Origin of the sequence: Paenibacillus sp. 2TAF8, from assembly GCF_052114825.1 — a bacterium.
Classification (GTDB): Bacteria; Bacillota; Bacilli; order Paenibacillales; family Paenibacillaceae; genus Paenibacillus.
The window spans coordinates 57672-115342 of sequence record NZ_JBFRFN010000011.1 but is presented as its reverse complement, the minus strand read 5'-3'; the positions used below and the strand labels follow the sequence as shown (position 1 = coordinate 115342).

The window sequence follows — 57671 nt, the reverse complement described above, 5'->3', positions numbered from 1 at the left end:
CCTACCGTGACCCGAATCTGGATAAAACCTATAAAGTATACGAGGAGATTCCGCAGTATCTGAACGATTTCCGTGCCGACGAACGGGAGATGACTCGTTATATCATCGGTGCGATTCAGGATCTGGATGCGCCAAGAACGCCTTATAGTGAAGGGGCATTCTCACTGGAATGTTATCTGTCCAATGTGACGGAAGCTGATCTGCAGCAGGAGCGCGATGAGGTGCTTGGTACGAAAGAGAGCGATATTATCGGGTTTGCCGGATTTGTTTCTGCCATTCTGGAGCAACAGCATCGGTGTGTTATTGGAAATGAGCACAAGATTGAAGAACAGAAACAACAGTTCGATGAAACGTTGGATCTGATCAAACATTAAGGTGCGGTGACCCAGGTGCGGCTGTGAAAAGAAAGCTTCAATAAACATCCCTAGAAAAAAACATTTTTAGATAACAAGAAGAGACACTTGCATGGGCTGGTAAGTAAAACAGCTGGTGCAAGTGTCTTTTTTAGTATATTCGAGTTCCCGCTTAAGTTACCGCAAGCATGTTGTAAATTTTAAGCGTGCGCAGATCTTCCTTGGAGATTTTCAGCTCGTTGTAAAGCTCTGGCGTTTCGGGTAGCGGAGTGCGGGAGAAAAGCATTTTCAGCGCAATGGGCATAAATGGCCTGAATGAAACACCAGCCATCAATCCCCACTTTTTCTCCGATTCCTGGAATGAAGCCAGAATATTAATATATAAATTCTCCAGCGGCGTGGCCTGATTTTTCAAAATGAGCGTGGTCAAAGTATCATAATGCTCGGTATGACCCCAGTACATATTTTCACATTCCTGATAATTGTCAAAATCCTTCACATTCATATACATCACCGTACGGTAGCGATTGGCGTCCGATTGAGCCATCATGTCAATCACGCAGCGAATGAGACTGTTGTTCCTGCCGTCGTAGAAGTACGAATAGAAGCGGGTGGAGTTTCTGAAAAAGCTGGACTGGACCGTGTTCATCAGCGGAGACGCATGCCTCGGTTCTTGGTAAAGTAACTGCTCGACCTGAATGTTCAGCGCATCTGCAATCTGGTGCAGTGTGACGAGATCCAGCGTAATATCACCGCTCTCATATTTGGAAAGAGTACCTTTGCTCTTGAAAATCTGGTCTGCAAGTTGTTGTACGGTGAGCCCGCGCCATTTGCGGAAGTTTCGTATTTTTTTGCCCACTTCCTGGTTGATGTTGTTCATTGGGGTGCTCCTTATCGAGTTGGATGATCAGAAGTGTTTCCTGAGAATAGACAAATAAGCTGAAAGTCTTTCTTAAACGCCAAAGCCTATCAGAAATATATCACTTTTTCAATGAAAAGCCTATTCTAAGGAAACATCAAAAGTGTTTTGTTTCTTCTAAGTAGATTCCCTTGCATTTGATGCAACTCCGGCTGCATGGAACAATAGGGTTAGAATTGATGAACCGAAGAACGGATAGATTCAACATCCATAAATGATGAAACGAAAAGACAGAGGAGTTAACCCCATGACCAAAATGAGCAAAATGAATACATCCTATAATTTTGATGAGATCATTGACCGCACCGGAACCAACGCCATGAATACGGATGGTTTCCGCCAATATATTTTTAACGCAACGAGTGAGATGAAATTTCCGTTTAAGGATGAGGAGTTCATCCGCATGTGGATTGCCGATATGGAGTTCGCTACACCTCCCGAGATTTTGGATGCCGTGAAAGATCGTCTGGATCGCCGCATTATGGGGTACTCTCAAATTTTTGACCCGGCTTATTACGAGGCGGTTGCGAGCTGGATGGAACGATATTATGACTGGTCTTTCCCGAAGGAGCATCTGGAGACATCGAATGGCATTATCCCTGCGCTCTATGAGCTGGTGGAGTATATCTGCAAGCCGGACGAAAAGGTATTGATCCTGACACCGTCCTATGGATTTTTCAAATCGGCAGCAGATCATAACCAGCTTGAACTAGTGTGCTCGGATATGTTGAATGAAGAAGGGCACTATACGATTGACTTTGACGATTTTGAAGCGAAAGCCAGAGACGAGAAAGTTCGGGTATGCATTTTCTGTAATCCGCATAATCCATCTGGACGCATCTGGAGCACCGAGGAACTGAAGCGAGTAGGCGAAATCTGTTTGAATAATGAGATATGGATCATATCAGATGAAATTCATTGCGATCTGCTTCGTACGGGAAAAACACATACCCCACTCGCCAAACTGTTTCCGGATACGGACCGAATTATAACTTGTATGTCTCCCAGCAAAACGTTCAACATGGCCGGTCTGATGTTCTCCAACGTTATCATTCCGAACAAGGCACTAAGGGAGATCTGGCAGGCACGTCATTACGGCTTCAAAAATCCGCTAAGTATTGCGGCGACTCAAGCCGCTTATGAACATGGCGATGAATGGCTGAGACAGTTAAAGCTTTACCTGGATGATAACTTTGCGTATGTTGATGACTATTTAAAAATACATCTGCCACTAGCTGTCTTTCACATCCCAGACGCCACATACCTGGCCTGGATTGATATTACGCCATATGCACCGAAGAATGTCAGCCTGCCTCTGTTCTTTGCAGAGCAAGCAGGCGTATTGCTGGAGGACGGAGGAATGTTTGTGGCAAACGGCGAAGGTTGCATTCGGTTGAATCTGGCCTGTCCTCTTTCTGTCCTGAAGGAAGGCTTGAGTAGAATTAGTCGGGTGCTGGTGGACCAAAAGACGGGACAAAAACAGGTGAAAGAGGTACCTGTACACGTATAGCTTCGGCAGGTTTTACGATGAATTGTCTGTATGAAGTGTAATCTTAAGCATCGGACTATTGAATCTGCGATGTATACAAATCATACTTGAATCCATCAAAAGCACACTGAAGCTGATTTATACGGGAACACGGGTATATACAGTCTGAATATTAAAGGGGCGGAGCAGAACATATTCTGTGTCGTCCCTTTTAGGTGTTTCTTTTATTTATCTGAACGGTTTGCTTTCTCTTCATCGTACACTTCTGGTCTGTCGACTACGGTTATGTTAAAATGATGGATAGTCTATGAGTCGCTGGACATGTGACTCTTGCAGGGAAGAGCCCATCCAAACGGGCTACACGGATATGTATTCATCAGGGGAAAGGAGCCTATATATTATGTTTGGAAATGATTGGGACGAGGTGTTGCAGCAGGAGACGGAAGCGGAGTATTTTGACAAGATTCGTTATGCGCTCGCTGCCGAGTATAAAACACAGACCGTCTACCCGCCCAAAGAAGATTTGTTTTCTGCCTTGAAACTGACCCCGTATCATCGGGTGAAAGCCGTCATTATTGGTCAAGATCCTTATCACGGGGCGGGGCAGGCTCACGGATTAAGCTTCTCGGTCAGACCCGGGGTGCGCGTACCGCCCTCACTAAAAAATATATACAAGGAACTTCAGGCTGATCTGGGTGTACCTGTTCCAAAGCATGGTTCACTAATTCATTGGGCGGAGCAAGGAGTGCTGTTGCTGAATGCGGTTCTGACGGTTCGGGAGAGTCAGCCGAATTCTCATCAGGCCTTGGGTTGGCAGACGTTCACGGATGCCGTCATTCGTGAGCTGAATGAGCGCAATGAGCCTATGGTGTACATGCTGTGGGGAAGCCACGCTCAGAAGAAGGGTGCTTTTATTAATAGAGACAAACATCTGGTTCTGGAATCAACACATCCGAGCCCTTTAGCTGCACATCGCGGCTTTCTTGGAAGTCGGCCGTTCTCCAAAGCGAATGAATTTCTCGTCTCCAAAGGTATTAAACCGATCGATTGGACAATACCTGAAAACTAGATATGTTGAACAAATCATTTACACAAGGAACGGAGAGGACAGAAAAAACCTGAAAAAGCGAAGCTAAGAGCTTTCTGAAAGAAAGCTGCATCGGAAGCATAGGCTTCGTCTTTATCACCGGATTTTCCCCTTTGGAAAATGGAATCAAAAAATCTGGGGGTAACCGCTACTCTCCAGGTTATTCTGTCATCGGAGTGTCTGTGTAAATATCTTTGGTTCAACGGATATAGATAGATTGGAGGCGAGCACATTGCGACATTGGATTGGACGAAAAGTAGCAGTATACCGGGCAACAGGAATTCGCGAGCCTCTGAAGGGAACGCTGGTTGAGTGGGATGAAGAAACGGAATGTGTTCGAATCGGACCGAAACGAATCAAGGTGTCGTTTGACAATATTGCAATGATCAAACCTCTTCCTGACGAAAGCCTGCCTTTGAGGAAAGCGCGTTCCGAAGTGCACAAGATCGGATATGTGATGAAAAAAGCAATCCAGTTTGAAAATGCGATCTATTTCAAGTCACAAATTATGATCTGGCGGCGTGCCAAAATTGTCGCGTTATCCACCACGATTGTAAGACATGACGAAGATCAGGTCGAACTTGAAGATGGCCGGTTACTGCGCAAAGATAAACATATGTTTGTTGTGCGTTCGCGGCGCGGCATACGATAGCCAGGCTGAAATTTAATATGGTTTTCATATTGCGATCATACGGCATTAATGTTTCGACCTTATAGTAGGTAGTAACAACCCCTTCTAAATGAATGTGTATGGATTTGGGAACCCGGCCGGCTGCAAACGGTCGGGTATTTTTTTGTCTTTTTTAGTGGAAGGCGCATGAAACTAACATGGAGAGGCGAAGAAACAAATGATATATAAACTTCATATAACGCTGTGTATGTATTCTGTTAATGTGCTGTAACATAGCAATTACATTTGTACTGTATACTAAGGAGATATATAAGTTGAACTAACCATTTACACAAAAACGGAGAGGAGAGAAAAAACCTGAAAAAGCAAAGCGTTCGCCTTTATCACCGGATTTTCCCTTTGGAAAAGGGAATCACAAAAAATCTGGGGATAACAGCTACTCTCCAGGTTATTCTGTCATCGTAGTGTCCGTGTAAATATTTTAGTCCAACTGAGATAGATCTCAAAAAGGAGTGAAGAGACTTGAAACGGATATGTGTTTTTGCAGGGTCTAACCCGGGAAATCATCCCGATTATATTGAACACGCTGCCCAGCTAGGTAAACAGATTGCAAACAGCGGATATGCTCTGGTCTATGGTGGCTCTTGTATGGGTTTGATGGGGGCAGTTGCGGATGCGGCTCTTGCGGCAGGCGGAGAAGTGATTGGTGTTATGCCTACGGGTTTATTCCGGGGTGAGGTAGTTCACGGGGGGCTTACTCAACTGATTGAAGTGGGTACGATGCATGAACGGAAGTCAACGATGGCACAGTTATCCGATGGTTTTATCGCACTTCCAGGTGGTATGGGCACGTTTGAAGAATTGTTTGAGGTACTGTGCTGGGCACAGATCGGCATTCATCGCAAACCTGTTGGCCTCTTGAATGTGAACGGTTATTATGAACCACTTATGAAAATGGTGGAGCACAGTGTACATGAAGGCTTCTCCAACACATCACATCTCAGTTTGTGGAGTCTTGAGTCTGATCCGGCTGAACTGCTTGCTCAGATGGCCGCCTACATCCCCAAGGAATTAACTCAGAAATGGTCTGAACTCAGCGGAAAGTAAAGGTTAAAGAAATTGAAAGCCGTAACCTGCTGCTTCAAATGAAAAATTCCTCAGCTGCCCAAGCAAATAACGCTTGCGGACATAGTCTATAGTGTACTTTGATGAAGAGGGGAGTGTCACTCATGAGCGATCTCAAAGGAGCAGGTTACGGCTACTGTGGAGGTTTCGGTGGTGGTGTATGGACATCAACAGGCGCAATCCTGGTGTTGTTTATCCTGCTGGTTATCATCTCCCGTACGTTCGTACTGTAATGCAGACCATTCTATAACAGATGCATGCTGACTCACGGCATCATTCGAAGAAAATGGCCTTTCCAAAGAGACGTCGGCGGCTGTCGGCGTTTCAGGGGAACGGTTTTTTTGCTTGTGCCTAAAGAAAGACCTCCATCCCATAGCAATGAGATAGAGCTATCTACTTGGAAACTATACGACGATTTCCGTAGTATCGCTGGGCAGAAGAAGTGTTTTCCAGGCAATGTATAGTCCAATAGCGGAAGCGATCAGTGCAAGGATGGCGGCAACAAAGGCCAGCTTATCCAGTCTATTTTGTTTGGGTTCGATAACGCTGGACTGATTACTTGTTCTATCAGGTAAAGAGAGTCCTCGAACAGAAGCTCGCGGGATCGTTTGTCGTGATCCGGGAGGTCTTGGCGCACTGAATTTTGATCCTGGTTCTGATCTGTTCTTAGATAAACGGTGGGATGAAGACTTTGGGGCAGAACAAGACCTGGAAGAGCTCAAGTGCGTTCTTGTTCGTGGTTTCATTGGTTTCAAAGGGCAACCTCCTTACAGCGGAGTGCAGTTGTCTACGACTGATATTATATTATGTTGGTTTTTAGATTGAGTTCGCAAAAATGAGTGAATCCCCAGCCCTTAAATGTTAGACCCGTGCTGAATGAACAAGCCAGTATACAATTAAACGCTCTCTTAATACGTGTATGACAAATGGTGTATATAGTGAAAGTTCATAGAATCCACTTTGAATGCAGGAGGGTCTGGATTGAACAAAATTGAAATTATTGCCCACCGTGGTGCATCTGCGGTATGCCCGGAAAACACGATGATTGCATTTGAGCGAGCTCTGGAATTGGGGGCAACAGGAATTGAGACGGATGTGCAGATGTCAGCCGATGGTCGGTTGGTGCTCATTCATGATGAAACTTTACAACGGACGGCGGGAAGCGAAGGCTGGGTTAAAGATTGCACCTATGATAAATTGCGGACTCTTGATGCAGGCTCTTGGTTCCATTCGGATTTTGCCGGAGAGTCTATTCCTTCACTGGAAATGTTGTTTAACTTGGTACAAGGCAAGAAAATTCTGCTTAATGTAGAGTTGAAAAATGGCATCGTTCCATATAAAGGGATGGAAGAGAAGGTCATTCAAGTTATTCGGGAGTGGAAAATGGAACAGCAGGTTGTTCTATCCAGCTTCAATCATGCTTCGCTTGTTAAATGTAAGCGTATTGCGCCGGACATTCGCACTGGGCTTTTATATATGGAGAAGTTGTATCGTCCTTACGATTATGCGGCTAAACTGGAGGCATCAGGTCTTCATCCGTACAAGCTGGCTGTGGCCAAAGAGGAAGTAAGTGCTGCTGTTGCGCAAGGTATAGTCACTTATCCCTTTACCGTGAATGATCCCGGCGATATGGAGATGATGATTAATATGGGAGTACAAGGCATCATCACCGATTTTCCAGATGTACTTGCTTCATTGATGACCGCGTGGAGGCGCTAAGCGAATAGAGGGGGCAGATTAGATTTTAACCAAAATGATAAAAGTGAAAGCCATGCAGGAGATGTAGCGCTGTATGGCCTTTTTTATGCATATTCATGCGGAAATATTCATATCTGCACGAAAGTTGTCCTTTTTGTCCATTGCCAGACGGGAAGGATTGTCTTACAATGTTATATGGGAATGAGAATCAATATCAATAGAAGCGGTATTTTGGAGAGGTGATTGTTATGTACATAAGTTTAACAGGCTTTACTCATAACGCAGGTGGACAAGTATGAGCTCAAATAGTTCTTCCACGCAATCTAATGGGGAGTCACCTACAGCGAAAATTCACACACGCCCATGGGCAGCCACTCTCATTCTTACTGGTGGTATTCTGTTACTTGCTCTGGGTATGGCGTTGTCTATTTCGTTTGGTGCTGCGGATATTCAGCTCGGTGTCGTCTGGCAGGCTGTATTCAATTTTAACCCAGACTTGACTCCTCATCAGATCATATGGGAGATTCGGCTACCGCGTATTCTTGGCGGAGCGATGGTGGGTGCTTGCTTCGCTGTTGCCGGTGCGATTATGCAAGGCATGACCCGGAATCCGCTCGCCGATTCGGGACTGCTTGGTCTGAATGCTGGTGCCGGATTTGCGCTCGCGATCTGTTTCGCCTTTTTTCCAGGTTTGCCGTATATGTACATTATTATGTACTCATTCCTGGGAGCAGGGCTTGGTGTGCTGCTTGTGTATGGTTTCGGTGCGGCATCCAGATCGGGTCTAACGCCGCTGCGTCTCGTGCTGGCTGGAGCTGCAGTGTCGGCTATGTTATCTGCACTTAGTGAAGGCATTGCGCTCTACTTCAGAATCGGACAAGACTTGGCTTTCTGGACTGCCGGAGGGGTAGCTGGAACGAAGTGGTCTCAACTTGAAGTGATGTTTCCTTGGGTGCTCGCAGCACTCATCGTTGGAATGATCATCTCACGTTCGATAACACTGCTCAGTCTTGGCGAGGACATTGCGGTTGGATTAGGACAGCGTACCGGTTTGATCAAGCTGGTTGGTCTGATTGTTGTACTTATTCTGGCGGGGACTGCTGTATCTGTGGTGGGTGCGGTCGGATTTGTGGGTCTCATCATTCCCCACCTTACACGGAAGCTGGTTGGGGTCGATTATCGCTGGATCATTCCTTGCTCTGCCGTGATGGGCAGCCTGTTGCTTGTATTCTCGGATCTGGCAGCACGTATGATTAATCCGCCTTACGAAACGCCGATTGGCGCATTGGTTGCCCTCATCGGAGTACCGTTCTTCTTGTATCTGGCGCGGAAAGAAAGGAGGACGCTGTAAGATGGGTTCCTCATCTATGGTTGGCGCAGAGCGCAAAAAGAAAACAAAAGGTATCGTTGTTCTTGTTGTGCTCGGTCTTTTGATTATTACAGCTTTTATTATCAGTATGAATACCGGATTTACCAAGCTTTCGCCGCTGGAGGTTTTACGGACGTTGTTTGGCAGCGGCACGCCGAAGCAGGAACTGATCCTGTTTGAGTTCCGGCTACCTCGCATCGTGATTTCCGTTCTGATCGGAGCGGGTCTGGCGTTGTCGGGTTGTATCCTGCAAGGGGTATCACGCAATGCACTCGCCGATCCCGGGATTCTTGGTATTAATGCAGGAGCGGGGCTAATGGTCATGCTGTTTGTTTCTTTTTTTCCAACGACAACAGCAGCTCCCATCTTTCTGCTTCCGATCCTTGCGCTGATTGGGGCGAGCTTTGCGGCATTTCTGATCTATATCCTTTCCTACAAAAAAGGGGAGGGCATCTTGCCAACCCGGATGTTGCTTACGGGAATCGGGATCGCGGCTGGTATCAGTTCAGCTATGATCGTGTTAACGCTGCGGCTTAGTCCTGAGAAATATCAATTTGTAGCTACTTGGCTCGCAGGTAGCATTTGGGGCTCCAATTGGAAGTTTGTTTGGGCACTGTTGCCATTTATCCTGGTGCTTGTACCGCTGGTACTTGCGAAGGCACGGGTGCTGAATGTATTGAATCTCGGGGATCAGACAGCAAGTGGTCTTGGTGCTCCTGTAGAACGTGAACGTATGATTTTGCTTGCTGCAGCAGCTATTCTTGCAGGAGCTTGCGTTTCTGTGAGCGGCGGTATCGGTTTTGTTGGTCTGATCGGACCTCATCTGGCGCGCCGTCTGGTTGGGCCAAAACATCAGTTTTTGCTACCTGCATCAGCACTGGTTGGGTCATTGCTCGTTCTGGTTGCGGATACACTGGGACGTGTCATTTTGCAACCTTCGGAGATCCCAGCCGGGATTCTGGTTGCGATTCTTGGTGCACCATACTTTCTGTATCTCTTGAGCAGAACGAAATAAAAGGTAATCATCATATTGACGGAGATTGCCGTAAGGGGGAACATGGTTCATGCTTCGTCGTTTTTTTGCCTATTACAGGCCTTACAAAAAACTGTTCATTCTGGACTTCACCTGTGCAATTTTGGCCGCGTTACTGGAACTGGCCTTTCCACTAGCGGTGAACCGGGTTGTAGATGATCTGCTGCCAGGTGGACGCTGGGACTGGATTTTATGGGCATGTCTAGGACTGCTGGGCATCTACTTGATCAATTCCTTCCTGAATTATGTTGTAACCTATTGGGGACACAAGCTGGGGATTAATATCGAGACGGATATGCGTAAAAGTCTGTTCAATCACGTGCAGAAGTTATCCTTCCGTTATTTTGACAATACGAAGACTGGACATCTGGTATCCCGCATGACTAATGATTTGATGGATATCGGAGAGATTGCTCACCATGGTCCGGAAGATGTATTTATTGCCGTGATGACGTTGGTTGGTGCTTTCAGTATCATGATGAGCATTAACGGGAATCTAGCGATTCTCACATTTATCATTGTGCCGCTGATTATCTATCTATCTTTGTATTTCGGTAACAAAATGTCCAAAGCATTCAGCCGAATGTTCGGGGATATTGCGGATTTCAACGCACGTGTAGAAAACAATATTACGGGCATTCGTGTCGTTCAGGCTTTTGCCAATGAAGAGTATGAAAAAGCACAATTCGCTGTAAATAACGGCCGTTTCCGTCAAACCAAGCTGATTGCGTACAAAATTATGGCCTGGAACTCCTCGATCAGTTATGTGCTAATGAAGCTGGTGTCATTGTTTGTACTCGTATGTGGAACGTGGTTTGTCATTAACGGCAGTATGACCTATGGTGAGTTTATTGCTTTTATCATGTTGTCCAATGTTTTCCTAACACCTATTCAGAAGATTAATTCGGTTATTGAGACCTATCCTAAAGGTATCGCAGGTTTCAAACGTTATACGGACTTGCTTGATATGGAGCCGGATGTCAAGGACCGCCCTAATGCTGTTCCGGTATCCCATCTACGTGGAGACATTCGTTACGAGCAAGTGACTTTTGGTTACTCGGATCAAGAGCCAGTCATTAAGGGTATCGATCTCAGTGTTCGCGCCGGTGAAACGGTGGCGCTTGTCGGTCCGTCGGGTGCTGGGAAAACAACCCTCTGTAGTCTGCTGCCACGATTCTATGATGTGCTGGAAGGGCGCATCACGATTGATGGTCAGGATATTCAGCACATGACACTGGATTCCTTACGGGGCCAAATCGGGATCGTGCAGCAGGATGTGTTCCTCTTCGATGGGACGATTCGGGAAAATATTGCGTACGGCAAGCTAGATGCATCAGAAGAGGAAATCTGGATGGCCGCTCGTCGGGCCCAGATGGAATCCTTGATTCTGTCTATGCCTGAAGGGTTGGATACACTCATTGGTGAGCGCGGAGTGAAACTGTCTGGTGGACAAAAGCAGCGGTTATCCATTGCTCGAATGTTCCTGAAAAACCCGCCGATTCTGATTCTGGATGAAGCGACGTCTGCACTCGACACTGAAACGGAAGCTGCGATTCAGCAATCCTTGGCGGAACTTTCTGAAGGCCGAACCACACTGGTCATTGCTCACAGGCTGGCGACGATTAAAAATGCGGACCGCATTGTTGTCGTGGCTGAGCAAGGCATCACGGAGCAGGGACGTCATGAGGAACTGCTTGCTTCTGGAGGCATCTACAGTCGCCTGCACTATGCGCAGTTTGGTGCATAGTTCAGGGTAAGAATTTACAAATGTTTTCGTGAGTGATAAGTAAAATGCATTAACAATTGTAAATCAATCAATCAATCAATCAATCAATAATAGTCTATTCATACTAAAAGCTCGTAACTGAAGTCATAACTTGAGTTTCGAGCTTTTTAGTATGTGTATATATTGACACTTGGAGGGGGAGTAGTATTATCATTTTGTCAGGAGATTCAATAATATTTTATAAATTAGAGTAAAGAGAAATAAGGAGAGAAAACGTGGTTGCGCATTATAACATGTTGTTACTTAAAGAGAGTGAGGGAAACTTATGAAAAAGAAGTTATTTGTGTTTGGTCTTCTCTTTCTAATCATGTCTATATGTTCAACGAGTATTTATGCTGAAGGAGAGGCACCTCGGGCAACGATCTATGTAAATGACGAAAAGCTGGATTTTGATGCGATTATTGCGTACTCAGGAGTATCTATGGTTCCTTTTCGTGAAATATTTGAAAAATATGATATGAAGGTAAGTTGGGACAATATCAACAAAACAGTTACAGCAAGCAGTCAGGATGGTGCTACAGTTATAAAACTAAGTGAGAATAAAAAGACAGCATTTGTGAATGGAAAATCACATGCCTTATCACAAACACCTTTTCTTGGAGGCAACACTTTATATGTGAACCTTAGATTTATCAGTGAATCCATAGGTGCAACGGTGAATTTTGATAAAGCATCACTTTCAATTTACATCGTTCTTCCTGAAAATTCGATAGAATAGGTGAATCTCCCCCGGTGATGTATACCGGGATGTTTCTTTGTTATTAAAGGATCGAGAGTGCAGTAAAATGATATGAACAGTACAAATGGGAACAGTAAACACAAAAAGAAACCTCCTTTGGGTAATGATAGGTATAGCTTTGACTGAAATGTATAATATGCTTACGAGAAGTAGTGAAGTTTATTGACAAAGAGTCTATCTACTGGGAGGCGATTTACATGTCAGATCTGACTAAAATACTACTTACCTGTGTCGGTTTTGTTTTTATTTTATGGTTGTTATTATTGGGGATTCGTAAACTGATGGGACATAACCAAGGCTCAGGTTCTCGAAACTTGACTGGCTGGTTTATGGGACTTTTTATTACTGGTGCCGTACCTCTTACGTTTGCATTGTATACCTACACAACTGACGAACGTCTGGATGCCAACATTGGGTTAGGGCTTGCCATGCTATTTGCCTGGACGTATTGTGCGCTGCTGTTGTGCGCTGTATTAGGTGTGTGGGGAAGGTATTGGTGGCGTGGGAAAAGGAAGTGATGGTGACTCCGATTAATGTTTGATCAGAATGTGGTAGTAGAGTGGGCTAAGTCCCATAATGTAGAAGCTACAGCACGAAGTTATTGCTTATCGTGCGTAAATAACTACTTGGCAGAGTCTCCAGAAGACGAGAAACTGTATTTTGGAGAGTACTATCCTGAAAAATTAATGCTAGAACTAGAAAAAGTTTATTGCATAATAAATTGGAATGAGCCTGAATATTCTCACATTATTGCCTTAGTCCCCATCATTTACGATGGCAAGGAAATTGGCAGATATGAGTTGTTTTATAGGATGTCAGGGGAGATTTACGATGACCTGTTAGTGATTGATGGGCAAGAACAGTTAGTTTATTAAGTCAATCTTCAAATGATGTTACTAAAAAAAGTAACGGAAGAACTGTAGTTAAGTCGAACGGTTATGCATCAAATGATTGAATTTATTTTTAAATTTGGGGATTTTACATAATTTAAGGTCTGAATTGGAAGGGGAACTACCTTCCAGCCTGAATTTCAAAGATTATATTATCGGTTATAGAAATATGGAATATTCCTAGAGAGGTACTTCATGAAAGTAAAATGTACATCAAATAAAAGTGATTCATTATCCACTAAGGCAGGTTACCCAATAAATTATCAATGTGAGTCATTAATTATTGGGGCAACATTTAATGTGTATTCGATCGGCCATTGGGATAATTACATGTTTTACTTATTGAAAGTTGATCATCCGGACCCCGATTTAAATCTTGACCCGGTATGGTTTCCGTATGAATGGTTCGAAGTCATTGATCAAAAAATTCCAAATTCTTGGTACTTCAATTTTATAGGTGAACCAAATAGCGAGCAAATTTCAACGATCCTTGGCTATAAAGAAATCGCGTTTAATTTCGACCATCATGTCGGATTAATGGAGAGAGAAAAGTACCACTTAGATTTATTTTACAAAATGAAAGCTGAAATTGATAACTAACGCTAAAACCTTGGGGCTTAACACCCTCAAGGTGTTTCTCTCCCCGTTTAGTGCCAAGTAAATCGGCATGGTTAAGGGTTGTTAAGCTTATTCATTCGCGATGGCGTGATGACCGACCCGAACGGCCTTTACTACATGATGGCGCGCAAGTACAGCCCGGAAATCCGCCGTTTCGTGAACCGTGATGTAGTAACGGGAACGATCAGCGCGGTGCAATCGCTGAACCGTTATGCATACGTAAACGGAAACCCTGTTTCGTACGTCGATCCTTTCGGCCTCAGCCGCGACGGCGATACGTTGTACCTGGTGCAAGGCGGCAGCTTCCTGCTCGACATTATTACAATATGTTTGGGATTGACTTAATGTTTTCGAAATTAAGGTCATTAATTTCTGAGATGCAATTAGCAAATAAGTTTAGTAAGGTAAGGTAGAGATTTCAACATTTGAATTTCTCTATGAATTGGAATTCTATGATCTTGAAGAAGATGAAAAAATTAAATGTACAGTATGGGCATTTGAGGCTACTAAAGCGGATGGAGTGATACAAAACTGCCAAAGGGGTTTTAGATTTAATGTTGCATTAAACTCTTTAATTGAATTTACTGATAACCTTGAGCAAGAGTTAAAACACATATTAAAGTAGAAAATTGGAAGAAGACCTTGAGGGGCAATACTTAAGGTCTTTCTTTTATTTCCATCCAGTGCCCAGTGAATCTACTGAATTTTTACTATGTGCAAAAAGGAATAAAAGTGAGGGTACAATGTTCGATCAAAATGTGATRATAGAGTGGGCTAAGTCCCATAATGTAGAATCTGCAGCATTAAGTTATTGCCTAAAGTGTACCTCTTAGAATAGACATTGGAATAAACTCTGGTTTATCCGATAAAATTCTAGGGGGCATATGTTTTACTAGAAGTTAAGAGTTAGACGTGAATCTTTACGCAAATTTAAAGGAGCTTATATAATAGATGATCAATCGGTATTCTTTAGTTGATGATGAGAGTGGTTTGACCATTGGAAAATCATCGGATCTGATTGGGGTGACTGGCAATCTTATTGAAACCGTCGGTGATGAGGAGTTTCATAAAATAACGCTAGTTCATTTTCGATATAACGATGAGTTTGTAGCTTACTGTAAGGAGAAAAAAATTAGTATAAACAATATAGAGATTACTATTCTTGATCTCGAAGAGAATTCAATAGGATCATATTATTTTGTACTCAGAGAACCTCTTTCATATAATCGATTTACAGAATTTAATGAAGTTTAAACACAGTTTGAACTGGTTGGGGATTTGTCCCAAGTGGCAACAGAAGGGAGTATGCTCATTTGGAATATGCGAAGAAAACCTCTAGCTAAAACGAACGAATGGGTAGGACTATCTCTAGAACAACGAATCGGATGGCTAGAAGTCGCCCGATTATATCGAGGAACCCAACTTCATTCTCAGGAGCGGCAGAATGGCATATATCACATGGATGCGACTAACATTGAGGACTCCTCTTCTTTTTATTGTGCCATAGGTGAGGCTATTAACGGTCCAGGAGGATACTATGGATTTAACTTGGATAGTTTGTCCGACTGTTTTTGTGGTGGATTTGGAGCCATAGCACCATTCAGGATTGTTCTTCAAAATGTAGATCATGAATGGTGTTCAAATGAGGGTTATTTTCAACAGTTAAAAGAAGTGCTAGCGGATGGAAATGTAACGTTAGTCTTTAGTTGATCTTATAAGAATCATGGGTAATCTGATCAATAATAGATAGTACATAAATAGGAAGGTAGTTCATGAATAATTACTATTTCTCATTTCCCATAGATAAGAGCTCTGCTCAAAAAGCTATTGAGATTATCCGTGTATTTTATGGGTATCCATTCCCAATCGGAATTGTTATATACCAGGACTCTTATGAAATTACACAGAAGTTAGGCCGGGAGTATGACACTGTGCTTCAGACAAGCATGTTGCCTTTCAAAGAACTTACAACACGGACGGGACAAGTGGATTGTTTCATCATTCAAAATGCCCGTGAGATTGAATTTTTTGTTCAACATGAGGGTTGTGCTGTTAACGTTATTGTGTTCGATCCTCTCCCAGATGGAGAGCGGGCAATAAAATATGGATTCCGGATATTTGAGAATGTTGAATACTACGAATTTTCTATTGCTGGATTGGAAGAAGCGAAGTTTCAAAAGCTGGCAATGAAATTGACTCGATTACCTTTAGAATGTCTGCGTATGTTAAAACCTGATTTAGAAAGAATTATAGAATGTCCCACGGATAGCGAGATACTTTAGGAACTGGATGAAGTCATCCTACCTATGCTGAACCAGTTATAGTTTGGAAACGGCATTTGTCCGAAATTGCGATCTGTTAAGGAGTTAACTACATATACTTGATTTATTTATTTAATTCAAAAGGCCCTCAGACCTTCTCTGCATTGAAGCAGATGGGGACGAGGGCTTTTTGCACATAGGCCAACTACATTTACATTTATAGCGGAAAACCATCTAACAAATTGGTCAGCACTTTCTAAGCAACCCGTTCCTTAATCCGCAATATTCCCCGCCATTTTCAGACGACGTGCAATCTCCTTGAAGTCTTCATGAGAGATGCCTGGCGCAAACTCCTCTTCCACCGCTGGAGCCTCCGGAATAGGGAAGCCTTGAGGAATGCCCTGAATGACCTCCAGAGGTTGTCCATCTTCGGGATGCGTGCCTTTCCAGATTTGGTCGATGGCATTGAAGTCTTTATCACTATAGGTGTACAGCTTGGTGTGTACGCCTTTTTCTTCGTATTTATGAGCCTCGTTGAAGGCTTTGTTATCCAGAGAAGGGATTGGGATCAATTTGGTCACATTGACACCCGTTGCAATTTCAATCGCTTTGGCATATGCCACCACGTGCACACCGCCGCGTACGAGCAGGAAACCGACAACTTCGCGAGCAGCAGGATGATCGGTCATTTCGTATACTTTCATCTTGTGCGTACGGGCTCCACATTCGAGGAAGAAATTATGCAACAAATCCTCTACCAGATTGCCACTGTTGAAGACATTGGCGCCTGTCCACGGATTGCCCATCGAATCAAAAGGCATCGCGCCTTGTGCACCTGCCAGAAAATGATACGATAGCCTTGCATCCTTGACGGAACCCAGCGGTGTCTGATCAGGTTCTTTATATTCGGTTGATCCTCGGAGACAATGGTTAATCCCATGGGATACCAACTCAACATGTCCCAATTCTTCGGCCGTAATGCTCATGACGAGGTCGTAGAATGGTTTTAGTTTTTCTTTGGAGCGAAAATTAAAGGATTGGTAGAGGTAGTTGTTCAGTGTGGACATTTCTCCAAATTTACCACCAAGCAATTCCTGTATAGCTGCTGCTGCATTGGGATCAGGCTTTTCGACGTTGGGAATTTCAATCAAAATTTCATCCAGACGTTTGAACATCAGATATAACCTCCTCGAATATGGGTGAAAATGGACTCGGGCGGACGTTGGATTCAGCTTGGTCAGTCAAGGCCCATTACACGGTATATGGATTTTTTAAACAGATAAACTATGAATTGGGTCTAAAGGGGCATGTACTATTTGCTACGCATGCTCGAAGAACGTGTTGAATGGTTCACCGTTTGGTATTTCCAATATCACAATTATTATGTACAATCAGACAAGTTGTTCAAAGCGTAGCGCAGATCTTTGGTTATTGATTTGAAGCAGAAAGGAAGACATACATATGAGATTTAGATGGATACATATCGTAAGTTCAATGATGAGTTTAATGATGATATTAACTTACATAAACACTGCACATGTCGCAGCAAGCGGTGTGGGGAACGATGTTAAGGTGGATGAACAGACAAGGCAAATGCTTATGGAGAAGTATGGTTTAGAGCCTACAGAAGAGTCCCAGGCAGAGCAGCATTTTCTTTCCGGGGATTGGGGGATGAGCTTCAGTAATACTTCCGAGGTTGATCCATTGGTTAAACTGATGCCGGTTATTCCATTTTGGCTGTTGCCAGTGGTCTGGATTTTGCGAATCTGGGTGTAAAATGTAATCCGAACGGGCACGATATCAGCAAACACATTCTCCCAAGGAGTGAAATGCATGAGAGTGCTTATGATAACGATATTGACGCTTGTTCTAGGTTTCGCTGGCATCTCAACGACCATTTCGGCAGCAAGCAGCAACATTCCGGATTATGCGAAATGGGGCATCATCGCCGTGAAGGAAACCCAAACGAAGTACAATGTCGACATTCTGGATTACAAACATATCGGCCGTTCGTCGGTTAGCGCGAATCAGTCGAGAGAGCAGTTCAAGCTGTGGGTTCGAGCCAAAGACGGCAAGCAATTTGCGGTTTATGTTAATGTGGATTTTAATCCGAATACGCAACAGTTAAAAACAGTGCAATTTTCTGAATCCGATCGTCACTAATATTCGATCTTCCCCTGAAGAACCAGACTTCCGTCTTGCCCGGAGTATGTCTGGTTTTTTTATTTTTTGAAATTCCTTTTTTTGTTATTGAATAAAGAACTTATGTTCGCATATAATAATGAATACAAACAAATGTTCTTATTGGAGGGATGATCATGCTAGGGAAATATGTTGGCCAGATGGTGGAGCTTGTGTACATGGATCGTGCGGGACAGATTACACAGCGGCAGATTCGAATCAACAGCATGCGAGGCGGAGTAATTCGGGCATCTGATGGCATGGAAGGGGTACCCCGGACTTTTCTGGAGCAAAATATTCTGGCATGGCGCCCTGTAACGGATCGGAATCGGAAGGGAGAACTGAAGTATGCTGAACGACTTTGAACGTAAAATACTTCGTATTATTGTCAACTATGCAGGTCAGCAGCGGCGAATTCCACGTATGGATGAACTGGAAACCAAGACAGGGCGCAACCCGGCGCACATTCGAGAGTCACTGCTAGCGCTTGAACAGAAAGGATATATCTCCTGGCCTCAACCATCTACACTGGAAAGTATACAGATTTTGCAGGCCTGGGAGCAGGAACCCAAGCCCGTGCGAAAAGCGCAGGCTGCTGGCAGTGCAGTAAAATATTTTACGGATTACTGATTCGTTGAGGGGCGAATAGTACGCCTAGGTGTAACAGACTTCTGCAGAAGTTACAGCAAAAACGCCAATCCGTAAGGATTGGCGCTGTATCGTGAATGCATTTATCAGAAATTCGGAAGCTGGTCAAGGTTGTTGGTCGGGTCGCCGTCGGCATCGCCGCGAATATACATTTCTCCATCCTTGCCTTTGAATACATTCACACCAGCGATTGTTCCAGCCTTCACTTCGTTCAGAGCTTGCTGATAATCCAGAATACGGCCTGTGGATGTCTGGAAGGCGGTCAAGTCACCGTCACCATTCTTTTGTACTGCTGTGAACGTTTCGCGTGTTGTTTGATCCATCATGTCACACTCTCCTTCTATGACCAAATGGGAATAGGTTTACCCTGTTAGCCTGTCCGAATTGGAGGGAAGTATGCATTCTTTAGAACATTCCACATTCCGAGAATAGCTGTGTAATGTATGTAGTGCCTGTGTTGTCGAGTTGTTCTGCTGGCCTACAAGCTTTTTCTCATACGGACATGCAGGATATCGGCATCGTAAAAAGGTTCTTCCGAAATTACTTCATAACCGAGTTTATCGTAAAATTTCTGCGCCTGACACTGGGCATCCAGCAGCGAATAGGTTAATCCAAGCTCACGAGCAAGCTCTTCCATCGCTAACAGGAGCACACGTCCATACCCGAACGAACGGTAGGATTCCAGTACAGCAATTCGCTGCATTTTGGCCGTATCTTTGCTGTAATAGATCAGACGACCTGTGGCGACAGCCTTCCCATCGGTATGAAGCAATACGTGATGCACATCAGGACTGATAACATCGTATTGATCTATTTCAAGTTCTTCGGGCACTTGTTGCTCAATAACAAAAACCTGACGGCGGATCCCAAGAGCGTGCTTTAATTCTTCTTCTGTTGTGACATAACTAATCTCTGCTGCCAAATTCGATTCCTTCTTTCTGCTCCATGCGCACAAGTTCAGACTGCATTATACAAAAAAATGCTTTTCTTGTATAGTTAAGTTTGGTATATACTGGGGCTTTGGAGGAGGGGAGAGTCATGGGAATGGCGGCTATTATGACCATTACATTGCTTATGTCGGCGGGCATGATCGCTTTGTTATACTATGTGACCAAGAAGGCATACTCACGCAAATGGGATGAAGAAGAGTGAGTATATACTTCTGATAAAGGCTCTAGAGCTGACTCTGCCATTTAAGGCAATAACTCACTGTTTCCCCGAGGGGAGTATACCTCTTGTATTACGGATTTTGAGTAAACGTCCATCCAGACAGGCAGCGATTCATTTTGTTGATTCGGTTGGTGCAATTGCTGAAATTGTACCGTATGCTCGTCCCGTTCCAGCCTGCAACCAGTCAAGGTAAAGGTCATAACGAGCAAAACAGCAACATGAGTAGCAGTAAGTTTCCAGTCTTTATTATGGTGTTTATTGTTATGGCGTGTATTAAGCGGTTGGTTCGTGTTTTGTTTGATCATCACTTTACATTCTCCTCATGCACAATATCGTAATCTTTCCATTATTGTGCTCCAATATGAATGATTTAAAACCAATTAATGATTGACAATGAACACGTTTACTTGGTATGATACTGTTACTTCATTGAACGAAACCTAATATACATGATCTGTTAGCTCAGCTGGGAGAGCACTATCTTGACAGGGTAGGGGTCAGTGGTTCGAGCCCACTACAGATCATACTTAAGAAGCCTTGCTACGCAAGGCTTTTTTTCTTTTTTCTGAACCAATATGGATGGTTAAATCGGCTTTTGGGGGAGAATTCGGTGCGGGAATGGGGACATGCTATGCTTTTTTAAACAAAATTTAAACCAAACCTAAATTCAATGCAAGGTTGATCTCTTATTGTTGTAGTAAGCAAACAACATACAACAGAGGAGAGAGAACATGCACGCTTCCAAAACCCAATCTACTAACAAAAACGTGATTAAAAAGGCCATATTAAGCACACTAGTACTGGCGCTCACAACATCTGGGCTCATCCACACCACTTATGCCAACTCTTCGAAGGGAGAGAACTTGGCTGCGAATGCTGAGACAACAGAGAAAACATTCCAGATGCAACAGGCTTTTCGCATGCGCTCACAACAAGCTATGTCACAAAATCAATCCCCAATTCAGTACCAGATCAAAGCACGTCTGGACGAAAAAGACATGACAATACAAGGTAGCCAGACAGTGACCTACCTGAATACGAGCAAAGATACCCTTCAAGAGTTGGTCATGCATACCTATGCAGATGCTAATCGATCCAAATCAACACAAACGATTATGTATACAGGCCAGAATGAGCAAATAGCCAAAGAACACCCGGAGAAGAAAGCGTCAGATTTCTTGGGCGGAATGGATATTGTAAAAGTGTCGCAACTAGGGGAGAGGCTTCTTTTCGATAACCAAAATCAGGCATTACGTGTGCAATTGAAGGCTCCTTTGCAACCGGGGCAATCTGTTACCTTTCAAGTGGATTATCGGATCGACATTCCTTATGGCATGCAACGAATATCGTATTACAAGGATCAGGTCAACGGAGCACATTGGTTTCCGGTGATGTCTGTGTATGACGAGACTACACATCAATGGAACAAGACACCGTATAGCACTTCATTCGAGAGTGATTACTATACTTCGTCCGATTTCGATGTAGAGTTCAATGTGCCCGATTCATATCAGGTGGTCATGCCGGGAGATATCACTTCCAAAGTCAGTACTGAACAAGGACGAAAAGTGGTTACAGCGCGCGCCGCGAACACGAGAGAATTTGTTTTTTTCGCTGGTCCTAACTTAAAAGTCGAACGTGAGACACGTAATGGTCTTACCGTGGAATATTTTTATTCGGGAGATGACCCTGCCAAAAAAGATGCGGTGGACAAGTACATCGATTACGCATTTAAAGTCATTGCCTTTTACAGTGAAAAATATGGGGAATATCCGTATCCCGAATTTCGTATCATCGAAACATATGTGGATGGCTTTGGCGTAGAATATTCAAGATTAATACAGATGCCGGAGCGTGCTGCGGAGTTATCTCCCGAAGACGATACCACGTTTATACATGAGATTGCACATCAGTGGTTCCATGCTTTGATCGGGAACAACTCAGAAACGGAGTCATTTCTGGATGAAGGTTTTGCCGATTTCTCCACGGTGTATTTTTTAGAAAATCAGGGAAATAAGGTAGGAGGGTTCAGATCGATTCAGCTCGATCCGTCACCTATTGATCTACCCATTGCTTCAACAAATGAACAGGTAGGAGAAATGGCTGATTATGTATTTTACCAAAAGGGACGTCAGGCGATTTACCAATTATACCGCTCTGTTGGTGAACAGAAATTTGATGCGTTTATGAAGGAATATTTTCATCGCTTTGTCTACCAAAATGCTACAATTGATGGATTGCTTGGTACCATTGAGGATGTGCTTGGTAAAGAACAGCGTCAGGACATGGAAAAGGCTTTAAGGAAGCCAGGGTTTGAGCTTAAGCAGGAGTATCAAATGTCCGAGAAGGAACTTGCAGCATATATGCATGATGCCTATCAGCCGCAGTATGAAGCAGTGGTGAACAACATTCCCAATCTGCCTTACGAAGTGATGATTCGTTTAATGGAAAAGTCCTTTCGAGGGGAGCCATTAACCATTGTACTTGGAGATCAGGTAAGCAAAGAAGCAGCGAAACAACAGGAACAAGCGACTAGCCAGTTAACTCAGATTTTGGATGTGTTTGGCATGAAGTACGATGTAGTTCGGGATCGAAAAGAGTTGAAGCAGAAGCTGAAAGGTGAGATTGGCACCAGTAACCTCATTCTTGTTGGTAATGCGAAGTCAAACGGTATCGTGCAGGCTTTGAAACAAAGTATGGATGACCGGGCAGGTAACATCGCTTTGGACTGGAAAGAGGCCATGAAAACAACAGGACATTCCGGAGCTTATGTCATTAAACATCCATATAATCAGAATCGTCTCTTGATTCATTACTATTGGAATGGCGATCATCTCAGCGTCAAGGCATCCGAGTCCTTTATGGAGAAGATTCTGGAATCTCTAACGCTCTCTAATAATATTTATCAATTCTATGAGCTGGATGGAAATGGTAAGTTGAAAACTAGCAAAAAAGTTGAATGATACATTTTACCACCATAAAATAGAAATGTTTATGAAGAGTCGCCTATAAGGCGGCTCTTTTTGCTTGTTCAGTTCCATTTAAGGTTTCTCTTTTAAACTTCTCTGTAGCAGGAATTAAAAAAGAACTAAGGTGGGAAATGGAATGATGAACAACAAATGGCGTAATGTTATGGCAACTACAGTTATTGCTTCGATGTTATTAGCGGCTTGCAGCAATGAAAGCGGAACTCTGCAAACAGCATCGACTACTACAACTACGGAGAACCAATCCACAGAAGATCAGACGCAAACGGTGGATTATGCACAAAACTTTAATAAAACGGAAGTGATGTCTTTCTCCATTGATGTAGATGAGGATGCCTGGCAGGAAATGCTAGACACAGCGACAGAGGAGAACTATATCAAGGCAAATGTAACGATAAACGGAACAACGATCGAAAATGTAGGCATTCGAGCCAAAGGAAACTCCAGTTTGAGGCAAGTGGCACAGGACGATTCGACCGATCGGTATAGTTTCAAAATCAAGTTTGACAAATACGTCAAAGGTCAGACCTGGAATGGACTTGACAAAATGGTCGTGAATAATATGATTTCCGACGGTAGTTATATGAAAGAGTATCTCAGCTATGACATCATGAGTTACATCGGAGTTGATGCACCGCTGTTTTCTTTTGCCAACATTAACGTCAACGGAAAGGCGTGGGGCTTATATTTGGCTGTTGAAGACATAGACAGCGGATATCTGGCACGTGCGAAGAATGGTGAAGGAGAAATCTACAAGCCCAATAACGATGGCAATATGGGAGCGGGCGGAATGGGAAATCCAATGGGAATGGGGAACCCGCCAGCAGAAGGGGAAGCCTTCGGGATGGGAGACCGTCAGCCTCCTGAAGGCATGGAACCACCAAGTGATACAGGTACAGGAACAGGCGATGCCAACTCTCAGACTGCCAACACTCGCGGAGAGGGTGGTCGCGGATTCGGCAGAGGCGGTGGAATGAATGGCGGCGGGAACGGCGTATCCTTAGTGTATACGGATGATAAAGTGTCCAGTTATTCTGGCATTTTTGATAATGCAAAGACCAAAACGACGAAAGAAGATGAACAACGTGTGGTAGAGGCACTTAAAAACTTGAATGCTGGCACCGATCTTGAGAAATATGTGGATGTGGATGCTGTGCTCAAATATTTTGCAGCTCATAATGTGGTTGTGAACATGGATAGTTACACTTCCAATATGGGACATAACTATTATTTATATGAGAATAATGGCAAGATCAGTATGTTGCCATGGGACTACAATATGGCTTTTGGTGGATTCCAGGCAGGTTCTGCATCTGATGTGGTCAATCTTGCTATTGATACCCCGTTATCAGGCGTAACGATGGAAGATCGGCCGATTCTAAGCAAGTTGCTGGAGGTTCCTGAGTACAAAGCGAAGTATCATGAATACTTGCAACAGATCGTGGATGGTTATTTTGCAAACGGAAAATTTGAGCAGACGGTACAGACGTTAAACAATCTGATTACGGATTACGTAAAAAATGATGCTACGGCGTTCGTGACATATGACAAGTATCAAGAAGCTGTTGCTGAATTGACTAAATTAGGAACATTGCGTGCCGAGAGCATTCAAGGACAGCTTGATGGAACAATTCCCTCCACTTCTGAGGGGCAAAAGGCGAGCACGAATACACTCATAGATGCATCTTCGGTTGATCTAACCAAATTGGGAGATAGCCTCAAAGGAAACGGCATGAGGGGTGGATTCGGGGGCACGGGTTTTAATCGCAATGCCGAAAATCAACAGAGTGAAAAAACAGAGCAATCTGAGACAACTAAATAGGATTCAGTTGCCAGACTGTCCTCCGTTTCTAAATATTTGAGCATGAACGCATGCATACTTTCACCTAATGTCAATATATAGAGAGCTGCCTTAAGAGGCGGCTTTTTTTATTTCATTTGTATATTTCAAAAAACTATTTACAAACGTAATTAAATTGTGTACAATCAATTTGTAAACAAATCAAAAGAAAACATGTTCAAACCATATAACAAAAACTTTAAATAGGAAGAGGAGAATTTTAAATGAAAACTCTATATGAAACGACAGTTATTAATACAGGTGGGCGCCAAGGGATCGTACAATCCCCGGATAACGTATTCATGATGGATGTAGCTACACCCCCTGAACTTGGAGGACAAGTAACAACAGCGACTAATCCGGAGCAACTGTTTGCAGCAGGATACAGTGCATGTTTTAACTCTGCGTTGGAATTTCAATTAAAAAAGCACAATGTAACGATTGAACGTAGCACAGTATCTGCAACTGTTGCGTTGGTAGCGGACCCGGCAGATGGTGGTGTGAAGCTGGATGTGGAGCTTGAAGTGAAAATTCTTGGTCTGGATGAAGAAACGGCACAAAAATTTGTGAAACTTGCACATGAATACTGCCCTTATTCCAAAGCCATTAAAGGTAATGTTAACGTTAAAGTGGAGCAGGCATAAGCGAAGGATTCGTAGCATTCCTTTTAGAATAAAATAAATGCAATAGACAAAGACCTCCGAGGAATCGGAGGTCTTTTGACATATACTTGCTTCGCGCCTGAAGCTTCAGCTTCGATGGAATGGAGTTGAGAACAATAGAATAAATCTATAACTCAATAAATGTAATAATGTTGAAACTTTGGATGGACATCAGCCGTAAAAATTTATAAATGTGAAAACTTATCGAACTGAAACAATTCCATAGATGAATTGAGAAGATTGAAAGAGAGGTGCATAATATGGATTTTAAAGATTTCAATAAGCCGCCGGATGGATCGGAATCATACACACACCTGCAGCGTCATGAAGAGAAATCACAGGAACTCATATCTGGTGGAGGGAAAAGTATTTGGTGGGAAATCAGCAATTGGTTGATTCTTGGCGGTATTCTGCTGGTAATTTTCTTATTATTTAGGTACGTTTTTTAGATCAGTTAAACAATATAAATAGTTAGTTCAGCATCTCCAAAGTAGGCACACAATTGGGCGGATCCCCATATGATGCAGTATTTAGTCAGCATTATGGGAAATGGGGAATTCGGGATGGCAAAGGCAAAAGGAAAGAAAGCTCCCGCGTTAAAAAGTGACAAGATGCGTGTGTCCATGAAGTTGGTTACATCCGATGTATGTGATCGGTGCAAGACACCTTGCTCTCGTGGGACAGAATATGCCTCACGAATGAGAGAAGGTGGGGCAGTTGGCAAAGGGGTTCCCTGTATCCTCACCCGCCACGTATCTTCGTGACACTTCATCTAATGACGTATATGTACGCAGTGACACATTAGGGTATCCTGAAAGTGGGATAGCCTTTTTTTGCGTTTCCCAACGCGTGGTAAATATTTTGGATAAAAAATGAAAAATGATGAAAAACAGCGCAACTTTGTGGAGGCATTCGCAGTATAAATCTACAAACAGGCTAACAGCAAGGGAGGGTATATTGACGGGATGAAATGGAAAAGAGTGCTGCTATGTGTCATGGTATTCTCCTTGCTGGGCGGATCTTTATTATTTGCGGACTCTGTAAATGAGAAGATTCGTGTGCTCATTAACGGCAAGGAAGCGTCTGACGGTGGTTATTTGATTGATGGAACGACTTATGTACCTGTTAGGGAGGTAGGGGGCCTTGCTCGGTGGGACAACAGTAATAAGCGAGTAACGGTGATCAAGCCGAATGTACATATTTTTCTCTTCAAGGGAGACACTGTGTTTGGGAATGTCAATGTGGGGAAATTGAAATTCAATGTGTTCTCACAGGTAGATAGTCTCACAACAGATGTGGCTGCCGTGAAAGTCACCATAACGGACCCGAGTGGTCAGGTAAAGGATATTCAGGCACAGGATCTGACAACTCAGAAGGATAACTTCTGGTTCCGCACATATGATTTCACCTATGATTTTAGTCGTGCTGGCAAGTACCAGATCGGTTTTCATATTAAAGAAAATGCAAATAGCAACTATGTTCTGGTCGCCGAAAAAATCATTACAGCACTGAACAATTAAAGGCGAAATAAACGCTGACCGGTAAATTGACCTGGCACTGTGAACATGTTACGATATGCAATGTTACACATTTTCTATTGATGAAGCGAGGTATTACAATGAGCGATCACAAACACGAGCATGGAGATAACTGCGGTTGCGGTCACGATCACGATCATGAACACGATCATGAACACGAAGAGATCCTTCTCACATTGACTGATGAGAACGGTCAAGACGTGGAAATGGTTTTGGTAGAAACGTTTGACGTGCAAGATCACGTTTATGCACTTCTGCTGGAACGCAACAATCCTGAAGCTGACGGCATCATCCTGCGTATGGAAGAAGAAAACGAGGAAATGATGCTCTACAATATTGAAGACGAAGCAGAGTGGAACCGTGTTGAAGCGGCATACAACGAACTGGTTGCTTCTCAAGAATAGTCAATCTTTTGGAATATAACATGAGGACTCCCTGAATTTCAGGGGGTCTTTTGTTGTTTATTTGGGATCGTCAGGTTTGTGCGAGAGACAGAGGGGCAGAAAAAATGCAAATCAAAAAGGACCAGGTATCAGACCCAGTCCTTTACTGTTCAAGCTTTGTTTTTTGAGTTCTTGAGTTTTGTGTGCCTTTCACGCCCTCATCTCAACCTGAATGCCATTCTAGAAAATGGCGTCAGCTTCTACGATGACTTTGACGTTTGTTACGCTACGGTCTTCGGGTCCTTTAACCGGCAGTCCGACCTCAACATGATCAATGATATAGTCGATGTTTTCTTGCGTAATAACCTCGCCCGGAAGCAGAATCGGTATACCTGGCGGGTACACATAGATGAATTCCGAGATAATGCGTCCAGCGGATTCCTTGAAAGGAATGACCTCGGTATCCCCGTAAAAGGCATCACGCGGTGTCAGCATCAACTGTGGGATATCTGGAACTTTGACAACCAGTTCATGCGCCGGATTGACTTGATAATAAGTGCGAGCAAGATCCTGAAGTGCGTTGAGCAAAATATTCACGCTTTCGTCTGTATCACCTGGCGTGATGAGGCACAAGATATTGTACATGTCGCTAAGTTCAACTTCGATATTATAATGCTCACGCAGCCAGTTTTCGGTCTCATAACCTGTGATTCCGAGATGGCGCACATGAATCGTGACTTTCGTCGGGTCATAATTGAAGGTTGCTTCTGTACCTAACAGTTCTTCACCGAAACAGTATAATCCATCCATATCATTGATCGTACGTCGTGCAAACTCAGCAAGGTCAATCGCCTTCTGCGCAATCTCATGACCATGCAGGGCCAGATTTCGTCTGGAAGTATCCAGCGATGCAAGCAATACGTATGAGGTGGATGTTGACGTTAACAAGCTCAGAATGGTCTGTACACGTTGTGGATTGACGAAACCATTCTTCGTGTTCAGATTCAGTACGGAGCTCTGTGTCATCGAACCACCGAGCTTGTGAACACTTGTGGCAGCCATATCGGCTCCAGCGGCCATTGCAGAAAGCGGCAGATCCTCATGGAAATGAATCAGCACACCATGTGCCTCGTCCACCAGAACGGGCACCTGATAGCTGTGAGCCAGCTCTACGATGGACTTCAGGTCTGTACATACGCCGTAATAGGTTGGATTGATGACTAATAAAGCTTTGGCATCCGGGTGGCGCTCGAGCGCACGACGTATGGATTGAATGGTCACACCGTGATCGATACCAAGGTTAGCATCCTGTGCAGGAGAGACAAATACAGGTTTCGCTCCTGAGAAAATAATGGCAGACAGGACGGATTTGTGTACGTTACGGGGCACGATAATTTTGTCCCCAGGTCCGCATACCGATAGAATCATCGTCATAATCGCACTGCTTGTACCCTGTACACTAAAATAGGTATAATCGGCTCCAAAGGCATCTGCGGCCAGCATCTGTGCCTCGCGAATGACAGCTGTGGGTTGATGCAGGTCATCGAGTGGTGCGATGTTGATTAAATCTATGGAGAAGGCGTTATCGCCAATAAATTCACGGAATTCGCTATCCGCTCCCAATCCTTTTTTATGTCCCGGAATATGAAACTGTACGGGATTGAGTGCCGCGTGATTTTTCAAAGCGGTAAACAGCGGCGTACGGTGGTGATTCATCAGTGCTGTCACAACCCTTCCTAAGTAAAATGGTAAACAAAGATGAGTATAGCAAAATAAGCACTGAATGCAAGCGGTATGAACGACAAATTTTTGAATTGGTGAGATTTGCTTGTTATGTGCCCGGTTACACTATGTGTAGAGGACCGGCAAATGAACCTTGAAAGGGGAAAAAGAATGCAAACCGACATCAAACCAGCCAAGATACTGAGATCGTCTTTTTTTATCGCGATGTGGCTGACACTTTTTCTGGTGGAGATCATTAAAGGGGCGCTGCTAGTCGCCGTTCTCCCCGTATATATGGATAATATTCTGGGGCTGTCTGCTGGCGTCATTGGCGTCGCATTTGCTCTTCAGTATCTGGGAGATAATCTGTTTAGAGCCCCTTCAGGCTGGGCAGCAGAACGAATCGGCTTCCGCGCCACGATGGTAACGGCTCTGATCTGTACTTTGATTGCCGTTATCATGATTCTTTTTCTCAAAAGTGCCGTTGGGCTGTCTATGGCTTGTCTCATTCTCGGAATCGGTACGTCACCCTTGTGGCCCTGCGCAATGACGGGAGTAACCGCGATGTCAGGCCCGCAGAACAAAAATGGAACAGCGATGGGTGCACTGGAGATGGCCGCTTTGGGAGGGACGGGGCTTGGGCCTGTAGGGATGAACTGGCTGCTGGAGCGGACCGATCATGATTACCGTACAATCTTCCTTGTTCTCATGGGATGTGCAATTCTGGTCATCCTGGTCGCTATGGTTCTTCCGGGCCGTGTTGTGATTGAGGGAGGGCAGAACGCAGAAACGGGAGTCGCTGGAGAATCCGTAAAAGAGAAGTATCCAGCCAAGCCGAACCTGCTTACACCGTTTATTCGCCTGCAACAGAGCGTTAAGCGTACATTGCACCGGGTGCGAAGCACGCTGAATGTCAATCCGCTCGTCTATCCTGCGCTGTTCATGCAATCATTCGTGATCGGTTTGCTCAGCCCTGTTATTACACTGTATACACGAACTGATCTGAATATTTCACCTAACCTGTACAGTCTGCTACTTATTGCAGGGGGAGGTATTACGGTCATTGCCCTGTTGCCTGTTGGTAAAATGGTAGACCGATTTGGAACGAAACCGTTCCTGAACATCGGATTTTTAATGGCAGCAGTTACCCTCTTTATTTTCTCGACAGTGACAACCATTCCTGTTGTTTTTGGGATCGTAATGCTTGTCGGCGTAAGTTATGCTATGATTCTTCCGGCGTGGAATGCTTTTGTTGCAACTTTGATTCCTGAAGGTGAGCGCGGGGCAATCTGGGGCTTTTTTCTAACGCTGCAAGGGTCGGGGATGGTTGTAGGTCCGATTGTATCGGGATTGTTGTGGGACCACATCAGTCATCCGGCTCCGTTTATCGCCAGTGCTATTGTGATGGCCGGGCTTTTCGTGGTGCACTTTGTTTTGGCACGTAAACCGTTCCGTACCGCACCTGTACGGTAGACGAAGAACATCATAACTCGAACATGATCCCCAAAAGGAGGTCCATTAAACCTGATCTGCTCAGGTTGATGGGTCTCTTTTTAGCTTTGTTTTGTTGCAGGGAACCATCATTTAGTGCAAATAAAGTGTCAACAATTCCATGCACCACAATAATCATGATTTCGACACAATCACCATTCAAGCAAATGACGTCTTATAAAGTGGCAGCAGCATACCATGAATATCCAGGGGCATGCCCCTGTGCACCTGCGGAAAGCTGCAATTCGGATTCGCATTCGGTGAAAAATAGTCAAATAACCAAGTACCCTTACATAAAATGAAGTATAAAATAGGGTAAGCCGATGTAACACAAGCGCTTGAAACATGAGGCCGGAGCAGATCCGGTACAGATGGAGGGAGTGCCGTGAACAAAAGTTATGAAGTTGAATATTGCAATCTGGAGCTGCGGTTCAACCGTCGGCATATCCAAAATCTAATCAAAGACCTAATTCGTGAGGGGTATTCACTATATTGGAGCGAGGACGAATCCTTTTTTATTCTGTCAGTCCGCACCGGACGTAAGCTGGTAAAGCTCCGTTTTCAACAGACGCGCAGTGGGAATTACAAGATGACAGGGGATTATCTCATCAAGGATGCCAAACTTGCAGAGTGGCTAGAGAAACTGATTGGCGATACACGCGGGCATGCTGTGGTAAAACGCTTCAAGGATCAGCAGATGACGGTGGAGAATATTTTGTTTGGTGAAGTCATTCGTCTGGTGGAAGTGTCGGGATTTAAGCAACGGGTTATTTTTCAAAAAGAACCTGCGCCAACGGCGGAAGAGATGGAAGAGATGTTCCTCTCGCGCGAAGGCGAGGAGAGGCTTATGCTGTTGCGCATGGAAGTGGATGATGAGTTGGAGCGCCTGTTTAATGCTATACAGATCGACAATTCAGAGAAGGCCAACGCCTGCCGTGAAGCGCTGCGGCGATTATCCGGGCATCTGCTGATGCTGGAAGGATGAGGAAAAGAGTATTCAAGCATCGGTTTTATTGAGGAGGGCTGTTCCCAAAGGTCATTAACGGACTAGGGGCAGCCCTTTAATATGTAGAGCGAGACGTTTGTTTTGAATTCCAAATCGACGGGGCTGATACTCTTCTGCTTGTCTAAGGGCGCCTAGGATCGATGATGGAGTCGTCTGAGTTCTCCACATGATTATCAAATTCATCAATCCCTTGTTCCAGAATTAAATCCGCTTCTTTTGCAGTGATCGGGATGATCCACAATAGAGGAACAATCTCTTGGCCAATGTGAATATGTTCGAGAGATTCGTTTTCTCCTCGCAATTCGTCAATCAACAGAGCAGTCGCATTCCATTCTGCTGGTGCCAAGGGACTTGATCCCATCACACGCGGGATATCCGAATTTGGTGCATGTTCGATATGATGTGTAATAATATCTGCTAAATAGCTGTTGATACGATCCACAGTTTCGCCGCCTAAATCCGATTGCAGCGCCAGCATCCACTCTGCAGCGACCTGTTCCCCGGTAGGCCGAATTGCCCGAGATAAGCCTACAGTGACAAATCGGGCAATACCCGACTGCTTCACTTCAGGAAAATAGTAGATTTCCACATGAATGTTGCGCTCTGTCTTGGAAAGTACAATTCTGCTCTCAGGCATGCCCCATTCCTTCATATAGGTGCCCAAAAGATAGGTTCTTTGGATATCTAGTGAAAACCGTTGTTCATTTGAAAGCTGCTCTAAGGTCATTTGCAAGCTCCTCMACTTATGATGATTGGTTGCTTTTACTATCATAACGTATTTTATGAATATACGATGAACTCCTTTGCCGATTACGGCGTTTTCTCGCTGTTTGAACGGGATGCGGGGTTCACTTTCATACATAAAACCGTTAAAATGGGTGTATTGTTGAGATTTTTTTCAATAAAATTAATTGGAGCAAAGGATGGAGGACCAGATGACAAAACAACAAATCGGCGTAATCGGCCTGGCAGTCATGGGTAAAAATTTGGCCTTTAATATTGAAAGCAGAGGATTTTCAGTATCGGTATTTAACCGTTCCCCGGAGAAGACACATGACCTGCTGAAAGAAGCCGAAGGCAGAAACCTGACAGGCACATTCTCCATTGAAGAATTCGTAGCCTCCCTGGAATCTCCGCGCAAAATTCTGATCATGGTACAGGCAGGTAAAGCTACAGATGCAACCATTGAGCAGTTGCTGCCTCACTTGGATCAGGGCGACATCATTATCGACGGTGGAAACGCATATTTCCCTGACACGGTTCGTCGCAGCAACGAGCTGGAGGACAAAGGCATTCGCTTTATCGGTACAGGCGTATCCGGCGGTGAAGAAGGCGCACTGAAAGGCCCTTCCATTATGCCAGGTGGCCAGGAAAGTGCTTATAAACTGGTAGAACCGATCCTGACGGCGATTTCGGCCAAAGTCGGTGACGACCCATGTTGTACATATATTGGACCAGACGGAGCCGGACACTACGTGAAAATGGTACATAACGGTATTGAGTACGGTGACATGCAATTGATCGGTGAAGCCTATCATCTGCTTAAATCGGTACTGAATGTATCGGTAGAGGATTTGCATCAAATTTTCACAGAGTGGAATCAAGGCGAACTTGACAGCTATCTGATCGAGATCACGGCAGACATCTTCTCCAAATACGATCCGGAAACAGGCAAACCGATGGTTGATGTCATTCTGGATGCCGCTGGACAAAAAGGAACAGGAAAATGGACAAGCCAAAGCGCGCTGGATCTCGGCGTGCCATTGTCCATGATCACGGAATCCGTATTCTCCCGTTTCTTGTCGGCTATGAAAGACGAGCGTATCGCTGCAAGCAAGATTCTGAACGGACCTAAGGCAGAAGCGTTCTCTGGTGACAAAAAAGCGTTCATCGAGAGCGTGCGCAAAGCGTTGTTCGCAAGTAAAATCGTATCCTATGCCCAAGGTTTCGCACAGATGCGTGCTGCATCCGACGAATACGGCTGGGATCTGAAATACGGAAACATCGCGATGATCTTCCGCGGCGGTTGCATTATCCGTTCGCAGTTCCTGCAAAACATCAAGGAAGCATACGATAAAGACGCAGCCCTGAAAAACCTGCTGCTGGATCCATATTTCCAAAACATCGTGGAATCCTACCAGAATGCATGGCGTGAAGTGGTGGCAGTTGCGGTGAAACAAGGTATTCCGGTACCAGGCTTCTCCAGTGCATTGTCCTACTACGACAGCTATCGCACAGAGCGTTTGCCAGCCAACCTGTTACAGGCGCAACGTGATTACTTCGGCGCGCATACGTTCAAACGTGTAGACAAAGAAGGCAGCTTCCACCACAACTGGATGGAGTAATCTTCGGAAAAGGAATGTCATGAGGGACTTGGAGGATCGGATCATACCGGTGACCACCAGGTCCCTCTTTATTGGTCTTTCCCCGTTCGATGGGCTGTGTTATGATAGGACAAAAGTGCTCACGAAATGCTTGAATTAAAGGAGTGTACACCTTGAGCAAGTCTAAAAATATTATTCTCATCGGCATGATGGGAACGGGCAAGTCGACCGTTGCCGAGATGCTTTCTCGCCAGTTAGGCTATCAATTAATCGATGTGGATGCCGCGCTTGAACAGGAGGAAGGCTGTACCATTCCGGAATTGTTTTCGGGCAAAGGAGAAGCGTACTTTCGTGATGTAGAGAACCGGGTGCTGTGCACGGTACTTGAGAACGAAGGACAGGTCATTGCAACTGGAGGCGGAGTTGTACTTCGTTCGGATAACTGTGAATCCATGTTAGCGAATGGCTGGGTTGTTGCCCTAACAGCAGACCCTGAGGTTATTGTCGAACGTGTGAGCGGGTGTGATAACCGTCCACTGCTTGCAGGCAATGCGGAGGAACGGATTCGGACGATTATGGAAGAACGTAAAGATGCATATCGATTTGCGGATTACACGGTGGATACAACGGCGTTGTCTGCGGCCGAAGTGACTCGACTAATTTTAGCGCATTACCGCGTCTAAGCTTGTGATCGTCGAAGCTGAGGCGTATATAGGTTAACTATTATTGTTTACAAGGGATACTCTAATGACTTAATAACCTTCCATTGCTGAGTAAATAAATCGTTCGATATTTATAGATTGAGGGTTGGACGTAAAAGCGTATTAAAAAACGGGCCAGATGGCCCGTTTTTGGAAAGAGCAACAGTATAGGGCAACCCACCTGAAATTAGATAGAAAGCTGCGTATACGTTCTTGCCTATTCGTTTTCCTGTTGCCACTGAAGCATGCCGCCGACCATATTGGTACAGCCGTCGTACCCGAGTTGCTGGAGATATTCACATGCCCGTTCACTACGGTAACCGCTACGACAGATGATTATGATCTCACCTGACTTGTCGATCTCGGACAAGCGATCTGGAATCTGCCCCAATGGAATGTGTTTGGCACCATCGATCATGCCTTGTGCGACCTCTTCGTCCTCGCGGACGTCTATCATCTGCAGCTTTTCTCCCGCTTGGATACGGTGACGCAGCTCAGATGGTTGAATTTCAGCAATTTGTGTCATATTCAGGTCCTCTTTTCTATATGGACTTAACGCCTCTAATGATACCCAAGGGATACAGGGGATGTCAATTTGGCTATACGCAGCCTCACGAATACCATTTATGCAGCTTCACCATTACAATCAATAAAAGGAGAATATCATCCATGGACGTTATTGTTAACCCTACCCCTAATCTGAACGGGGAAATCGGAGCTTTGTCCTCCAAAAACTATACAACGCGTTACTTACTGGCCGCTGCGCTGGCGGAAGGAACAAGTACGATTCATTTTCCGGCACATAGTGAGGATAGTGATGCGATGCGCAGATGTATTCGTGATCTGGGTGCTGTGCTCGAAGAGGACGACAGCAAAATCGTCATTCAAGGCTTTGGAAGTAACCCGCATAATGTACGTGAATTAAACGTTGGGAATGCTGGTGCTGTGCTTCGTTTTCTGATGGGCGTAACGGCACTATGCCCTGAGGTCACATTTGTAAACACGTACCCGGATTCTCTTGGTAAACGGCCGCATGATGATTTGATTGATGCGCTAGGTCAAATGGGTGTACAGGTGGAGCATCAGCAAGGGCGTCTGCCGATTACGATCAGAGGCGGTCATGCGAAGGGTGGACATATTCGTGTATCCGGCTCTGTAAGCTCCCAATATTTGAGCGCATTGCTGTTTGTGACCCCATTGCTTGCAGAAGACAGCACAATTGAGGTTCTGAATGATTTGAAATCAAAAGTAGTCATCGGTCAGACGCTGGAGGTTCTTGCACAAGCAGGTATCATCATCCACGCAAGCGACGATTACATGTCATTCCGTGTACCTGGTGGACAGGCTTACAAGCCTACAACGTATACTGTTCAAGGGGATTACCCTGGCTCGGCTGCCGTACTTGCTGCCGCAGCGGTTACACAGTCTGATGTGAAAATTCTAAGGCTGATGGAGCAGAGCAAGCAAGGGGAGCGCGCAATTGTTGATGTGCTACGCATGATGGAAGTGCCGCTCACACATGAGAATGATGTGGTTCACGTTCAGGGAAACGGTAGATTAAAAGCGATTGAATTCGACGGAGATGCGGCTACGGACGCCGTATTGGCCATGGTAGCGGCAGCAGTGTTTGCGGAAGGCACGTCACGGTTTTATAATGTAGAGAACCTGCGTTACAAGGAATGTGACCGAATTACGGATTATTTGAATGAACTGAGGAAGGCCGGAGCGAATGTGGAAGAGCGTCAGGCTGAGATTATTGTACACGGACGTCCAGAAGGTGTTGAGGGCGGCGTAGAGATCAATGCTCACTATGACCACCGTGTCATTATGGCGCTTACTGTCGTGGGTCTGCGTGCCAAACAACCTATCCGTATTCGGGATGCACACCATGTAGCCAAGTCATATCCGCAATATTTTGATCATTTGCAGGCGCTTGGCGCCTCGGTTCAGTGGGTAAAAGAGTAAATTAACACGTTAAGCAGAAAAGGATGGTGCTTGAACATGGAATTTAACAACCCTACTCGAGAAGAAATTGGACACATCTTGCGCAATGCAGGCAACATCGCTGTTGTCGGCTTATCGGACAAATCGGATCGTACCTCGTATATGGTCGCGGAAGCTATGCAGAGCAGGGGATATCGTATCATCCCTGTTAATCCGCAAGCACAGGGAGAGATTCTTGGCGAGAAGGTATATGCTACACTCGCAGATATCCCCGAACCTGTGGATATTGTTAATGTTTTCAGACGCGAGGAGTTTTGCGCGGATGTGGCTCGTGAAGCCGCTGCGATTAAGGCCAATGTATTATGGCTTCAACTTGGCATCCATAACGATGAGGCTGTCCAGATTGCGGCAGAGAATGGCATGACTGCAGTTACCAATCGTTGTATCAAGGTAGAAGATTCCATCGTTCTGCGCGGCGCTGGCCGCGGCTAAGAGGCATGCTGAGGTTCATGAATTCGTTCATGGCACCGCATATTTAACTTAGGATTTTAGGGCGTGTCTGAAAATGCTGAAGGAAGACAATTTTGCTGAATTTTCGTTCCAAGCCAGGAAGTTTTCCGCAGGCGTGCGGAGGCACGTCAAGGGAAAGGACCGTAGCAGGGGGCGAAAAGGCGGTAAAAGATGCACTTCAGTAAGTTTCAAGACACGCCCTAATGAAAATCCCGTGATTTTCCGAAATCACGGGATTTTTCAAGTTCAGCGCATTTCACAATTCTCTTTCTTTTGACAATGAAGTATTTGCGAAGATGGATGGTAAAACGGACAGCAATCTTTCACGAGTAATAGGATCGTCATAGTTCCAACTGGCTCCTACTCTATGCGCGTTGTCCAACAAAATCGTAGGGATAAATTGCAGATCGGCCTGATCCGACAGCACAAAATTTCGGTCGCCTATGAAATGGCCAATCTGATTAAGCTCAATTTGTAACCACGGCTTACCCGCCTGAATAAGGTGATTAACAGAAGCGGAGGGATGAAAACCGAGTGATTCATATAATGTAGCTGCAAATCCATTTCGACCCATGATATAAACATTCTTGTCAAGTACGAGATAGACAGAGGCGTGCTCCCCAGGGGTATACTGATCGGATAATTGACGACGTAAGCGCCTTATATTTGCTTCATATCGGTTGATCCACTGCTCGGCTGCTTTATTGCGATTAAAAAGGTCGGCGATGTAAAGCAGTCGCTCGTAGGTACTGTTTGCACCGGAGTATACGATGGTGGGTGCTATGGCGTCCAGCTGGGCAAGTTGACGTTCACAATAATTGCCTAATAACATCAGGTCAGGAACTAACCATGAAACTTGCTCTGGTGAAGCTTGTAGCCCGATATCTAAAATACCCTGTAGTTTGCTTTTATAAATGACTTGCGACTTCATTGTAGCAATCCCGGCTCCGATTGGAATAATCCCAATAGCAAGCAACTCCCCAATGGTATTGGTTCCAGTTGCAACGATGCGATTCACTGTTTCGGGAAGATGTACTTTCCTGCCGAGAGAATCGGTAACAGTTCGTCGCCGTGTACGTGAATGAATATTGGCATACTCGCGAGGTGGATAGCCAGTGACCTGGTGAAAGCGCCGACTGAAATAATACTCGTCCTTAAATCCAACTTGCCTTGAAATTTCGCGTAACGTATCCGACGAACCTACCAATAGTTGTTTGGCATGTTTTACTCGTAAATCTGTCAGATATTCGATCGGATTTTTTCCAGTGATTGACTTGAATTTTTTACTGTACTGCCATCGAATCATTCCTGTCATCTCGGCCAAAAATTCTACTGTCAAATCCTCATTATAATGCTGCTCCATATAGTTTAATGATTGTTTTATAGCTTTTTCTTGATTTGTTAGAGGATGAGTTTGTTCTAATTGAGCCATCATACCAAGTATAAGTTGTAATTTAGCCTGAAGAATTACGAATTCTGGAACAAATGTGGGAAGGATTCGCTCTTTTGCACGACCTTGTCTATGTTTTTCCTCATGCCCATGTGGAGGCCAGGAATATGCCCAGTCCTCGCTCACTATTGCTGTTTTTAGCATGGATAATGGCAATTTATATGGATAGTCAGAAATAAGTGGCGGATATGTAACTTGACGTAGGGTAACGCCATCTACGTCAAAAGTCTTAAAGGTAAAACAGATCACTTTGGCTTGTGATCGAACGGTTTCCAGTCTGTAGGATTGCTGGAACGAAAGCAAGATACAAGTACCTTGGCGTAAATCCTGGGTAATGCTATTGAGATGCAGGCGAACACCATGATCAATGGCGATGAGCAAGGTATAGCAATCCTCATTGTTATTTTCAATGAATATATTTTGAAGTGGGTTTTCTGACAACGTTGGTGTAAGGCGAATTAGAGCATAACGCTGCAGTTGAATGTAAGGAGAAGCGATTTGCATCCAGAAGCCTCCTGTTCAGTGATAATTATTCTCAACTAAATTATCTTATCATAACTATTCCTTCAATGGTTATATATAGCTTGAAAAAAAATCCCCATTACCAAAAGGCAGGGGATAAAATAAATGTTCTAAACCTTATTTATCGATTCATCCATTGGGGTAACTCTTCAAGTAATTGTTCCAGTGCTAAAAGGTTATCTGTGTTCCAGTCAGCAGAGGCGGTGTAGATATGTCCTGCTTTAACGGCAGGTAATGTTTTCCACATAGGACTCTGTTGAAGTCGCTCTGACTCTGCTTGACTTTCGCTATTATCCAGAACGAGGACAAAAAGATGGTCGCCTGCGTATTCAGGTAACAGTTCCTCCGAGATTTCATTAAAGGTATAATTTTTGGATATTATATTTTCCTCTATAGCAGGTGGAATAGCGAATCCCTGCTCCTGATATAGGACCACACCCAGAGAGCGATTACCCATTACATAAAGCTGTTTGCCTAATTGTAAGAATACAGTTGCTGTTTCTCCATCTGTTAATTTAATCTTATCCCACATAGCTTTTGTTTTGGAGTCAAATTTGCTGATCCATTGATGAGCTTCATCCTGTATACCGAATATGGTGCCGAGCTCTTGCACACGTTTCTTATAAGGTAACGCCGAATTAAAGGGAATAGTGGGCGCAATCTTGGAGAGTGCCGTGTTTCGTTCAGTATCCTGCGTGTAACCATTCAGAATTAAGTCAGGCTGTAGCGCTGCAATTTTTTCAAGATCACCAGGGTTCCCGACATCCTGTACTCCTGTCAACAGTCCTTCAGCAAAACTACCACTGATATTCACAAGATTCGCCCCGACCACCGGTAATTTCAGCGCTAGCAGATCTTCAAGTGTAGAGCCTAGGTAGATGATGCGTTGTGGCTGAGCAGGGATTTCTACCTGTTCACCTGATTGTGTTGTATAGCTCTTTGTTGCGGTGTCGGCTTCTACAGTTTGTTGCGTAAGAGCATTCTCAGAGTAACTACACGCAGCCAATGTCAATAATAGAAAGAGGCTCATTCCCCATATCATTAAATTCTTCATAATTGTACTGTTCATACTAGCTTTCCCTGCTTTCTTTTTGATTTGTTGATAATGATTATCAATTACAATGGCTATTATAGACATCATTTAAATTCGTTACAATGTATAAACAGCTAAAATTTTATTTGGACAAATGTCAAAATGTTTTCTCATAGAACGTTTTGTTTGGTTCTTTACCGTTACGAGTGTCATGGAATTTCCCCTCTTTTTGCTTTGACAAAATGCTGCGCAAAGCTTACCATCTAGGATAGAAAGGAGAGGTCGCCATGAATTGGCTCGGATCCTTGCAGCAGCTCGGAAGAGCGGTTATGCTGCCTACAATGGTCCTGCCCGCTGCTGCTATTTTGCTCAGTGTGGGCAGTCTGCCCTGGAACGCCTGGGGAATGGGAATGATTGGCGAAGTGTCTACCGTGGCCGGACACGGTATTTTTTATTTTTTGCCGTATTTGTTCGCTGTTGGCGTGGCGCTGGGACTCTCCAACCAGGCCGGTCAAGCTGGACTCGCAGCGCTGGCTGGAATCGTTATCTATGATCAGGTCACCCGAAATTTCGGAGATGGCACGGTGCAGCCTGCTTCATTAATCGGAATTATACTCGGTGCATTAGCCGGTGGAATGCATAATCGGTTCAAAAGCATCAAACTGCCCGAAATCTTACAGTTTTTTGGCGGTTCGAGATTTGTTTTACTTATTGTTGGGCTTTGCTCGGCCCTGTTTTCCTGCTTCATGTTATGGATTGCTCCGGTTCTTCAGCATGGCCTGAATTTCATTGCAACATGGGAGTATAGCCTTGGCGGTTTCGGATTGTTCATCTACGGTGTGTTGTACAGGGTGCTGGTTGCCTTTGGGCTTCACCATTTGCTGAATAATGTATTCTGGTTCCAGTTAGGGACCTACGAAACGCCGAGCGGCAATGTCGTGCAAGGGGACTTACCGCGATTTTTTGCAGGTGATCCGACTGCTGGTTTTTTCATGGCCGGACTCTTTCCCATTATGATGTTTGCTATTCCTGCGATTGCGCTTGCGATTATTCAGGAGGCCAGAGAAGATCTCAAGCCCAAAATAAGAAAAACGTTTCTGACTTCTGCCCTGGTCTGTTTTTTAACAGGGGTTTCAGAGCAAATCGAGTTTGCTTTTCTTTTTGCAGCGCCGTATCTGTTTATCGTACATGCAGTGATGTCCGGGGTGGCCATGTGGCTTAGTTACTGGCTGGATATAAGGCACGGATTCTCATACTCGGCTGGCATAATTGATTACATACTCAATTTTCATCTGTCTGAGAATGCTTGGAAACTCATTCCGATTGGCATACTATATGGGCTGGTCTATTATTTCCTGTTCCGTTGGGCGATTCGTACATTCAAGATACCAACACCTGGACGGGAAGAAGGATCAATGCTGGAAGATTGGGTTGGAAATATTCCTTATCAAGCCCCGTTGGTTTTGGAAGCATTGGGCGGGAAGAGTAACATTGTTCAGGTGGAGGCATGCATTACACGCCTGCGTCTGACGGTTCACGACGATCGGTTGATTGATACAGGCGCAATGAAGAATTTAGGATCGGCTGGACTGATCAAGCTAGGTGGCGGCAACGTACAGGTGGTATTTGGCACCTATTCCGAATTGATTCGGGAAGAGATTGCTAAGCTGCTTGAACGAGATTTACAACAGGTGTTATTCGCTGCACCGGTGCAAGGCAAAATGCTTCCGATTGAGGAAGTGCCGGATCAGATTTTTGCAGCCAAGCTGGTCGGAGACGGTGTAGCTTTTGTGCCCGAGCGAGGAGAATTGGTGTCGCCTGTCTTTGGAACGATAATGCATTTGTATCCAACGATGCACGCCCTTGGTATTTCCACACGGGAGGGTCTGGAGGTTCTGCTTCATATCGGGATCGACACCTCGCAACTGAAAGGGCACTTTGAAGCCTTCGTACAAGAAGGTGATACTGTAGAGCCTGGACAATTGCTGATCAAATTTGATCTGGCTGTATTACGTGAACAGGCGGCATCACTTACGACTCCGATGGTTATTACAAACCCGGATCGTGTGAAATCATGGAGCTTTGCTCCATTCAAGCAAGTGAAGAAAGGTCAGGCATCCGTTATGTCCGTGGTGCTCTATGACAGGAACGTTGGAGGGGTAGAATGAAGATACAAGGCATCAATGGAGCTGCAGGCATCGCCATCGGCAAAGCATTTGTCCTGCCCAGCTGGGAATGGGATCTACCCGACCAGAAAATGGATTCGGTGGATCTTGCCCAGGAATTCGAACGGCTGTACGAGGGGATACGGACATCGAAGGATGAGATCGAATTTATCAAAAATGAGTTCAAAGAAGTTGTGGGCCCGGAGGAATCCAGCATCTTTGATGCACATCTTGCTATTCTGGAAGATCCGGTGTTCATGAACGAAATCCGTGGCATTATTGAACGCCAGTACAAGGCGGCAGAGGTGGCGGTAAAAGAAGCGATAGACCATTTCGTCACCATGTTTGACCTATTGGAAGACGAATATATGAAGGAACGGGCAATCGACATCAAGGATGTCGGCAACCGCCTCCTTAAACATTTGCTGGGTGCACCTGAGATTACGCTACCTTCAGATACCCAGCCGTATATTCTCGTTGCCAAAGAGTTGTCACCATCACAACTGGCGCATATGAATCCAAGCTACGTTCTAGGGATTGTTACGCTGATCGGTGGTAAGACGTCACACTCCGCTATTATGGCGCGTGCACTCGGGATTCCTCTCGTTTCCGGACTGGAAGCGAGTCTTGGTATGCCGGTAGAAACGGGAGACATGCTGGTCGTGGATGGCGATAATGGGTTGGTATATATCGATCCGGATCGCAAAATCATTGAACGATACACAATGCTCCGCAACAAAGAGTTGAAGAAAAAAGAACAGCTGCAAGTACTTGCCACTGTAGACGCGGTGACCAAGGACGGAGCTGTGCTGAAGCTTGCTTCCAACATCAGTTCCGTGAAGGAGCTTGATCTGGCTTTGAAACACGGAGCCAAGGGTGTAGGTTTGTTCCGAACCGAATTCCTGTATATGGATCGTGCGACCTTCCCCGGAGAGCAGGAACAGTACGAGGTGTACCGGCTTGTTGCCGAGAAAGCAGCTGGACAGGCGGTTGTCATTCGCACACTCGACATTGGGGGCGACAAAGAGCTCGATTACTTTGAGTTGCCAGAAGAAGATAATCCGTTTCTGGGCTATCGAGCCATTCGAATCAGTTTGGATCGTAAGGATTTGTTCAAAACTCAGCTTACCGCTATCCTTCGTGCAAGCGCAGCAGGTAATGTAAAGATTATGTATCCGATGATTTCCTCGGTTGAGGAGTTGCAACAAGCCAACGAGATCCTTCGGGAATCGATGGCTGATCTCGATGAGCGAGGCTTGGCCTATGATGCAAACATTCAGGTGGGCATCATGATTGAGGTTCCCGCCGCCGTCATGATTGCTGATTTACTTGCAGAAGAAGCGGATTTCTTCAGTATCGGAACGAACGATCTGGTACAGTATGTACTGGCGGTAGACCGAATGAATGAACAGATTGCTCATATGTATCATCCGTATCATCCGGCTGTGCTGCGTATGCTTCGGGCTACTGTAGACGCGGCGCATACAGCAGGCATTGATGTGAGCGTCTGTGGTGAGATGGCGGGGGACGAGCGTTCCATTCCATTATGGCTGGAACTGGGGATTCGCCATCTTAGTATGTCTCCGCAATCCTTATTGCGCGTGAAGCATAGAGTTTTGAATACAACGGCTGCGGACGCGAAAGAGGAAGCACGTAAGTGCTTTGCCTTGCGAACGAGCGGTGATATTGAGGAGCGTTTGCAGATCTTTAACGATGCAAGCGGCAGCCCGGACGATCAAAGCGGATCAAACGCATCTTAAAGGGAAATGCACATTAGCAGACGATTAATACCTTTAAATTAATATATTCACTTTTGTACCACTTTTTCCAAAAGATATAAAAAACCGCTGTGTATTTACTTGCACAGCGGTTTTTTTATTGATTTTTTCGTATGGTCGCTTTTATTTGGTTGCTTTTTCAGCAAGTGCATCACAGAATGCTTTCCCGTACGGAGGAAGATCCGGTGGACGACGAGCGGAGATAATGTGACCATCCACGACAACGGCTTCATCTTTCCATATCGCACCTGCATTCTCCATGTCATCCCGAATACCTGGCGTTGAGGTTACGGTGACTCCGTTCAAAATTTTGGCGGAGATGAGCACCCAACCTGCATGGCAGATTTGCCCAATCGGCTTGCGGTCTGCATGCATCTCTTTTACAAGCTCCAGAACTTTGGGGTAGCGTCGTAATTTATCCGGAGCCCAGCCACCTGGCACCAAAATTCCATCATAATCGGAGCTGCTCAGCTCATCGAAACTGTATTCAGCAGTAGCAGGAACACCATATTTACCGACATATGTTTTTCCCTTTTTCTCGCCAGCCAGATGTACTTCGGCACCTTCTTCGCGCACGCGGTATACCGGATACCACAGCTCCAGATCCTCAAATTCTTCATCAACCAGTGCAATGACTTTTTGACCTGATAATCTCATATGTGAACTCTCCTTCGATAATGAATTTGGCAGATCGTGTCTTATATTGTACCAGATTCGGTATTTAGCTTCCTAATATAAGAATGGCTTGCATGCCTTAAGTACAAATTCTCAATCTGGGTAGCACGATCTCAGATCAATACCAGCCTGTGTTCGACAGCCTTCATCTGGTGACAGTGGTAATTTGTGCAACCTTTAGTTTACAGCAGGATTTAGGCGGAAATAGGTCGAATGGTACATACATAGAGAGTAAAGAACGAATGAGGTGATGGTTGTGCGCAAGTCGTGCAGATGTGGACATGTTATGGAATTGGAATTAAGAACGGTTGTATACGCCAAAAAGGTAGAAATTCGAAATGTACCTGTCTTTACGTGTACAGACTGTGTATCATACGAAGTGCTGAAGCCGGTCAAACCTGATTTGACAGATTGTATCAATAAATTGGGTGAACAGCCTGTGAAGCAGGATGTCTCCTTCGGTGAGCAGAACGAATTGGCTGACCTGTTACATGAACAACTCTTGGCCTGGCCGGATGCAACGGATCAAGAGATGGAGTATCGAATGAAAGAAGCGGTCGAGGGACGAATCAATCTATTACTGGATATTATGGGCTACGCACAAAAAGCGGGGGACCAAGCGTGGATTGAAGATACCGAACGTAGACTGGCACAGTTGTCTGGATTTGTATGGCAGGCACATTTCTCAAATGCCGTCTAGTTTTGACGTGCAAAATGCTTGTTTTCATGAAAATTGGATTTTTTGCTCACTTTTTGTTAAGATATCGAAGAGTGAAAACGCTCAACATGGCGGTATCGCTTATTAAGGGGGATGTATAACGAATGGCTGACATGACTAAAATGACAAGTATTGAACAGCTAAACTCCGCAGTGCAGGCGACGGAGGATCAACCCTTGCTTCTGTTCAAGCATAGTACCCGCTGTCCGATCAGTGCACATGCTTATCAGGAGATGAACGACTATTTGCATAACTCTCCGAATGAAAGCGTGAAATACGGCATCATCTACGTGGTAGAAGACCGCCCGGTATCTAACGAAGCAGCTGAGAGGTTGGGTGTTAAGCACGAATCTCCCCAGGTTATTCTGATTAAAAAAGGAATGCCGGTATGGCATACTTCTCATTCAGAGATTACCAGCGGGACGCTTGCTAACACTTTAAGTGAGTCTTAGAGCCTATTTTAATTGATTAATGCAATAATTTGTCGTAATATAAATCTTAATGAAAATGGAATGAAAATTTACTGGTAATGGAGCGAAGTACTGTGACGGTAACCATTTATGATGTGGCACGTGAAGCTGGAGTGTCTATGGCAACGGTATCACGTGTAGTTAACAATAACCCTAATGTCAAACCGCAGACGCGGAAAAAAGTATACGAAGCAATTGAACGGCTCGGATATCGTCCGAATGCGGTAGCCCGTGGTCTGGCGAGCAAAAAGACAACTACGGTTGGAGTCGTTATTCCGGACATTTCGAACTCTACCTTTGCAGAGATTGCTCGGGGAATCGAAGATATCGCCAACATGTATCATTACAACATCATTTTGTGTAATGCGGACAAAAAGAAGGAAAAAGAAATCCGTGTTATTAATACGCTGCTTGAAAAACAAGTGGACGGACTGCTCTTTATGGGTGGAACCGTAACGGATGAACACATTCAGGCCTTCCAATCTGCTGCAGTTCCGATTGTATTGTGTGCAACAAGTGATGAGAAGGGTACATTCCCTTCTGTGGATATTGATCATGAAGCAGCAGCATTTGACGCAGTCAACACGCTGATTCGTCACGGTCATAAAGAGATCGCCATGATCAGTGGTACGCTGCAGGACCCGGCTAACGGTTTTGCACGTTTCCAAGGGTATAAGAAAGCACTGGAAGCCGCAGGCATCGAATATCAAGAGGATCTGGTTCGGATCGGTAACTATCGTTATGAATCCGGTGTTGAAGCGATGAAATATTTCCTTGGACTTAAGAAAAAGCCGACAGCGATCTTTGCTGCAACGGATGAAATGGCTATTGGCGCGATCCACAGCATTCAGGATGATGGTTTGAAAGTACCGGATGACTTCTCTATCATTAGCGTAGACAACATTCGTATGGCTTCCATGGTACGTCCGCAGTTAACAACAGTTGCTCAGCCGATGTACGATCTGGGTGCGGTAGCGATGCGTTTGCTGACCAAACTGATGAAAAAAGAAAATGTGGAGAATCCAAGAGTGATTTTGCCGCATGAAACGATTCTTCGTCTGTCTGTAAGTCACGCAGGTTAATATGTTATTTCGTGAAGTAAGAGAAAGGGAGAAGGCGTTCTCTCTACATAATAATGTTTAATTGTGCAGAAGCTCCGGAAACGGGGCTTTTGTGCTGAAAATGACTTTTCGTAATGACTTAAACTTGATCTCATATGCAAGATGATAACAGGAGGATACAACAATGCGTGAAACGATAGGCATTATGGGCGCTATGGACGAGGAAGTAGAGCTTCTGCTTCAAGGTATGAAACAGCATGAAACGGTGAAACAAACAGGCATAACGTATGTCGCCGGTGAGTGGCTGGGCAAGCAGATTGTGGTGTGCAAGTCAGGCGTGGGGAAAGTGAATGCGGCGGTAACTACGCAGATTCTGATCGACCGTTTTCAGGTGAACCGGGTGATCTTTACAGGTGTAGCCGGAGCGGTTCATCCAGAGCTGAACATTGGTGACATGGTGATCTCCTCGGTATGTGTGCAGCATGACATGGACGTAACCCCGCTTGGATTCGAACGTGGAGTGATACCGTACCAGGAGACATCGGCATTTCCGGCGGAGCCTGCATTAATTTCGCTCGCTGAAGAAGCGTGCAAGGCGCAGGGCGCTCATTACCGGATTGGCAAGGTGTTGTCAGGGGATCAGTTCATTGCTAGCAAAGAGGCCGTCAACATGCTCTACACGGAGATGGACGGAGCTTGTGCAGAGATGGAAGGTGCCGCGGTTGCTCAAGTGTGTTATATGAATCGTGTGCCTTTCGTTGTGTTACGCAGTATGTCTGACAAGGCAGACGGTTCTGCACATGTGAATTTTGCCGAGTTTACTGTACAGTCTTCCCAGCGTTCCCACCGTATTGTTGAGCATATGCTCGAACATATGTGATCTGAAACACGTATCGATCCCATAAAATCAAATAAACCGCCTCACAGGTCAATTTCCACTCATGATGGAGAACGTTCTGTGAGGCGTTTTTATGTATTTGTTGCGTACCGTTACCTTTTTAATACATAAACCGATGACGGAAGCGAACACGATCAAACTGCTCTTCCGAAGTCATGGGTACTTGACTGCCGATTCGAACCATAAGGCAATTTGCGGGATGGGAGCAGATTTCGGGATCATCTGTGGCGTACCAGGTCATATCAATGTTCTGCATGAGCCGTTCCATCATTTTGCGGTAATCCCATACGGTCAGTCCGCTGCCTTTCAAGTCCCAATGCCAATAATACTCTGTCGTGAAAATAATGTAGTTTTCCATGTACTTATCTTCCATTGCGGTAAGCAGCATTTCACGCCCAATACCAAGGGACCGATAGTCGTCCGCAACTTCGATGGCTCCGAGCTCGATCAGGTCTGTCATATTGCCTTCCGACCATCGTTCGCATTCATCGGCGTAGTGAAAAGTGACATATCCGATGATCATCTCATTTTCGTGGGCGATAATAATGCGTCCTTCTGGCAAGGCAGCAATCTCAGCAAGAGCTTCCTGTTGCTCTGCTGGGCGCCGAAAGGCATCCAGATGGGCATGTAAGGTCATTTGCATAATCTGCTCCGCGGGCACGGGACCCTCAATCGTAATTCGGTGGCCGGACTTGAAAATGGAACGCATATGATGCTCCTTGATATGCTCCATGGTTCATTCCCCTCTCTCCCCCTACTTATAGCAAAAAAACGAAAAATTGAAAAGCCGTAGACGATGTTTGTTTCAATTTGCTATAATTGCGTTGACAAAAAATGTTCACAATTCAACACCGTTTGAGTGCATCGTTTGGGTCAAGCAAGTACATGATGAGAAGTTCTCTCTACTAATGTAAGCGCTAACTGGAAGTTCAGTCAACACAAAGGCAATACGAATGAACCCTGAAGGGAATCGAAATGTCGAGTTGAAGGAGGCTGGCAAGCATGAGTCAAGCACATAATGAGATGCTGCAAACGGTGGTGTCTGAATCGAATCTGGGCGATTATACGGAAGCAAGAAGCCGGTTCGATTGGGAAACGGTAGAAAGGCACTTTACGTGGCACGCCAGCGGAAAAGTGAATATGGCACATGAGGCGATTGATCGCCATGTCCTGGAAGGAAGAGGCGGGAAGACAGCGTTACTGTACAGCGATGCTTCTCGGGAAGAAGCATATACCTTCGCGGATCTAAGCGAGCAGTCGAGTCGTTTTGGTAATGTTCTGCGTAAATATGGCGTAGCCAAAGGAGATCGTGTCTTTATTTTTATGCCGCGAAGTCCTGAGCTGTATTTCAGTTTGCTGGGAATTTTGAAGGTGGGCGCTGTAGCTGGCCCTTTATTTGAGGCTTTTATGGAAACGGCAGTGAAGGATCGGCTGGAGGACAGTGGTGCGGTAGCACTTGTGACAACACCGGAGCTTCTGGGACGCATCAAACGCTCCGAACTACCTGAGTTGAAGCATATTTTTATTGTCGGCGGCGGTCCACAGTTGGAAGCCGGACTGATTGATTTTGATGCAGAGATGTCTGCGGCTTCGGATGATATGGAAGTAGAGTGGCTGACACGTGAGGACGGACTGTTAATTCATTATACATCTGGCTCTACCGGGAAACCCAAAGGGGTATATCACGTTCAGAATGCCATGATTCAACATTATTATACAGGCAAGGTTGTGCTCGACCTGCGCGAAAGCGACGTATACTGGTGCACTGCTGATCCCGGCTGGGTAACAGGAACTTCGTACGGCATCTTCGCTCCGTGGCTTAACGGAGTAACCAACGTGATCCGAGGTGGTCGCTTCAGTCCGCAGGACTGGTATAGCACGATTGAGAAAAATAAGGTAAGTGTATGGTATAGTGCCCCTACGGCATTCCGTATGCTGATGGGCGCAGGGGATGAGACGATTGCCCAGCATGATCTAAGCAGTTTGCGTCATGTGATGTCGGTAGGCGAACCATTAAACCCGGAGGTCGTACGTTGGGGCTGGAAGGCTTACGGTCAACGGATTCATGATACGTGGTGGATGACGGAAACGGGGGCACAGTTAATCTGTAACTATCCAGGGATGCCGATTAAACCGGGTTCAATGGGGCGTCCTCTGCCCGGTGTAGAAGCAGCTATCATTGATGATCGTGGGCAAGAAATGCCGCCTTACAGCATGGGCAACCTGGCCATTCGTACCCCTTGGCCGTCGATGATGGCGAAGATCTGGAACAATCCAGCCAAGTATGAGGAGTATTTCAGACTGACAGGCTGGTATGTATCCGGAGATTCAGCGTATATGGATGAAGACGGATATTTCTGGTTCCAGGGACGCATCGATGATGTCATCAACTCTTCAGGTGAACGGATCGGACCGTTTGAAGTGGAGAGCAAGCTGGTAGAGCACCCCGCGGTTGCTGAAGCAGGTGTTATCGGGAAACCTGATGTGACACGAGGGGAAATCATCAAGGCTTTTGTCGCGCTTCGTGAGGGGTATGAGGCAACACCTGAACTGAAGGAAGAGATCTATCGGTTTGTCAAAGAAGGCTTGTCGGCTCACGCAGCACCGCGTGAGATTGAATTCAAGGAGAAGCTGCCGAAGACACGATCAGGCAAAATTATGCGACGTGTGTTGAAGGCGTGGGAGCTTGATCTGCCTACAGGGGACTTATCCACCATCGAGGACTGAGTATTACGAGCATTGGAAATGGCCGGTTACGAATTTGAGGTGTACAATAAGAAGCCTGACTCATGCGTGCTGCAGTGTACCGCATGAGTCAGGCTTCTCCTGCACGTTGTCTTTTTATGATTAGGGCCTTATTCGTTTTTGCCACGAACAGGGACACATAGATAAGCAAAGCCGCATGCCAGTGTATTCACACTGAACATGCGGCTTTTTCATTTAATATTCATTTTATGTTACCGAATTAAGGCTCATAATGTATCGCTGCCGAGGGTGCGGATTCTCCCATACTGTTGATCGCTGATACTTTGAACCAGCCACTTGTTGATGCCGGAACACCATAAACCATACTGGTACCTGATGTGGTACCAAGCTTGGTGAAAGGTTCCGAACCTGTCTCGCTATAGAAGACAGCATAGCTCTGCACGCCGTCAGCTTCCGGGTTAGGCGCCCACTGAATTCGAAGTCCCTTCGAGAGTGTAGAGACGCTCACTTGGCCTGGTGTGCTTGGAGCCGTCGTCGGTGCACTGTTGTCACTGACGGTCTCTCCAGGGGTTACTATCGTACCAGGCACCTCAATAGGCTGTTTCACTTCCGTATCTGGCCCAGCGGCACCTGCGCTGCTTACAATTGCACTTGGCGCAGATTCCTTGCCTGCAACGTCAACAGCAGTGACATAAAATGCGATGTTACTACTTGCTGTTGCGTACGCTGAGAAGGATCTGGACTCACCTGAGAGCACGACTTGACCTTGATTCTGGAACCCGGCGCCACCGACTGAACGGTAGAGACGATACCCGACTACATCACTTTCAGGTGTCGCATTAAATGTAATGGAAGCACGTTCTCCTGAGATGGAGATGCGAACATTGCCAGGTGCATCCGGTGCTTTACCGTTATCCGTACGTGGATCAACCTCAGTTGGCAGATCAGCACCGGCATCTTCAGGCAAGTAGTATGCAAGAGACTCGTGACGACTCATACGTTTAAATGCATTTTGCAATTCTTTGATGAGATCCGAGATCGGTTTCTTACGCTTGACAACGGTTTTTTCCTTTAACATATCCGCAGGTGTTTCATCACGTGGAATGTAATTTACACCGTTGTACGTAATATACTTCGCTTTAGCGACAGCATCATCACGTTCCTTCGGAATATATTTGCTATTGAAAATGTCAGTAACAAATTTATCAGTCAGGGAAGTGGGTAGCTTGCCACTATATGCTGAGACCGTTCTGGTTTCAATACCAGAAGGTTTTTTGAATGAGTTGGTTACAAACAAGTCCTTCTTGGTTTCTATTACTTCATTCATAATTTTAGCCCAAAGTTGTTGAGCGCGTTTACGCTGTGATTTGTTTTCCAGTGTATTTATAGGCTGTTTATAACCCACCCATACACCTAACGTAACATCTGGCGTGTATCCTTCAAACCAGACATCGGCGTAGTTTTGGGTCGAACCTGTTTTACCAACAATCGGTACACTTGATCTGTACTTGTAGTTTTCTCGTACCTTATCGGCTGTACCCTCTGTTATAACGGTACGCAGCATATCGGTCATCAGATAGGCTGTCTGTTCCGAGAAAGCCTGTACGGGTTCACTATCGTGTTTGTATACAATATTGCCTTTGGAATCAACAATTTTACTGATCATGTAGGAATCATTATATACACCTTTATTGGCAATCGCACCGTAAGCACTTGTCAGTTCTTCCACGGTTACACCATATTGAAGTCCACCGAGAACACCTGTCTGTGCTTGATAATCCTGCTTTTGAATCGTCGTAATACCAAGTTTTTTCGCAAAAGTCCAGGCTTTGTCGATGCCAACTTCTTCATTGAAAAGTTTCAAGGCCGGTATGTTTAGTGAATAATTCAATGCCCGGCGAGCCGTTACCAGACCTTGATAGCGGTTATTCGCATTCTTCGCGATATGGTATCCACTAGAGCCGTCTTTCAGGATGATTGGCGAATCGTCAATAATGGAAGCGGGTTGAATAAGACCTTCCTCCAGAGCTGGCAGATAAGCGGCAATAGGTTTCATTGTTGAACCCGGCTGACGGATCATCTGCGTTGCATAGTTCATCTGCTCATCCTGGAAACTTCGTCCTTCAATCATGCCGAGGATTGCTCCTGTTTTGTGATTGATCAGCATCGCTGCCGTCTGCTCTTTTCCTTTGACGGGGTCATCTGCAGAGAAGTTACTGTTATCTTCAGCAATGGTACGCATCGTTTTGTAGATGTTTTTGTTAATCGTTGTATAGATTCGATATCCGCCAGTGCGAAGCTGTGACTGAGCTTCTTCCAGCAATGCACTGTTTTCCTTCGGTAGAGCTGCTGTATCTGTGCTTTTGCCTTTTTCTTTTGTTTTGTCCTCGCTCAGTTGCTGCATGATAATCTGTGCTGCTTGACGTTCCGTTTCCATCATAAGGTATGGATAAGTGTTATAGGCTTTAACGGTTTTCGGAGCAAGCGAGCTTTTGATATCAAAGGCAAGTGCATTGTTGTATTCCGATTGCGTGATTTTGCCAAGTTCCAGCATGCGACGCAGCACCAGTTTCTGACGATTGATGGCGCGATCAAATTTATCCTCTACAAAATCGCCCTTACCATTAAAGGCAGAGTAGGAAGAGGGCGACTGGGGTAATCCAACCAGATAAGCGGCCTGAGCTGTGTTTATTTTTTCGAGATCATTGATATTGAACAATCCCTTAGCCGCTGCTTTGATTCCATAAACGTTGTATCCGCTGGAACCATTGCCGAAAGGCACCTTGTTCAGATAAGCGGTCATAATCTCGTCTTTGGTCAGAAAACGTTCCAGTCGAAGGGAAAGCAAAATCTCTTTTACTTTACGATCTTCCGTACGATCCAAATTCAAAAATACACGTCTAGCTAATTGCTGCGTAAGCGTACTGCCACCTGTTTGTACCGATTCTTTCAGCACTTTTTGTTTCACGGCACGCAGTGTTCCGCTCATGTCAACACCTTTATGTTCGTAAAAATGATTGTCTTCAATCGAGATCACGGCATCAATAACCTTTTTGGGGATCTGGTCAAAGGTGACCGGACGTCTGTCTTCTTCCGTGCGCAGTTGACCAATCGGACTGCCGTCAGAAAAGTAAGCAAAGCCTGTGATGGAGTTTTCGCTGACTTTTTGTTCAATCAGGGCCCTTGACCGGACAGGTTCGTCTTTGACGATCGAACTGACGTAACCCATTAAAGCACCGCCAACGAATAGTACGCCCATAAATCCAAGGACAACCATCCACATAACGAAGCTACCTAGTCTGCGTGCAAAGCTACGCTTGCGTACAGGCGGATCTTCAGGCTTTTTCTTAGTAACATCAACCATTCAGTGTCTTCCTCCTTTTAACAGCACTAATTATAGCATAAAAAGACCCGTTTGCATGCCTGAGAAATACAAGTAATGGTCGAAATTTGCCAATATGGAATGGATTATGATATATAGCATGTGATATCGGACGACATTTCATGAGTTGCAAAAGTAAGGAAAAAGGCTGGAACTGCATTTAAGCAGGCCAGCCTTGGGGTCTATATAGATTAGGTTGAATTGAAAAAAATGTACCCGTATACTGATTAGGTTTTGAAACGCTGGATGAGTTCCAACAGTTCTTGTGTGAGATGTGCCAAAGAAGCGGAAGCAGCAGTGATTTCTTCCATGGATGCAAGTTGTTTCTCAGAAGCTGAGGCAACCTCGCTGGCGTGCGCCGCTGTTTCCAGACCAATCGTTTTAAGCTGCTCGAGTGATGAATCGACCTGTTGCGACTCGCCTGACATCTGTTTTGCAATGGTGGAGACTTGTGCAATTTGTTCATTCACGTTGGTGATCTGTGAAGAGATGGATAAAAACAGCTCACCACTCTCGTTCATCACATCGGCAATGTGAGTCACCTCAGCGCTTCCTTTCTCCATATTTTCAACGATAGCGTGAACCTCTTTTTGAACCGATTGGATCAACGTGGCAATGTCGGCAGCCGATTGTCTGGATTGCTCAGCCAGATTGCGAATCTCGGTAGCTACAACACCAAATCCACGTCCATGTTCCCCCGCTCGTGAAGCTTCAATAGAAGCATTAAGGGCGAGAAGATTCGTTTGACGGCTTACTTCGGTAATCATGCCCGTTATATGACCAATCTCTTCCGAGCGCTGTTTAAATTGCTCCAGTGCAGTCATGGAAGATTGGACAGATGTGTTCGCACTCTCCACCATATAGATAGCTGCTTGCATCTTGTCTGTTCCGTATGAAGTTCGTTCCGTTACTGATTTTGATGCACTGCTTACTTCGGCAGCAGCTTCAGCTATTCTTCCGATGCCCGTGGATATTTCGTTCATCGAACGGGAGGAATGAAGTAACTCCTGAACTTGCTTCTCCGCCTTGTTTGCCACTTCCATTCCGGTAAGTGCCATCTGCTCGGCGGCTTTGCTTGTATCCTCTGCCCCGGCAGTTAATTGCTGAGAAGTTGAACCAACAGATAAGGCATGTTCAGATATAACAGAAATCGTATGACGTAATGTATTCATCATGTCATTCATGTGAGTGGCCATGACTCCGAATTCATCCTTCGATTTTACAGGTAACGTCTGAGTTAGATCGCCTTCGGCAAGTTGGCCGGCTACAACATTTACTCTGTTCAGCTGTTTTACAATGGAAATAATCGTGAATGTGACTACTCCTGCGAGCAGAAGCACCGCTAATATAGCAATGAGTACAGACCATTTTAAGCTATCGTAAAAAGGCTGGAGTATCACGCTTTTCGGTAATGCAGATACTAGATGCCAGCTAGAATCGGAGCCTTGAAGCTTTGCGGGTTCGGCAATAAATAATTCTGGTGTGCCATCGTCAACCGTAGTGTAGAACCCTGTATCATTCGACTGAATGCGCTGAATAAGTGTTTGGGTACTGGAAGAGAGCTCGGCATTCTCTTTGGTCAGTTCCGGTCTTGAACCGTGCGCAGCAATGAGCCCTTCACTGGTAATCAGCATAGCATAGCCCTGATCGGGATTAAGAGATGCAATATTTTGCTGGAAACCCTCAATCGTAAAATCAGCCCCAACGATGCCAAGAAAGGTATTATTCTCGTCAAGTAAAGGCAGGACGATGGATACGAGCAAGGTCTCTTTACCGGCAACCTTGTACGTAGTTGGCTCAGACCAATAGATGGTTTTGGTTGCCTTCGGCTGTTGATAGTATTTACTGGTTTCACTATTTCCCTCATAAGTAGTGAGCGGTTCAATATGCAACGAGCTTCCATCTTGGATAACGTAAGGGATAAACCGGCCGGTTTCATCATCATACTTATTCATATTCACATGTTCGGCATCCTTGCCGTCAAAAGCATTGGGCTCCCATCCGGTATAATAGCCAAAAACCTTTTTGTCCTTCTTCAAGTATTCTTCCAAAAGTCGGACGATATCTTGACGGTTTAGCGTCCCATTTTTCGAAGCGTCCAGGAGGGTGGTACTCAAACTGTCGAGCGTATTTTTTACTTGGTTGATGTCAGTCATAAATTCGCTTGTAGCTGCGCTTGCTGACTGTTCCGCTACAGCTTCACCATATTGTAGGCTTTTGTCATATATGGCTTTGGTGTTAAAGGCAATTAATGCGCCGATTGAGCATAGGAGCACTAATCCAAGCAGTAATCCTAGTTTTACGGCAAGCTTGGTATTTCGAAAAAATGACATGTGAAGCCCCCTTGTGTTGTCTTTCTATTTGTGCGTGTTTCTTTATGCTGGTGGTTCCTCATCAAAAAAGAAGATAACTATATTATCGTTATGTAGAGGCTTGTAATGAAGATGATTTGGGGGAGGAATGAAAAAAACAACAAAAAAAACAACTGCCGAGAAAATCTCGAACAGTTGTTTTTTTGTTGCGATCCAACGATTAACGGTTGTAGAACTCGACGATTTGTTTTTCATCGATGTCTTGGGACAATTCAGCACGCTCAGGCAAGCGGATGAATTTACCTTCTACAGCTGCTTCGTTGTACTCAACGTATGCTGGAAGATGATTGCGGTTTTCCAAAGCTTCCTTAACGGAAGTCAGACCGCGACTTCTTTCACGCAAGCCGATTACATCGCCAGTGCTTACTTGGTAAGAAGCGATATCGACTTTTTTACCGTTTACTGTTACGTGACCGTGTGCTACCAATTGACGCGCTCCAGCGCGGGAGTTAGCAAAGCCAGTACGGTAAACGAGGTTGTCAAGGCGGCACTCAAGCAAGAACATGAAGTTCTCACCGGCAATACCTTGCATTTTTTGCGCTTTGGAGAACAATGTGCGGAATTGTTTTTCACCCAAACCATACATGTGGCGCAATTTTTGTTTTTCTTGCAACTGCATACCGTAGTTGCTCATTTTTCTGCGTTGGTTAGCTCCGTGCTGACCTGGAGGGAAAGGGCGTTTCAATTCTTTGCCTGTTCCGCTCAGGGAAATGCCGAGGCGACGGCTTAATTTAAATTTAGGACCAGTGTAACGTGCCATGTTTAAAGTAGCTCCTTTTTAGTTAAAGTTCATAATAGGGCTCTGTTTGCGCTCCAATTTGTTGATGCGGGCTTGGCCTCGCATAGAACGATCAGGAAAGTTCAGCCGCTGTCCTGAAAGCAACAAAAAGAATGAGGGTGACACAACCGGTAATGCCCAAATTTAAAGACCGTTTTAGTAGTCTTCATCAACAATTTATTTTACATTCTGAAAGGAGTAAAGTCAAGTAATACATAAAGTCAGAAAAACGTCTAAATTTGTCGATAGGTCATTAGGCCTAAAATAATGGGACAATTTTCTGAAATATGAGTGCAAAAAAGCTTCAAACAGAGTAAAATAGATGGTATCTTAACTTTAAACAATGTTACGTATCAAGGTTTCGCTAATATTTTGCAGATTTGCGATAATCGATGCAGATTAATGCATCCGCCCAGGATGCAAAAACGGTGCAAAGGAGCGCCTGACATGTTGGAACATCTAAGAAGTTTACCTGCCAGTCTGAATTCGCGAAGTGCGGGCGATTCCACATCGTTTACTGTGCGTTCATCTCATGATGATCATGCGTTGTGGATGCAG

Annotated in this window: 57 protein-coding genes and 1 tRNA gene (2 of these 58 cut by a window edge); 43 read left to right on the top strand and 15 right to left on the bottom strand. The window is 45.1% G+C overall.

What is annotated here, in order from left to right; all coding sequences use genetic code 11:
* Positions 1 to 374, top strand: partial view of an insulinase family protein gene (locus tag AB4Z30_RS17700; protein WP_441928686.1) — the 3' end only. 2548 nt of this gene lie to the left of the window's left edge; the window shows 374 of its 2922 coding nt (coding positions 2549-2922); the start codon falls outside the window, past its left edge; the stop codon is at positions 372 to 374.
* A 151-nt stretch (positions 375 to 525) separates the two neighbouring features.
* Here the strand turns inward: AB4Z30_RS17700 and AB4Z30_RS17695 are convergent, their stop codons facing one another.
* Positions 526 to 1233, bottom strand: a complete 708-nt coding sequence (locus tag AB4Z30_RS17695) for a helix-turn-helix domain-containing protein (protein ID WP_441928684.1) — start codon at positions 1231 to 1233, stop codon at positions 526 to 528.
* Positions 1234 to 1519: 286 nt separating this feature from the next.
* Here AB4Z30_RS17695 and AB4Z30_RS17690 point away from each other — a divergent pair, with 286 nt between their 5' ends.
* The 17 genes from AB4Z30_RS17690 (at position 1520) to AB4Z30_RS17610 (ending at position 16019) form a co-directional block, all read left to right on the top strand.
* Positions 1520 to 2782 (top strand): MalY/PatB family protein, encoded by a 1263-nt coding sequence (locus tag AB4Z30_RS17690; protein ID WP_441928682.1) that lies wholly within the window; start codon positions 1520 to 1522, stop codon positions 2780 to 2782.
* A gap of 379 nt (positions 2783 to 3161) precedes the next feature.
* Positions 3162 to 3830: a uracil-DNA glycosylase gene (ung, locus tag AB4Z30_RS17685; protein WP_090923710.1), complete on the top strand. Its 669-nt coding sequence runs from the start codon at positions 3162 to 3164 to the stop codon at positions 3828 to 3830.
* A gap of 250 nt (positions 3831 to 4080) precedes the next feature.
* A complete protein-coding gene (locus AB4Z30_RS17680; RefSeq protein WP_441928680.1) occupies positions 4081 to 4500 on the top strand; it encodes a hypothetical protein in 420 nt (139 codons plus the stop codon).
* A gap of 501 nt (positions 4501 to 5001) precedes the next feature.
* Positions 5002 to 5586 carry a TIGR00730 family Rossman fold protein gene (locus AB4Z30_RS17675; protein ID WP_441928678.1) on the top strand — a complete coding sequence of 195 codons (585 nt, stop codon included), beginning with the start codon at positions 5002 to 5004 and terminating at the stop codon, positions 5584 to 5586.
* Between the two features lie 122 nt (positions 5587 to 5708).
* Entirely contained in the window at positions 5709 to 5837 is a 129-nt protein-coding gene (locus AB4Z30_RS17670) for a hypothetical protein (RefSeq protein WP_260510917.1), read from the top strand.
* Positions 5838 to 6585: 748 nt separating this feature from the next.
* Positions 6586 to 7323: a glycerophosphodiester phosphodiesterase gene (locus AB4Z30_RS17665; RefSeq protein WP_441928675.1), complete on the top strand. Its 738-nt coding sequence runs from the start codon at positions 6586 to 6588 to the stop codon at positions 7321 to 7323.
* 274 nt (positions 7324 to 7597) lie between these two features.
* Positions 7598 to 8653 carry a FecCD family ABC transporter permease gene (locus tag AB4Z30_RS17660; RefSeq protein ID WP_441928673.1) on the top strand — a complete coding sequence of 352 codons (1056 nt, stop codon included), beginning with the start codon at positions 7598 to 7600 and terminating at the stop codon, positions 8651 to 8653.
* A 1-nt stretch (position 8654) separates the two neighbouring features.
* The gene (locus AB4Z30_RS17655; RefSeq protein ID WP_441928671.1) at positions 8655 to 9686 is read left to right on the top strand and encodes a FecCD family ABC transporter permease; all 1032 of its coding nucleotides are present in this window, start codon (positions 8655 to 8657) and stop codon (positions 9684 to 9686) included.
* Positions 9687 to 9735: 49 nt separating this feature from the next.
* Positions 9736 to 11451: an ABC transporter ATP-binding protein gene (locus tag AB4Z30_RS17650; RefSeq protein ID WP_441928669.1), complete on the top strand. Its 1716-nt coding sequence runs from the start codon at positions 9736 to 9738 to the stop codon at positions 11449 to 11451.
* Positions 11452 to 11755: 304 nt separating this feature from the next.
* Positions 11756 to 12208: a copper amine oxidase N-terminal domain-containing protein gene (locus AB4Z30_RS17645; protein ID WP_441928667.1), complete on the top strand. Its 453-nt coding sequence runs from the start codon at positions 11756 to 11758 to the stop codon at positions 12206 to 12208.
* A 218-nt stretch (positions 12209 to 12426) separates the two neighbouring features.
* Positions 12427 to 12747 carry a hypothetical protein gene (locus AB4Z30_RS17640; protein WP_441928665.1) on the top strand — a complete coding sequence of 107 codons (321 nt, stop codon included), beginning with the start codon at positions 12427 to 12429 and terminating at the stop codon, positions 12745 to 12747.
* 15 nt (positions 12748 to 12762) lie between these two features.
* Complete coding sequence (locus AB4Z30_RS17635) at positions 12763 to 13104, top strand: hypothetical protein (protein ID WP_441928663.1); 342 nt, start codon at positions 12763 to 12765, stop codon at positions 13102 to 13104.
* Positions 13105 to 13314: 210 nt separating this feature from the next.
* Positions 13315 to 13719 carry a hypothetical protein gene (locus AB4Z30_RS17630; protein WP_441928661.1) on the top strand — a complete coding sequence of 135 codons (405 nt, stop codon included), beginning with the start codon at positions 13315 to 13317 and terminating at the stop codon, positions 13717 to 13719.
* A gap of 108 nt (positions 13720 to 13827) precedes the next feature.
* Positions 13828 to 14082, top strand: a complete 255-nt coding sequence (locus tag AB4Z30_RS17625; RefSeq protein WP_441928659.1) for an RHS repeat-associated core domain-containing protein — start codon at positions 13828 to 13830, stop codon at positions 14080 to 14082.
* A gap of 606 nt (positions 14083 to 14688) precedes the next feature.
* Entirely contained in the window at positions 14689 to 14991 is a 303-nt protein-coding gene (locus tag AB4Z30_RS17620; protein WP_441928657.1) for a hypothetical protein, read from the top strand.
* 51 nt (positions 14992 to 15042) lie between these two features.
* Complete coding sequence (locus AB4Z30_RS17615) at positions 15043 to 15447, top strand: barstar family protein (RefSeq protein WP_441928843.1); 405 nt, start codon at positions 15043 to 15045, stop codon at positions 15445 to 15447.
* Between the two features lie 62 nt (positions 15448 to 15509).
* On the top strand, positions 15510 to 16019 hold the full coding sequence (locus AB4Z30_RS17610; protein WP_441928655.1) for a hypothetical protein: 510 nt from the start codon (positions 15510 to 15512) through the stop codon (positions 16017 to 16019).
* A 251-nt stretch (positions 16020 to 16270) separates the two neighbouring features.
* Here the strand turns inward: AB4Z30_RS17610 and AB4Z30_RS17605 are convergent, their stop codons facing one another.
* Positions 16271 to 17173, bottom strand: coding sequence for a manganese catalase family protein (locus tag AB4Z30_RS17605; protein WP_441928653.1), 903 nt, complete (start codon positions 17171 to 17173; stop codon positions 16271 to 16273).
* Positions 17174 to 17459: 286 nt separating this feature from the next.
* On the opposite strand from AB4Z30_RS17605, the gene AB4Z30_RS17600 reads away from it, so the two are divergent.
* From AB4Z30_RS17600 to AB4Z30_RS17585, 4 genes are all read left to right on the top strand, one after another.
* Positions 17460 to 17774, top strand: coding sequence for a hypothetical protein (locus AB4Z30_RS17600; RefSeq protein WP_441928651.1), 315 nt, complete (start codon positions 17460 to 17462; stop codon positions 17772 to 17774).
* A gap of 57 nt (positions 17775 to 17831) precedes the next feature.
* Positions 17832 to 18161: a DUF3889 domain-containing protein gene (locus AB4Z30_RS17595; RefSeq protein ID WP_441928649.1), complete on the top strand. Its 330-nt coding sequence runs from the start codon at positions 17832 to 17834 to the stop codon at positions 18159 to 18161.
* Positions 18162 to 18316: 155 nt separating this feature from the next.
* Positions 18317 to 18544 (top strand): hypothetical protein, encoded by a 228-nt coding sequence (locus AB4Z30_RS17590; RefSeq protein ID WP_090923691.1) that lies wholly within the window; start codon positions 18317 to 18319, stop codon positions 18542 to 18544.
* Positions 18528 to 18809 (top strand): hypothetical protein, encoded by a 282-nt coding sequence (locus tag AB4Z30_RS17585; RefSeq protein WP_441928646.1) that lies wholly within the window; start codon positions 18528 to 18530, stop codon positions 18807 to 18809. Before AB4Z30_RS17590 ends, AB4Z30_RS17585 begins: the two co-directional genes overlap by 17 nt.
* Positions 18810 to 18913: 104 nt before the next feature.
* Here the strand turns inward: AB4Z30_RS17585 and AB4Z30_RS17580 are convergent, their stop codons facing one another.
* From AB4Z30_RS17580 to AB4Z30_RS17570, 3 genes are all read right to left on the bottom strand, one after another.
* A complete protein-coding gene (locus tag AB4Z30_RS17580; RefSeq protein ID WP_090923789.1) occupies positions 18914 to 19150 on the bottom strand; it encodes a DUF3892 domain-containing protein in 237 nt (78 codons plus the stop codon).
* Positions 19151 to 19305: 155 nt separating this feature from the next.
* Positions 19306 to 19749: a GNAT family N-acetyltransferase gene (locus AB4Z30_RS17575; protein WP_441928644.1), complete on the bottom strand. Its 444-nt coding sequence runs from the start codon at positions 19747 to 19749 to the stop codon at positions 19306 to 19308.
* A gap of 271 nt (positions 19750 to 20020) precedes the next feature.
* Positions 20021 to 20302, bottom strand: a complete 282-nt coding sequence (locus tag AB4Z30_RS17570) for a hypothetical protein (RefSeq protein WP_441928642.1) — start codon at positions 20300 to 20302, stop codon at positions 20021 to 20023.
* Positions 20303 to 20448: 146 nt separating this feature from the next.
* Between AB4Z30_RS17570 and AB4Z30_RS17565 the strand changes: the two genes are divergently transcribed.
* The 7 genes from AB4Z30_RS17565 to AB4Z30_RS17535 all read left to right on the top strand — a co-directional run bounded on the left by AB4Z30_RS17565 (position 20449) and on the right by AB4Z30_RS17535 (position 27428).
* Positions 20449 to 20521 (top strand) — tRNA-Val (locus AB4Z30_RS17565).
* A gap of 207 nt (positions 20522 to 20728) precedes the next feature.
* Complete coding sequence (locus tag AB4Z30_RS17560; RefSeq protein ID WP_441928640.1) at positions 20729 to 22960, top strand: M1 family metallopeptidase; 2232 nt, start codon at positions 20729 to 20731, stop codon at positions 22958 to 22960.
* 142 nt (positions 22961 to 23102) lie between these two features.
* The gene (locus AB4Z30_RS17555; protein WP_441928638.1) at positions 23103 to 24806 is read left to right on the top strand and encodes a CotH kinase family protein; all 1704 of its coding nucleotides are present in this window, start codon (positions 23103 to 23105) and stop codon (positions 24804 to 24806) included.
* A 242-nt stretch (positions 24807 to 25048) separates the two neighbouring features.
* A complete protein-coding gene (locus AB4Z30_RS17550) occupies positions 25049 to 25468 on the top strand; it encodes an organic hydroperoxide resistance protein (protein WP_090923686.1) in 420 nt (139 codons plus the stop codon).
* 278 nt (positions 25469 to 25746) lie between these two features.
* Complete coding sequence (locus AB4Z30_RS17545) at positions 25747 to 25935, top strand: hypothetical protein (RefSeq protein ID WP_441928636.1); 189 nt, start codon at positions 25747 to 25749, stop codon at positions 25933 to 25935.
* A gap of 516 nt (positions 25936 to 26451) precedes the next feature.
* On the top strand, positions 26452 to 27006 hold the full coding sequence (locus AB4Z30_RS17540; protein WP_441928634.1) for a copper amine oxidase: 555 nt from the start codon (positions 26452 to 26454) through the stop codon (positions 27004 to 27006).
* Between the two features lie 98 nt (positions 27007 to 27104).
* On the top strand, positions 27105 to 27428 hold the full coding sequence (locus AB4Z30_RS17535) for a DUF1292 domain-containing protein (RefSeq protein WP_441928632.1): 324 nt from the start codon (positions 27105 to 27107) through the stop codon (positions 27426 to 27428).
* Between the two features lie 219 nt (positions 27429 to 27647).
* Here AB4Z30_RS17535 and AB4Z30_RS17530 read toward each other — a convergent pair whose 3' ends face one another.
* Complete coding sequence (locus AB4Z30_RS17530) at positions 27648 to 29123, bottom strand: aminotransferase class I/II-fold pyridoxal phosphate-dependent enzyme (RefSeq protein ID WP_441928841.1); 1476 nt, start codon at positions 29121 to 29123, stop codon at positions 27648 to 27650.
* 177 nt (positions 29124 to 29300) lie between these two features.
* Between AB4Z30_RS17530 and AB4Z30_RS17525 the strand changes: the two genes are divergently transcribed.
* Together AB4Z30_RS17525 and AB4Z30_RS17520 are read left to right on the top strand one after the other, a co-directional pair.
* The gene (locus AB4Z30_RS17525) at positions 29301 to 30602 is read left to right on the top strand and encodes an MFS transporter (RefSeq protein WP_441928630.1); all 1302 of its coding nucleotides are present in this window, start codon (positions 29301 to 29303) and stop codon (positions 30600 to 30602) included.
* A gap of 403 nt (positions 30603 to 31005) precedes the next feature.
* On the top strand, positions 31006 to 31605 hold the full coding sequence (locus tag AB4Z30_RS17520; protein ID WP_441928628.1) for a hypothetical protein: 600 nt from the start codon (positions 31006 to 31008) through the stop codon (positions 31603 to 31605).
* Between the two features lie 142 nt (positions 31606 to 31747).
* Here AB4Z30_RS17520 and AB4Z30_RS17515 read toward each other — a convergent pair whose 3' ends face one another.
* A complete protein-coding gene (locus AB4Z30_RS17515) occupies positions 31748 to 32353 on the bottom strand; it encodes a suppressor of fused domain protein (RefSeq protein WP_441928626.1) in 606 nt (201 codons plus the stop codon).
* Between the two features lie 208 nt (positions 32354 to 32561).
* Between AB4Z30_RS17515 and gndA the strand changes: the two genes are divergently transcribed.
* Together gndA and AB4Z30_RS17505 are read left to right on the top strand one after the other, a co-directional pair.
* Complete coding sequence (gndA, locus tag AB4Z30_RS17510; RefSeq protein WP_441928624.1) at positions 32562 to 33971, top strand: NADP-dependent phosphogluconate dehydrogenase; 1410 nt, start codon at positions 32562 to 32564, stop codon at positions 33969 to 33971.
* Between the two features lie 152 nt (positions 33972 to 34123).
* Entirely contained in the window at positions 34124 to 34633 is a 510-nt protein-coding gene (locus AB4Z30_RS17505) for a shikimate kinase (protein WP_441928622.1), read from the top strand.
* A gap of 235 nt (positions 34634 to 34868) precedes the next feature.
* On the opposite strand, the gene AB4Z30_RS17500 is transcribed toward AB4Z30_RS17505, so the two are convergent.
* On the bottom strand, positions 34869 to 35177 hold the full coding sequence (locus AB4Z30_RS17500) for a rhodanese-like domain-containing protein (RefSeq protein WP_441928620.1): 309 nt from the start codon (positions 35175 to 35177) through the stop codon (positions 34869 to 34871).
* A gap of 143 nt (positions 35178 to 35320) precedes the next feature.
* On the opposite strand from AB4Z30_RS17500, the gene aroA reads away from it, so the two are divergent.
* Positions 35321 to 36616, top strand: a complete 1296-nt coding sequence (gene aroA, locus AB4Z30_RS17495; RefSeq protein ID WP_441928618.1) for a 3-phosphoshikimate 1-carboxyvinyltransferase — start codon at positions 35321 to 35323, stop codon at positions 36614 to 36616.
* Between the two features lie 36 nt (positions 36617 to 36652).
* Positions 36653 to 37087 carry a CoA-binding protein gene (locus AB4Z30_RS17490; protein ID WP_441928616.1) on the top strand — a complete coding sequence of 145 codons (435 nt, stop codon included), beginning with the start codon at positions 36653 to 36655 and terminating at the stop codon, positions 37085 to 37087.
* Between the two features lie 274 nt (positions 37088 to 37361).
* On the opposite strand, the gene AB4Z30_RS17485 is transcribed toward AB4Z30_RS17490, so the two are convergent.
* Together AB4Z30_RS17485 and AB4Z30_RS17480 are read right to left on the bottom strand one after the other, a co-directional pair.
* On the bottom strand, positions 37362 to 39059 hold the full coding sequence (locus tag AB4Z30_RS17485; protein ID WP_441928614.1) for a helix-turn-helix domain-containing protein: 1698 nt from the start codon (positions 39057 to 39059) through the stop codon (positions 37362 to 37364).
* Between the two features lie 139 nt (positions 39060 to 39198).
* The gene (locus AB4Z30_RS17480; RefSeq protein WP_441928612.1) at positions 39199 to 40146 is read right to left on the bottom strand and encodes an ABC transporter substrate-binding protein; all 948 of its coding nucleotides are present in this window, start codon (positions 40144 to 40146) and stop codon (positions 39199 to 39201) included.
* Between the two features lie 251 nt (positions 40147 to 40397).
* Here AB4Z30_RS17480 and AB4Z30_RS17475 point away from each other — a divergent pair, with 251 nt between their 5' ends.
* On the top strand, positions 40398 to 42278 hold the full coding sequence (locus AB4Z30_RS17475) for a glucose PTS transporter subunit IIA (protein ID WP_441928610.1): 1881 nt from the start codon (positions 40398 to 40400) through the stop codon (positions 42276 to 42278).
* Positions 42275 to 44035 carry a phosphoenolpyruvate--protein phosphotransferase gene (ptsP, locus tag AB4Z30_RS17470; RefSeq protein WP_441928608.1) on the top strand — a complete coding sequence of 587 codons (1761 nt, stop codon included), beginning with the start codon at positions 42275 to 42277 and terminating at the stop codon, positions 44033 to 44035. The genes AB4Z30_RS17475 and ptsP overlap by 4 nt, the downstream gene beginning before the upstream one ends.
* Positions 44036 to 44176: 141 nt before the next feature.
* On the opposite strand, the gene AB4Z30_RS17465 is transcribed toward ptsP, so the two are convergent.
* Positions 44177 to 44710 (bottom strand): type 1 glutamine amidotransferase domain-containing protein, encoded by a 534-nt coding sequence (locus tag AB4Z30_RS17465; protein ID WP_441928606.1) that lies wholly within the window; start codon positions 44708 to 44710, stop codon positions 44177 to 44179.
* 304 nt (positions 44711 to 45014) lie between these two features.
* On the opposite strand from AB4Z30_RS17465, the gene AB4Z30_RS17460 reads away from it, so the two are divergent.
* The 4 genes from AB4Z30_RS17460 to AB4Z30_RS17445 all read left to right on the top strand — a co-directional run bounded on the left by AB4Z30_RS17460 (position 45015) and on the right by AB4Z30_RS17445 (position 47857).
* Positions 45015 to 45428, top strand: a complete 414-nt coding sequence (locus AB4Z30_RS17460) for a hypothetical protein (RefSeq protein ID WP_441928604.1) — start codon at positions 45015 to 45017, stop codon at positions 45426 to 45428.
* Between the two features lie 122 nt (positions 45429 to 45550).
* Positions 45551 to 45898, top strand: coding sequence for a bacillithiol system redox-active protein YtxJ (gene ytxJ / locus AB4Z30_RS17455; protein WP_441928602.1), 348 nt, complete (start codon positions 45551 to 45553; stop codon positions 45896 to 45898).
* A 92-nt stretch (positions 45899 to 45990) separates the two neighbouring features.
* Positions 45991 to 46998, top strand: coding sequence for a catabolite control protein A (gene ccpA / locus AB4Z30_RS17450; protein ID WP_090923671.1), 1008 nt, complete (start codon positions 45991 to 45993; stop codon positions 46996 to 46998).
* Positions 46999 to 47161: 163 nt separating this feature from the next.
* Positions 47162 to 47857: a 5'-methylthioadenosine/adenosylhomocysteine nucleosidase gene (locus tag AB4Z30_RS17445; protein WP_441928599.1), complete on the top strand. Its 696-nt coding sequence runs from the start codon at positions 47162 to 47164 to the stop codon at positions 47855 to 47857.
* A gap of 118 nt (positions 47858 to 47975) precedes the next feature.
* On the opposite strand, the gene AB4Z30_RS17440 is transcribed toward AB4Z30_RS17445, so the two are convergent.
* A complete protein-coding gene (locus tag AB4Z30_RS17440; protein ID WP_441928597.1) occupies positions 47976 to 48608 on the bottom strand; it encodes a GNAT family N-acetyltransferase in 633 nt (210 codons plus the stop codon).
* Positions 48609 to 48877: 269 nt separating this feature from the next.
* On the opposite strand from AB4Z30_RS17440, the gene acsA reads away from it, so the two are divergent.
* Positions 48878 to 50602 (top strand): acetate--CoA ligase, encoded by a 1725-nt coding sequence (acsA, locus tag AB4Z30_RS17435; RefSeq protein WP_441928595.1) that lies wholly within the window; start codon positions 48878 to 48880, stop codon positions 50600 to 50602.
* Positions 50603 to 50840: 238 nt separating this feature from the next.
* Here the strand turns inward: acsA and AB4Z30_RS17430 are convergent, their stop codons facing one another.
* The 3 genes from AB4Z30_RS17430 to rpsD all read right to left on the bottom strand — a co-directional run bounded on the left by AB4Z30_RS17430 (position 50841) and on the right by rpsD (position 57095).
* A complete protein-coding gene (locus AB4Z30_RS17430; RefSeq protein ID WP_441928593.1) occupies positions 50841 to 53945 on the bottom strand; it encodes a transglycosylase domain-containing protein in 3105 nt (1034 codons plus the stop codon).
* 245 nt (positions 53946 to 54190) lie between these two features.
* Entirely contained in the window at positions 54191 to 56296 is a 2106-nt protein-coding gene (locus AB4Z30_RS17425; RefSeq protein WP_441928591.1) for a methyl-accepting chemotaxis protein, read from the bottom strand.
* A gap of 199 nt (positions 56297 to 56495) precedes the next feature.
* On the bottom strand, positions 56496 to 57095 hold the full coding sequence (gene rpsD / locus AB4Z30_RS17420; RefSeq protein ID WP_441928589.1) for a 30S ribosomal protein S4: 600 nt from the start codon (positions 57093 to 57095) through the stop codon (positions 56496 to 56498).
* A gap of 465 nt (positions 57096 to 57560) precedes the next feature.
* Here rpsD and AB4Z30_RS17415 point away from each other — a divergent pair, with 465 nt between their 5' ends.
* Positions 57561 to 57671, top strand: partial view of a GGDEF domain-containing protein gene (locus AB4Z30_RS17415; protein WP_441928587.1) — the start only. The gene runs 1866 nt beyond the window's last position; 111 of the gene's 1977 nt are visible here — the first part of the coding sequence; its start codon is at positions 57561 to 57563; its stop codon lies off the right edge, out of view.

What these genes read in the sequence shown, in the direction of transcription:
- rpsD (WP_441928589.1), bottom strand. Translation starts at nt 57,095, where the DNA reads ATGGCACGTTACACTGGTCCTAAATTTAAATTAAGCCGTCGCCTCGGC.
- AB4Z30_RS17655 (WP_441928671.1), top strand. Translation starts at nt 8,655, where the DNA reads ATGGGTTCCTCATCTATGGTTGGCGCAGAGCGCAAAAAGAAAACAAAA.
- AB4Z30_RS17460 (WP_441928604.1), top strand. Translation starts at nt 45,015, where the DNA reads ATGGAATTGGAATTAAGAACGGTTGTATACGCCAAAAAGGTAGAAATT.
- AB4Z30_RS17425 (WP_441928591.1), bottom strand. Translation starts at nt 56,296, where the DNA reads ATGTCATTTTTTCGAAATACCAAGCTTGCCGTAAAACTAGGATTACTG.
- AB4Z30_RS17465 (WP_441928606.1), bottom strand. Translation starts at nt 44,710, where the DNA reads ATGAGATTATCAGGTCAAAAAGTCATTGCACTGGTTGATGAAGAATTT.
- AB4Z30_RS17590 (WP_090923691.1), top strand. Translation starts at nt 18,317, where the DNA reads ATGCTAGGGAAATATGTTGGCCAGATGGTGGAGCTTGTGTACATGGAT.
- AB4Z30_RS17620 (WP_441928657.1), top strand. Translation starts at nt 14,689, where the DNA reads ATGATCAATCGGTATTCTTTAGTTGATGATGAGAGTGGTTTGACCATT.
- AB4Z30_RS17550 (WP_090923686.1), top strand. Translation starts at nt 25,049, where the DNA reads ATGAAAACTCTATATGAAACGACAGTTATTAATACAGGTGGGCGCCAA.
- AB4Z30_RS17500 (WP_441928620.1), bottom strand. Translation starts at nt 35,177, where the DNA reads ATGACACAAATTGCTGAAATTCAACCATCTGAGCTGCGTCACCGTATC.
- AB4Z30_RS17540 (WP_441928634.1), top strand. Translation starts at nt 26,452, where the DNA reads ATGAAATGGAAAAGAGTGCTGCTATGTGTCATGGTATTCTCCTTGCTG.
- AB4Z30_RS17535 (WP_441928632.1), top strand. Translation starts at nt 27,105, where the DNA reads ATGAGCGATCACAAACACGAGCATGGAGATAACTGCGGTTGCGGTCAC.
- AB4Z30_RS17545 (WP_441928636.1), top strand. Translation starts at nt 25,747, where the DNA reads ATGGATTTTAAAGATTTCAATAAGCCGCCGGATGGATCGGAATCATAC.
- AB4Z30_RS17615 (WP_441928843.1), top strand. Translation starts at nt 15,043, where the DNA reads ATGCTCATTTGGAATATGCGAAGAAAACCTCTAGCTAAAACGAACGAA.
- AB4Z30_RS17475 (WP_441928610.1), top strand. Translation starts at nt 40,398, where the DNA reads ATGAATTGGCTCGGATCCTTGCAGCAGCTCGGAAGAGCGGTTATGCTG.
- AB4Z30_RS17605 (WP_441928653.1), bottom strand. Translation starts at nt 17,173, where the DNA reads ATGTTCAAACGTCTGGATGAAATTTTGATTGAAATTCCCAACGTCGAA.
- AB4Z30_RS17530 (WP_441928841.1), bottom strand. Translation starts at nt 29,123, where the DNA reads ATGAATCACCACCGTACGCCGCTGTTTACCGCTTTGAAAAATCACGCG.
- AB4Z30_RS17640 (WP_441928665.1), top strand. Translation starts at nt 12,427, where the DNA reads ATGTCAGATCTGACTAAAATACTACTTACCTGTGTCGGTTTTGTTTTT.
- AB4Z30_RS17670 (WP_260510917.1), top strand. Translation starts at nt 5,709, where the DNA reads ATGAGCGATCTCAAAGGAGCAGGTTACGGCTACTGTGGAGGTTTCGGT.
- AB4Z30_RS17525 (WP_441928630.1), top strand. Translation starts at nt 29,301, where the DNA reads ATGCAAACCGACATCAAACCAGCCAAGATACTGAGATCGTCTTTTTTT.
- AB4Z30_RS17445 (WP_441928599.1), top strand. Translation starts at nt 47,162, where the DNA reads ATGCGTGAAACGATAGGCATTATGGGCGCTATGGACGAGGAAGTAGAG.
- AB4Z30_RS17635 (WP_441928663.1), top strand. Translation starts at nt 12,763, where the DNA reads ATGTTTGATCAGAATGTGGTAGTAGAGTGGGCTAAGTCCCATAATGTA.
- ptsP (WP_441928608.1), top strand. Translation starts at nt 42,275, where the DNA reads ATGAAGATACAAGGCATCAATGGAGCTGCAGGCATCGCCATCGGCAAA.
- AB4Z30_RS17660 (WP_441928673.1), top strand. Translation starts at nt 7,598, where the DNA reads ATGAGCTCAAATAGTTCTTCCACGCAATCTAATGGGGAGTCACCTACA.
- AB4Z30_RS17485 (WP_441928614.1), bottom strand. Translation starts at nt 39,059, where the DNA reads ATGCAAATCGCTTCTCCTTACATTCAACTGCAGCGTTATGCTCTAATT.
- AB4Z30_RS17600 (WP_441928651.1), top strand. Translation starts at nt 17,460, where the DNA reads ATGAGATTTAGATGGATACATATCGTAAGTTCAATGATGAGTTTAATG.
- AB4Z30_RS17555 (WP_441928638.1), top strand. Translation starts at nt 23,103, where the DNA reads ATGATGAACAACAAATGGCGTAATGTTATGGCAACTACAGTTATTGCT.
- AB4Z30_RS17480 (WP_441928612.1), bottom strand. Translation starts at nt 40,146, where the DNA reads ATGAACAGTACAATTATGAAGAATTTAATGATATGGGGAATGAGCCTC.
- AB4Z30_RS17610 (WP_441928655.1), top strand. Translation starts at nt 15,510, where the DNA reads ATGAATAATTACTATTTCTCATTTCCCATAGATAAGAGCTCTGCTCAA.
- AB4Z30_RS17650 (WP_441928669.1), top strand. Translation starts at nt 9,736, where the DNA reads ATGCTTCGTCGTTTTTTTGCCTATTACAGGCCTTACAAAAAACTGTTC.
- AB4Z30_RS17570 (WP_441928642.1), bottom strand. Translation starts at nt 20,302, where the DNA reads ATGATCAAACAAAACACGAACCAACCGCTTAATACACGCCATAACAAT.
- AB4Z30_RS17515 (WP_441928626.1), bottom strand. Translation starts at nt 32,353, where the DNA reads ATGACCTTAGAGCAGCTTTCAAATGAACAACGGTTTTCACTAGATATC.
- aroA (WP_441928618.1), top strand. Translation starts at nt 35,321, where the DNA reads ATGGACGTTATTGTTAACCCTACCCCTAATCTGAACGGGGAAATCGGA.
- AB4Z30_RS17560 (WP_441928640.1), top strand. Translation starts at nt 20,729, where the DNA reads ATGCACGCTTCCAAAACCCAATCTACTAACAAAAACGTGATTAAAAAG.
- AB4Z30_RS17625 (WP_441928659.1), top strand. Translation starts at nt 13,828, where the DNA reads ATGACCGACCCGAACGGCCTTTACTACATGATGGCGCGCAAGTACAGC.
- AB4Z30_RS17430 (WP_441928593.1), bottom strand. Translation starts at nt 53,945, where the DNA reads ATGGTTGATGTTACTAAGAAAAAGCCTGAAGATCCGCCTGTACGCAAG.
- AB4Z30_RS17585 (WP_441928646.1), top strand. Translation starts at nt 18,528, where the DNA reads ATGCTGAACGACTTTGAACGTAAAATACTTCGTATTATTGTCAACTAT.
- AB4Z30_RS17595 (WP_441928649.1), top strand. Translation starts at nt 17,832, where the DNA reads ATGAGAGTGCTTATGATAACGATATTGACGCTTGTTCTAGGTTTCGCT.
- AB4Z30_RS17695 (WP_441928684.1), bottom strand. Translation starts at nt 1,233, where the DNA reads ATGAACAACATCAACCAGGAAGTGGGCAAAAAAATACGAAACTTCCGC.
- AB4Z30_RS17645 (WP_441928667.1), top strand. Translation starts at nt 11,756, where the DNA reads ATGAAAAAGAAGTTATTTGTGTTTGGTCTTCTCTTTCTAATCATGTCT.
- AB4Z30_RS17440 (WP_441928597.1), bottom strand. Translation starts at nt 48,608, where the DNA reads ATGGAGCATATCAAGGAGCATCATATGCGTTCCATTTTCAAGTCCGGC.
- ung (WP_090923710.1), top strand. Translation starts at nt 3,162, where the DNA reads ATGTTTGGAAATGATTGGGACGAGGTGTTGCAGCAGGAGACGGAAGCG.
- AB4Z30_RS17630 (WP_441928661.1), top strand. Translation starts at nt 13,315, where the DNA reads ATGAAAGTAAAATGTACATCAAATAAAAGTGATTCATTATCCACTAAG.
- gndA (WP_441928624.1), top strand. Translation starts at nt 32,562, where the DNA reads ATGACAAAACAACAAATCGGCGTAATCGGCCTGGCAGTCATGGGTAAA.
- AB4Z30_RS17690 (WP_441928682.1), top strand. Translation starts at nt 1,520, where the DNA reads ATGACCAAAATGAGCAAAATGAATACATCCTATAATTTTGATGAGATC.
- AB4Z30_RS17490 (WP_441928616.1), top strand. Translation starts at nt 36,653, where the DNA reads ATGGAATTTAACAACCCTACTCGAGAAGAAATTGGACACATCTTGCGC.
- AB4Z30_RS17580 (WP_090923789.1), bottom strand. Translation starts at nt 19,150, where the DNA reads ATGGATCAAACAACACGCGAAACGTTCACAGCAGTACAAAAGAATGGT.
- acsA (WP_441928595.1), top strand. Translation starts at nt 48,878, where the DNA reads ATGAGTCAAGCACATAATGAGATGCTGCAAACGGTGGTGTCTGAATCG.
- ytxJ (WP_441928602.1), top strand. Translation starts at nt 45,551, where the DNA reads ATGGCTGACATGACTAAAATGACAAGTATTGAACAGCTAAACTCCGCA.